Annotated in this window: 45 protein-coding genes and 2 tRNA genes; 31 read left to right on the top strand and 16 right to left on the bottom strand. The window is 66.5% G+C overall.

All coding sequences use genetic code 11. The features are described from left to right. The 12 genes from A5777_RS06885 to A5777_RS06830 all read left to right on the top strand — a co-directional run. On the top strand, positions 1-198 hold a 198-nt coding region (locus A5777_RS06885), incomplete at its 5' end, for a hypothetical protein (RefSeq protein WP_442903021.1). Next, a complete protein-coding gene (locus tag A5777_RS06880) occupies positions 198-1,130 on the top strand; it encodes a bifunctional DNA primase/polymerase (protein ID WP_064862087.1) in 933 nt (310 codons plus the stop codon). The genes A5777_RS06885 and A5777_RS06880, both read left to right, overlap by 1 nt. Before the next feature lie 32 nt (positions 1,131-1,162). Next, positions 1,163-1,801 (top strand): DUF2637 domain-containing protein, encoded by a 639-nt coding sequence (locus A5777_RS06875; RefSeq protein WP_064862086.1) that lies wholly within the window; start codon positions 1,163-1,165, stop codon positions 1,799-1,801. Further along, complete coding sequence (locus tag A5777_RS06870; protein WP_064862085.1) at positions 1,798-2,202, top strand: hypothetical protein; 405 nt, start codon at positions 1,798-1,800, stop codon at positions 2,200-2,202. The genes A5777_RS06875 and A5777_RS06870 overlap by 4 nt, the downstream gene beginning before the upstream one ends. Before the next feature lie 93 nt (positions 2,203-2,295). After that, positions 2,296-3,189 (top strand): hypothetical protein, encoded by an 894-nt coding sequence (locus A5777_RS06865; RefSeq protein WP_064862096.1) that lies wholly within the window; start codon positions 2,296-2,298, stop codon positions 3,187-3,189. Then, on the top strand, positions 3,186-4,184 hold the full coding sequence (locus A5777_RS06860; RefSeq protein WP_064862084.1) for a ParB N-terminal domain-containing protein: 999 nt from the start codon (positions 3,186-3,188) through the stop codon (positions 4,182-4,184). The genes A5777_RS06865 and A5777_RS06860 overlap by 4 nt, the downstream gene beginning before the upstream one ends. A 73-nt stretch (positions 4,185-4,257) precedes the next feature. Further along, positions 4,258-4,908 carry a hypothetical protein gene (locus tag A5777_RS06855; protein ID WP_064862083.1) on the top strand — a complete coding sequence of 217 codons (651 nt, stop codon included), beginning with the start codon at positions 4,258-4,260 and terminating at the stop codon, positions 4,906-4,908. Between the two features lie 13 nt (positions 4,909-4,921). Further along, a complete protein-coding gene (locus tag A5777_RS06850; protein ID WP_064862082.1) occupies positions 4,922-6,532 on the top strand; it encodes a M23 family metallopeptidase in 1,611 nt (536 codons plus the stop codon). 6 nt (positions 6,533-6,538) lie between these two features. Next, complete coding sequence (locus A5777_RS06845) at positions 6,539-6,805, top strand: DUF6112 family protein (protein WP_055345285.1); 267 nt, start codon at positions 6,539-6,541, stop codon at positions 6,803-6,805. Positions 6,806-6,952: 147 nt separating this feature from the next. Then, a complete protein-coding gene (locus A5777_RS06840) occupies positions 6,953-7,273 on the top strand; it encodes a DUF6112 family protein (protein ID WP_055345284.1) in 321 nt (106 codons plus the stop codon). 34 nt (positions 7,274-7,307) lie between these two features. Then, a complete protein-coding gene (locus tag A5777_RS06835; RefSeq protein WP_064862095.1) occupies positions 7,308-8,681 on the top strand; it encodes a hypothetical protein in 1,374 nt (457 codons plus the stop codon). Positions 8,682-8,684: 3 nt separating this feature from the next. After that, positions 8,685-10,154, top strand: coding sequence for a PrgI family protein (locus tag A5777_RS06830; protein ID WP_064862081.1), 1,470 nt, complete (start codon positions 8,685-8,687; stop codon positions 10,152-10,154). 23 nt (positions 10,155-10,177) lie between these two features. Here A5777_RS06830 and A5777_RS06825 read toward each other — a convergent pair whose 3' ends face one another. Next, on the bottom strand, positions 10,178-10,957 hold the full coding sequence (locus A5777_RS06825; RefSeq protein WP_064862094.1) for a hypothetical protein: 780 nt from the start codon (positions 10,955-10,957) through the stop codon (positions 10,178-10,180). 88 nt (positions 10,958-11,045) lie between these two features. Between A5777_RS06825 and A5777_RS06820 the strand changes: the two genes are divergently transcribed. The 9 genes from A5777_RS06820 (at position 11,046) to A5777_RS06780 (ending at position 20,073) form a co-directional block, all read left to right on the top strand. Beyond that, complete coding sequence (locus A5777_RS06820; RefSeq protein WP_064862080.1) at positions 11,046-11,876, top strand: hypothetical protein; 831 nt, start codon at positions 11,046-11,048, stop codon at positions 11,874-11,876. Then, positions 11,873-13,375, top strand: a complete 1,503-nt coding sequence (locus tag A5777_RS06815; RefSeq protein WP_064862079.1) for a hypothetical protein — start codon at positions 11,873-11,875, stop codon at positions 13,373-13,375. Before A5777_RS06820 ends, A5777_RS06815 begins: the two co-directional genes overlap by 4 nt. 364 nt (positions 13,376-13,739) lie before the next feature. Beyond that, positions 13,740-14,102, top strand: a complete 363-nt coding sequence (locus tag A5777_RS06810) for a hypothetical protein (RefSeq protein WP_064862078.1) — start codon at positions 13,740-13,742, stop codon at positions 14,100-14,102. A 480-nt stretch (positions 14,103-14,582) separates the two neighbouring features. Next, the gene (locus A5777_RS06805) at positions 14,583-15,131 is read left to right on the top strand and encodes a hypothetical protein (RefSeq protein WP_064862077.1); all 549 of its coding nucleotides are present in this window, start codon (positions 14,583-14,585) and stop codon (positions 15,129-15,131) included. Further along, complete coding sequence (locus tag A5777_RS06800; protein WP_156529297.1) at positions 15,128-16,903, top strand: TraM recognition domain-containing protein; 1,776 nt, start codon at positions 15,128-15,130, stop codon at positions 16,901-16,903. The genes A5777_RS06805 and A5777_RS06800 overlap by 4 nt, the downstream gene beginning before the upstream one ends. 88 nt (positions 16,904-16,991) lie before the next feature. Then, entirely contained in the window at positions 16,992-17,432 is a 441-nt protein-coding gene (locus A5777_RS06795; protein WP_064862093.1) for a single-stranded DNA-binding protein, read from the top strand. 11 nt (positions 17,433-17,443) lie between these two features. Next, positions 17,444-18,007 (top strand): hypothetical protein, encoded by a 564-nt coding sequence (locus tag A5777_RS06790; RefSeq protein ID WP_231894972.1) that lies wholly within the window; start codon positions 17,444-17,446, stop codon positions 18,005-18,007. 3 nt (positions 18,008-18,010) lie between these two features. Further along, a complete protein-coding gene (locus A5777_RS06785; RefSeq protein ID WP_064862075.1) occupies positions 18,011-18,217 on the top strand; it encodes a hypothetical protein in 207 nt (68 codons plus the stop codon). Positions 18,218-18,393: 176 nt separating this feature from the next. Beyond that, a complete protein-coding gene (locus tag A5777_RS06780; protein ID WP_064862074.1) occupies positions 18,394-20,073 on the top strand; it encodes a recombinase family protein in 1,680 nt (559 codons plus the stop codon). On the opposite strand, the gene A5777_RS06775 is transcribed toward A5777_RS06780, so the two are convergent. Further along, positions 20,066-20,141, bottom strand: a tRNA-His gene (locus tag A5777_RS06775). The genes A5777_RS06780 and A5777_RS06775 overlap by 8 nt on opposite strands. A 104-nt stretch (positions 20,142-20,245) precedes the next feature. Next, positions 20,246-20,845 carry an oligoribonuclease gene (orn, locus tag A5777_RS06770; protein ID WP_005207787.1) on the bottom strand — a complete coding sequence of 200 codons (600 nt, stop codon included), beginning with the start codon at positions 20,843-20,845 and terminating at the stop codon, positions 20,246-20,248. A 114-nt stretch (positions 20,846-20,959) separates the two neighbouring features. Between orn and A5777_RS06765 the strand changes: the two genes are divergently transcribed. Beyond that, positions 20,960-22,531 (top strand): helicase HerA-like domain-containing protein, encoded by a 1,572-nt coding sequence (locus tag A5777_RS06765; RefSeq protein ID WP_064862092.1) that lies wholly within the window; start codon positions 20,960-20,962, stop codon positions 22,529-22,531. A gap of 25 nt (positions 22,532-22,556) precedes the next feature. Here A5777_RS06765 and A5777_RS06760 read toward each other — a convergent pair whose 3' ends face one another. The 8 genes from A5777_RS06760 to A5777_RS24615 form a co-directional block, all read right to left on the bottom strand. Next, complete coding sequence (locus tag A5777_RS06760) at positions 22,557-23,207, bottom strand: hypothetical protein (protein WP_005207785.1); 651 nt, start codon at positions 23,205-23,207, stop codon at positions 22,557-22,559. Between the two features lie 130 nt (positions 23,208-23,337). Further along, positions 23,338-23,913 (bottom strand): peptide deformylase, encoded by a 576-nt coding sequence (gene def / locus A5777_RS06755; protein ID WP_005207784.1) that lies wholly within the window; start codon positions 23,911-23,913, stop codon positions 23,338-23,340. A 7-nt stretch (positions 23,914-23,920) separates the two neighbouring features. Then, a complete protein-coding gene (gene cmrA, locus A5777_RS06750; protein ID WP_005207783.1) occupies positions 23,921-24,739 on the bottom strand; it encodes a mycolate reductase in 819 nt (272 codons plus the stop codon). A gap of 54 nt (positions 24,740-24,793) precedes the next feature. Beyond that, entirely contained in the window at positions 24,794-25,303 is a 510-nt protein-coding gene (locus tag A5777_RS06745; RefSeq protein ID WP_005207782.1) for a nitroreductase/quinone reductase family protein, read from the bottom strand. Between the two features lie 100 nt (positions 25,304-25,403). Further along, a complete protein-coding gene (locus tag A5777_RS06740) occupies positions 25,404-27,482 on the bottom strand; it encodes an NADPH-dependent 2,4-dienoyl-CoA reductase (RefSeq protein WP_064862073.1) in 2,079 nt (692 codons plus the stop codon). Positions 27,483-27,523: 41 nt separating this feature from the next. Continuing rightward, positions 27,524-28,108 (bottom strand): PadR family transcriptional regulator, encoded by a 585-nt coding sequence (locus A5777_RS06735; protein ID WP_039856536.1) that lies wholly within the window; start codon positions 28,106-28,108, stop codon positions 27,524-27,526. Between the two features lie 119 nt (positions 28,109-28,227). Then, on the bottom strand, positions 28,228-29,940 hold the full coding sequence (locus tag A5777_RS06730; protein ID WP_064862091.1) for an ABC transporter ATP-binding protein: 1,713 nt from the start codon (positions 29,938-29,940) through the stop codon (positions 28,228-28,230). Positions 29,941-30,046: 106 nt separating this feature from the next. After that, positions 30,047-30,184, bottom strand: coding sequence for a hypothetical protein (locus A5777_RS24615; RefSeq protein WP_156527355.1), 138 nt, complete (start codon positions 30,182-30,184; stop codon positions 30,047-30,049). Positions 30,185-30,509: 325 nt separating this feature from the next. Between A5777_RS24615 and A5777_RS06725 the strand changes: the two genes are divergently transcribed. After that, on the top strand, positions 30,510-31,757 hold the full coding sequence (locus A5777_RS06725) for a uracil-xanthine permease family protein (protein ID WP_064862090.1): 1,248 nt from the start codon (positions 30,510-30,512) through the stop codon (positions 31,755-31,757). A gap of 27 nt (positions 31,758-31,784) precedes the next feature. On the opposite strand, the gene A5777_RS06720 is transcribed toward A5777_RS06725, so the two are convergent. Next, positions 31,785-32,309, bottom strand: coding sequence for a GNAT family N-acetyltransferase (locus A5777_RS06720; RefSeq protein WP_064862072.1), 525 nt, complete (start codon positions 32,307-32,309; stop codon positions 31,785-31,787). Positions 32,310-32,410: 101 nt separating this feature from the next. Between A5777_RS06720 and A5777_RS06715 the strand changes: the two genes are divergently transcribed. After that, positions 32,411-32,911, top strand: coding sequence for a hypothetical protein (locus A5777_RS06715; RefSeq protein ID WP_064862071.1), 501 nt, complete (start codon positions 32,411-32,413; stop codon positions 32,909-32,911). 91 nt (positions 32,912-33,002) lie between these two features. On the opposite strand, the gene A5777_RS06710 is transcribed toward A5777_RS06715, so the two are convergent. Further along, positions 33,003-33,076 (bottom strand) — tRNA-Arg (locus A5777_RS06710). A gap of 221 nt (positions 33,077-33,297) precedes the next feature. On the opposite strand from A5777_RS06710, the gene ssb reads away from it, so the two are divergent. Continuing rightward, complete coding sequence (gene ssb / locus A5777_RS06705) at positions 33,298-33,738, top strand: single-stranded DNA-binding protein (protein WP_064862070.1); 441 nt, start codon at positions 33,298-33,300, stop codon at positions 33,736-33,738. 55 nt (positions 33,739-33,793) lie between these two features. Here ssb and A5777_RS06700 read toward each other — a convergent pair whose 3' ends face one another. After that, complete coding sequence (locus tag A5777_RS06700) at positions 33,794-34,651, bottom strand: formylglycine-generating enzyme family protein (RefSeq protein ID WP_231894974.1); 858 nt, start codon at positions 34,649-34,651, stop codon at positions 33,794-33,796. Positions 34,652-34,948: 297 nt separating this feature from the next. On the opposite strand from A5777_RS06700, the gene ettA reads away from it, so the two are divergent. From ettA to A5777_RS06680, 4 genes are all read left to right on the top strand, one after another. Continuing rightward, complete coding sequence (gene ettA / locus A5777_RS06695) at positions 34,949-36,625, top strand: energy-dependent translational throttle protein EttA (protein ID WP_268760638.1); 1,677 nt, start codon at positions 34,949-34,951, stop codon at positions 36,623-36,625. Between the two features lie 75 nt (positions 36,626-36,700). Next, positions 36,701-41,503 (top strand): NAD-glutamate dehydrogenase, encoded by a 4,803-nt coding sequence (locus tag A5777_RS06690; RefSeq protein WP_442903019.1) that lies wholly within the window; start codon positions 36,701-36,703, stop codon positions 41,501-41,503. Between the two features lie 65 nt (positions 41,504-41,568). After that, entirely contained in the window at positions 41,569-42,030 is a 462-nt protein-coding gene (locus A5777_RS06685) for an acyl-CoA thioesterase (protein WP_005207764.1), read from the top strand. Further along, positions 42,027-42,728: a hypothetical protein gene (locus A5777_RS06680; protein ID WP_064862068.1), complete on the top strand. Its 702-nt coding sequence runs from the start codon at positions 42,027-42,029 to the stop codon at positions 42,726-42,728. Before A5777_RS06685 ends, A5777_RS06680 begins: the two co-directional genes overlap by 4 nt. Before the next feature lie 6 nt (positions 42,729-42,734). On the opposite strand, the gene A5777_RS06675 is transcribed toward A5777_RS06680, so the two are convergent. Both A5777_RS06675 and A5777_RS06670 read right to left on the bottom strand, forming a co-directional pair. Further along, complete coding sequence (locus tag A5777_RS06675) at positions 42,735-44,597, bottom strand: glycoside hydrolase family 13 protein (protein WP_442903022.1); 1,863 nt, start codon at positions 44,595-44,597, stop codon at positions 42,735-42,737. Positions 44,598-44,679: 82 nt separating this feature from the next. Continuing rightward, complete coding sequence (locus tag A5777_RS06670) at positions 44,680-45,120, bottom strand: globin (RefSeq protein ID WP_049697035.1); 441 nt, start codon at positions 45,118-45,120, stop codon at positions 44,680-44,682. 206 nt (positions 45,121-45,326) lie between these two features. Here A5777_RS06670 and ctaJ point away from each other — a divergent pair, with 206 nt between their 5' ends. Beyond that, positions 45,327-45,575, top strand: a complete 249-nt coding sequence (gene ctaJ, locus A5777_RS06665; RefSeq protein ID WP_064862067.1) for an aa3-type cytochrome oxidase subunit CtaJ — start codon at positions 45,327-45,329, stop codon at positions 45,573-45,575. Next, positions 45,562-46,062, top strand: a complete 501-nt coding sequence (locus A5777_RS06660; RefSeq protein WP_064862066.1) for a DUF5130 domain-containing protein — start codon at positions 45,562-45,564, stop codon at positions 46,060-46,062. Before ctaJ ends, A5777_RS06660 begins: the two co-directional genes overlap by 14 nt. The last annotated feature ends 155 nt before the right edge of the window (positions 46,063-46,217 follow it).

The raw sequence follows: 46,217 nt of genomic DNA, 5'->3' as shown, positions 1-46,217 counted from the left end.
GCCACCGGCGAACGGGTGCGGAAGACCGCACTGGCGATCCTCGACCAGCTCGACACGCTCCAGGTCGGCGACGGCACCCCGCCCGGCCTCGACCGCGACACCCCCAGTCCGCGCACCTCCCGCACCGCTGCGTCTGCGGTGGAGGCGGATCGTCCGCGTGGTGTGCCGGCGCCGGCGCTGGCAGGGCGGGGGCTGTGATGCCCGAGGCGTTCGATGTTCTGGCGGCGCTCATTCGCGTGGATCGCTCCCCAAGCCTGGCGGTGGCGGCGCGGAGTCTTGCGGCGGCTGGCGTGCCCGTGTTCCCGTGCGTCGTCGAGGGGAAGCGTCCGCTGACCCGCCGTGGGTTCCTCGACGCGAGCAGCGACCCGGCACGAGTGGCGGCGTGGTGGTCGCGCACCCCGAGCGCGAACATCGGCATCCCGACAGGAGCGGCATCCGGCGTGGTCGTCGTCGATGTCGATGTCCACGGCCCCCACGATGGCCGCGCTGCATATCGGCGCGCCACCCAAGAGGGGTTCCTTGATGGGGCGGGGCTGCTGGTGCGCACACCGACCGGTGGCGCGCACGTGTACTTCCCGGCAACACCTGGCCGGGAGCAGCGGTCGTGGCAGGCAGCCACTGCGGGTGTCGATTTTCGGGGCGACGGCGGCTACATCATCGCTCCGCCTTCCCGGCGAATCATCGACGGCAACGTCCGCCGCTACGAGGTCGCCGACATCGCCGCTCACTCGGTCGGCACCGTGGATGCGGCCCGGCTGCGGGACTTCATCGATCCGCGTCCCGTCGCTCCACCACGCGCGAGCAGCGGCTCGATGGATGTGGATTCTGAGCGGTTGGCGGCCTGGGTCGCTGGACGGGGTGAGGGCGAGCGGAACCGGGGTCTGTTCTGGGCCGCCTGCCGCCTCGCCGAGAACGGCGTCTCGCTCTCGGACGCGCTCGATGCCTTGGGTGTTGCGGCGCAGTCGGCGGGTCTGGGCGATCGCGAGATCACCACGACCGTGCGCTCGGCCTACCGAGCCACCCAGCCCGCGCACGAGGCCACGGCAGGCGGCCAGACCCGGAGCGCGGGGCGGTGGTTCGGTCGCGCGGCGAGCCCACCGTCCGCAGCCTTCGGGAGGGCAGCGCTGTGAGGCGAGAATCGGACGGGCGGCGCTGGGCAGCGATGACAGCGGCCGCGGGGACGGTGTTCATCGCCGCCGGAGCGTTCTGGCTATCGTTCACGTCGTTGGCCGATCTGGCCGCTCGCTCCGGGATCGGGGCTGGGCAGGCGTGGGCGTGGCCGCTGATCGTGGACGGCATCATCGTCGTCGCCACGGTCGCCGTCGTCGCCCTCGCCGGGCAACGCTCGGCCTGGTACCCGTGGGCGCTGCTGGTCGGCGGCGCACTCGTCTCGGTCACGGCAAATGCCATTCACGCCGTCGTCGCCGCAGACGCCGACGTGCCAAGGATGCTCGCGGCCTCGGTCGCCGCAGTGCCGCCCGTCGTTCTGCTGGCCATCACGCACCTGACCGTGATCCTCACCCGCACCACCGACGTCGAATCTGCCGCCGCCGCAAGCGGGGCCGTCACCGTCGAGTCCATGCCAGAGCTGCCCGCTGGCGAGCCGGAGACCACCGGTCGCGATGACGGTGTGGCGGATCGGCGCGCGATGGGGTGGGAGCTGCGAGAGGCGGGCTGGTCGAACAAGCGGATCGCCCGCGAGCTCGGGGTGCATCCCTCGACCGTGGGCCGCTGGTTCGCCGTCGCGCACCTCACTGACACCACCGACACCGCCGCCGAGCGGGAGGAGACCACCCCATGAACACCACCGACAACCCACAGCACATCGATCCCGCGAGGCCCGATCCGGCACGGCTGCTGTCCGAGGAGACGCGGGAGCGCCCCGAGCCCGTCGAGGTGACGAGTACGCCGGAAGCGGTGCGGGCCGCGCAGGTCGCCCGCGACGACAAGCAGCACGCGATCGTTCGCGGGCGGGGCGTGGAGTGGGTGCGCCCCACCGACCTGATCGCCCGGCACTCGGCGCACGCGGCCGGTCGTGGCCTCGACTTTCAGGCCGAGCTAGCACGCCGCACGCGCACCCCGATTGGGGCAGGCTTTCGTCGTCTCGGGGATCGTGCCCGGCGGTTGCCGCCGATCTCGGCGTTCGGACGCAGCACCGCACCGGCGTCGCAGATGTCCCGCCCTGGGGTCTCGATGAGTTGACGGTGGTGACAGGTCATGGCTGCGAAGGCATCGGCATGCGAGACGCGCTCGTGGGAGCGAGTGCGCACCTGCCTGCCAGGAGGTGCCGACACCATGACCACACCAACCCGCACCAGCACGAACACCGCTCCGATGGCCGACGGGGCTGAGGACTTCACCACCGGCGAGGGCCTACGCGCCCTGCTCAACCGCCTCGCCGAGGGCGGCGAGGATGCCTGGGTTCACGACCCGGTAGCCCGCGACCTGATGGAGTTCGCCGCCGACAAGTACCGCGCTCTGGCGAGGAAGCACAAGCTCGACACCTGGGAAGCAGTGACGGCGGCGTTCGACGCGATGCAGAACCGCTCGACCCGCGAGGCCAACGACCCGTGGGCGATCATCACCCACGCCGTGCGGATCACCTGCGTCTACGAGGAACGCGCCCAAGGGCTGCTCTGCTCGGTGCACCAGGCCCGCCGCGCGCACGTCTCGGCGTTCCACGACCCCGAACGATTCTCCGAACGCGATACCGCACTGGCCGACTACCACCCCGCGTTCCACACCACCGACCTGCGTCCCAGTGACCTCGAACCGGAGCCGCGCGACAGTCTCGGGTCGGCGCAGGCGTGCATGTCCGCCGGGTCGGCGGCCGAGGACGCAATCGCGATGCTGTGCCTGCTCGACTGGCCGACCGACACCGCACGGGCCGCGGTCGAGCACATCTGTGGAGCGTTGATGAAGGCCGGCACCCGCCAGTCCGCCTACGAGACGCTTCGCCGCGACCGGCACGCGCGGGCACTGCTCGACCTCCCGCGCCGCTCCTGGGCCGCCCTGCTGAGAGCGCTACTCGGGAACCCGCACCCGGCCTACGTCGCAACCAGCAGCGGTCGCGGGATCCTGCTCCGGCTCCTGCTGGGCGAGACCCTCGACCTGCTGCTCCGCGACGACGATCTGATCCTCGCGCTCGCTCTGGCCGCTCCGAGTAGTGGAGGCGGTGAATCGTCGTGACCGAGCCCCAGATCGGCAGCATCCAGCTCGACCGCACCGTCGAGTCGATCCTCGTCGGCACCCGGCACCGCGCCGACCTCGGCGACATCGACGCCCTCGCGGCCTCCATCGGGCGCGACGGCCTGCTGCAACCGCTCACGATCACCATCGACGGCGTGCTCGTGTGCGGTGCACGACGCCTGGCCGCGATCAAGAAGCTCGGCTGGCGCACAGTCAACGTCTGGGTTCGCAGTGGCCTTTCCGACCGGCTCGGGCAGCTCCTCGCCGAGCAGGACGACAACATGCTCCACAAGCCCTACACCCAGCTCGAAGCCGCCGGCCTCTACCGCGAGATCAAGCAGGTCATGGCCGAGGACGCCGCCCGACGGAAGTCCGCGACCCAGTTCAGTGCTGAGAACCAGCCGGGAAACGACGGTCCCGCAAAATTTGCGGGACCGTCAAGCGCTCTCGGCGATGCTCGGGAGCAAGCAGCGGCCATGATTCCCGGCGGTGCCTCGCACACGACGCTGGAGAAGATCGGCTACCTCGAAGACGTCGCCAACAACCCCAACCAGCCCGAGACTCTGCGCACCGAGGCCGCCGCTGGGCTGGAACGGATCGAGGCCGGTGACCCGGTGCATCCGATCTACCAGGCGATCCGCGATGCCGACACGACCGCGCGGGAGCGGCGCGAGGCCGAGCTGCATGCCCGTGCCGAAGCAGCCGTGGCCCAGGCGAAGTCGCTCAAGAAGGGCAAGCGCACCCCACCGCGACCACTGCCGCTCGTCACCGGTGACGGGCAACCCGTCCGCTACCCGCTGCGCGCGTTCGTGCAGACCTGGGGTGAGCTGGCCGACTGGTGGACCCACTACGACGCCGACGCTCTCGCAGGTGAGCTGACCGACGAGCAGTTCGAGGACTTCCTCGCGACCGCCGCCGGCACCGTCCGGTTCGCCGACGCACTCCGATCCGCCCGCGAAGGCGCGACGGAGCGGCCACGCCTCCGCGCGCTCTGACCGCTGGGGTGGGTGGCGGGTGTGCACCTGCTCGGCATGAGCACCCACCGGTCCTCGGAACCGCCGCCGCCTCGTGGCCCTCATCGCCGCCGGCATCGTCCTGCTGCTCCTCGCAGGTGTCGGCGTCTACGGACTGCTCGCCGGCCCACGCACCAGCACCAGCACCGATCCCGACTCGGAGCCCAGCCCGGTCGCGACGGCACCGCCGCCGGTGGCTCCGAGCACGCCTCGGCCGCCGCGGGTTCCAGCGGTTCCGCGTTCTGCCGATCCTGAGACTTTCGCGCAAGGTGTCGCGTCCACGCTGTTCGCGTGGGACACGGCTTCGGGGCTGTGGCCGCTGGACTACACCTCGGCGATCCTCGCGGTCGGTGACCCCAGCGGGGACGAACAGGCGGGGCTGGCCTCCGACGTGGCCGCGTACTTGCCGACCCGTGACGCATGGATCGAGCTGCGGCAGTACGCCACCCGCCAGCACCTCACCATCGACACCGCGTACGTCCCGGACGCCTGGGCCGACGCGGTAGCGCAGGCCCAGCCGGGACAGCTCGCGGCAGGAACGACGGCCGTCACGATCGAGGGCACCCGGCAGCGTGCCGGGGTCTGGAACGGGCAGCCGGTGACCAGCGAGCATCCGGTCGCGTTCACCGTGTTCGTCGTCTGCGCACCGACCTATCCGACGTGCCACCTGTTGCGGCTGTCGCAGCTCGACAACCCGCTGCGTTGAAGGGGTTGGCGTCGTGTTCCGCAAAGCCGCCATCGCAGCTCTGGCGCTGCTGTTCTTCGCCCCTGCCGCAGCGCTCCTCGGGGTCGGGGTGCTGATGAACCCCGCTGCCGCCTACTGCGCCATCCCCGCCGGGACCGTGAATCTTGGCCCGATCCCGGACTCGCTCACCGTGACCACCGCGAACGGCGAGACCTTCACGCTGAATCGCCGGCAGCTCACGCACGCGGCCACGATCATCACGGTCGGCAACGGCATCACCGACGTGGGTCGCCCGGGAACCAAGATCGCGCTGATGGCGGCGCTCACCGAGTCCACGCTGCGGATGCTCACCAACACCGGCGCCTACCCCGAGTCGGCGAACTACCCGAACGACGGCAACGGCGGCGACCACGACTCCCTCGGCCTGTTCCAGATGCGCCCACAATCCGGGTGGGGCACTGTCGCAGAGTTGATGGACCCGAACTATCAGGCGCGGGCGTTCTTCGGCGGGCCGACAGGACCGAACTACCCCTCGCCGCGCGGCCTGCTCGACATCCCCGGCTGGCAACAGATGGACCCCGGCGAAGCCGCCCAAGCCGTCGAAGTCTCCGCCTACCCCGACCGATACCGCAACTACGCGCCCGTCGCCGACAGCATCCTCGCCGCCCTCACCAGCGGAGTCAGCGCTCCGGTTGGCGTGGGCGGCCCGGCAGTCTCGTCGTCGCGGGTGGTGTTCCCGCTACCCGAGGGCACCTGGGTGCTGACCTCGCCGTTCGGGATGCGGGTGCACCCGATCACGGGCGAACGGAAGATGCACACCGGCACCGACTTCGCCGCACCCGACGGCACCCCGATCCTCGCCGCCGCGGACGGCACTGTCACCGTCGCGGAGTTCTCCGGCGGGTACGGCGGCCTCATCGTCATCGAGCACACCATCGACGGCAAGACCGTCGCGACCGCGTACGCGCACATGTGGCAGAGCGGCATCCACGTCCGTCCCGGAGACCGCGTGAGCGCCGGGCAGCACATCGGCGATGTCGGCTCCTCGGGCATGAGCACCGGCGCACATCTGCACTTCGAGGTCCGGCCCGGCGGCACGAACGGCGAGGCCATCGACGCCGCCGCCTGGCTCAACCAGCACGGGGCCGCGAACCTACCAACGGCGACCAGCGGATCACCCGCCGCCTGCAACACCGCCACTGCGGGCACGCCGACCGGTGTCGATGGAGACCCCGACCGGCTCGTCGACGATCCCACCAGCTCAGGCAAGATCACCGCCCGCATGCTCCACCTCTACCAGCAGACCCTCGCCGCATTCCCCGACACCGGCTGGGGCTGCTACTCACCCCGGCCCGGCACCAAGTCCGAGCATCCCCTCGGCAGAGCGTGCGACATCACCTTCGGCAACCGCATCGGCCAGCGACCCACCGCGGCCCAGCTCGACGCCGGCTGGAAGGTCACCAACTGGATGAAGGACAACGCCGACGTACTCGGCATCGAGTACCTGATCTGGCAAGGCCAAATCTGGTCCGTCGCCCGCGACGCCGACGGCTGGCGACCCTACAACGGCGGCGGGATGCACGACCCCGCCTCCATCACGGGAGGCCACTACGACCACCTCCACGTCACCGTCAAGGCAGGGTGATCGACGATGGGTGTCTTCCCCGACTTCGACGGGCTCGGCGGCATCGGAGACCTCCGCGCCGTCGTCGGCGCGCTCCTGACGTTCGTCCTCATCGTCGCCGTCCTCATGCTGATCGTCTCAGCCATCGTCTGGGCCATCGCGACGGCCCACGGCAACTACGCCACCGCCAGCAAAGGCCGAATCGGAGTGCTCGTCGCGGTCGGTGCCGCCGTTCTCGCCGGAGGCGGCGTGGTCTGGATGAACTGGCTCCTCAACCTCGGCCAACAACTCTGACGCCGAACGCCTCCGAACCTGCCAATGCCCACGTCCTCGCCGGCGTGGGCATTGCTGTTCCGTCGCCGAGGGGGCATGGGTGCACCTGTCGCGTGTATCCCGTCTGCGAGTTCGTGGGCGGGCCGCCCGTCGCCAAGGAGACCTACCGTGTTCGATCTGCTCGCCACCGTCATGTCCGCGCCGCTGCTGGTGCCGATGGACATCAACATCGACCCCAACACCAACGGCCTGCCGGGGATCAACCAGCTGAGCACCATCGTCGGCGCGGTGATGACCATCGGCCTGATCTTGTCCGTGCTCGCGCTGATCGTGTCCGCGATCGTGTGGGGCTTCGGCGCGAACTCGTCGAATCCGCACCTCGCCTCGCGCGGGAAGATCGGCGTCCTCGTCTCCTGCGGCGCGGCGGTGATCTGCGGCGCGAGCGTGACGCTCATCAACTTCTTCTGGAACGTCGGCCAGTCCGTCTGACCCCGACTGTCGTCGTCGAGAGCTGGTGTTCGTGATGGGCGTGTGCGACGTTCCCGTGATCTCCTCGGTCTGCGATGCCGTCGGCGAAGGAGCCGCCTCTCTGGTCGCGGCCCCGTTCGACTGGCTCGCCCAGGCGATGGGTGCCGCCGCCGGGTGGCTGTTCGAGGCCGTCTGGTCGGTCTTCGACACCACAACCCTCGTGGATGTCACCAAGCCCGGCTACATCGCCGTCTACAACCTGCTGTTCGGCATCGCGGTCTTCGTGATGCTGATCTTCTTCTGCCTCCAACTCATCACCGGCCTGATCCGCCGCGACCCGACCGCGCTCACCCGTGCCGCCCTCGGCCTGGCGAAGTCCGTGCTCGGGTCGTTCGTGGTCATCACGCTCACTGCGCTGCTGCTGGAAGTCGTCGACCAGCTGTGCATCGGGATCGTGCAGGCCGCCGGGGAGACCACCGAGTCGATGGGCGACAAGATCGCCCTCCTCGCCGCAGGGCTGGTCGGGATCAACATCGCCGCTCCCGGCGTGGGAGCGATCATCACGATCTTCATGGCCGGCCTCGCGATCACCGCCGCCGCGATCGTCTGGCTGTCCCTCCTCGTCAGGAAAGCGCTCCTGCTGGTCGCGGTCGTGTTCGCCCCGCTCGCCTTCTCTGGTGCCTCGTGGGATGCCTCGCGGGGGTGGATCGGGAAGTGGGCGATGTTCGTCGTCGCGCTGATCTGCTCCAAGCTCGTGCTCGTCGTGATGTTCCTCGTCGCGATCACCCAGGTCTCCGCACCGATCGACGCCGACCTCGCCTCGGTCAGCGATCCCATCGCGGGGATCGTGCTCATGGCGATGGCCGCGTTCGCCCCGTACCTGACGTACAAGTTCATCGCGTTCGTCGGGTTCGACATGTACCACGCGATCGGCTCCGAACAGGATGCCAAGAGCGCCCTCAACCGCCCGATCCCAGTCCCGAGCAAGCCGCAAGGCGGCGGCGATCCGAAGAAGGTGCTGGACGGAACCAGCAGCGGCGGGAACGCGGGCGGAGGCTCCGGTGGAGGAAGCGGCGCACCGCCACCGCCGAGGACCCCGGCACCGGCACCCGCCGCGGGCGGCGGAGGTGCCGCCGGTGGTGGAGCGGCGGCAAGCGGAGGCAGTGCAGCCGCGGCCGGTCCCCTGGCAGCCGGGGTCGTGGTCGGGGCGAGTGTCGCCAAGGGTGCCGCGACCGCCGGGCCGAAGGCCGGAACCGCGCTAGGGGCCCAGGGCGAGCATGCCGCCGACGCCGCCGCGCAGACACCGCCACCGCCCGCAGCATCGCCTGCGGCACCGCCGTCGAGCCCGGCACTACGACCGCCGAGCAGCGACCCGTCACCGCCGCCGAAGCAGCCCCCGCCGCCCGCGCCACGCCCACCGAAGGAGTAGACGATGAGCAGCACGAACCACGACCGGCCCACCGCGGGCGAACTCGTGCCGGTGAAGTTCTCCCGCCTCACCCGCCGCGGTGTCCTCCTCGGCCTGTCGCTGACCCAGCTCATCACGCTCGCCATCGGCGGAGCCACGCTCATCGGCGCGTTCTACGCCGGCGGCGGGATGCTGCTCGCCTACACCGCCCCCATCTGGGTACTCGCCGCCGCGCTGACCTGGATACCCATCGCAGGCCGGCCAATCGTGGAGTGGCTGCCCATCGCCTGCTGGTGGCTGTGGCGCACTACCGGCGGGCAACTGCTGTACCGACGCAGGATCGTCGTCCCGCGCCCCGTCGGCACCCTCGCACTGCCCGGCGACATGGCGCGCCTGCGTGAATACACCGACCCCGACACCAGCGCAGGGATGATCCATGACCCCCACGCCGCCACGTTGACCGTTGTGTGCGAGGTCACCCATCCCGCGTTCGTGCTCCTTGACCCGGGCGAGCAGGAACGCCGCGTCAGCTCCTGGGGCCGCGTGCTGGCCACTGTCTGCCGCTCCGGGCGGATCGCCACTCTTCAGGTCTTGGAGCGCACTCTGCCGGACTCTGGCACCGGACTGGCCGAATGGTGGGCCACCCACGGCACCCCAGACGGCTCGTGGGCGGCCGACACCTACGCCGAACTCATAGACCGCGCCGGACCCGCTGGCGAACGCCACGCCACCACGCTCTCGCTGTCGCTGGACATGAAGACCAGTGCCCGGCAGATCAGGACCGCCGGAGGCGGGATGCGCGGTGCTGCCGCCGTGCTGCGGCAGGAGATGAACACCCTCGTCGCAGCGCTGCGCTCCGCCGACCTCTCGCCGTCGGGATGGCTGACCCCAGGGCAGATCGCGGTGATGCTGCGCTCCGCCTACGACCCCGCGATCGCGGCCACACTGGAACGCCACGGAAGGCTCGGCCAGTCCCTCGCGACTGCGGGGCCGGTTGCGGTCACGGAGACCTGGGGCAAGCTGCGCACCGACTCCGCTCACCACGCCGTGCTCTGGGTCAGCGAGTGGCCTCGGTCGCTCGTCTATCCGGGGTTCCTGTCGCCGGTGCTGCTGTCCACCGGCATCCAACGTTCGTTCTCGTTGATCTGCACCCCGATGCGGTCCGATGCCGCTGCTCGCGACATCCGCAAGAAGAAGGTCGAGCACATCTCCGACCAGGCACAACGCGCGAAGATCGGCCAAATCGAGGACGCCTCCCAGACCGCCGAATACCACGACGTACTCCAGCAAGAAGCCGACCTCACCGCCGGACACGGCATCCTCCGCTACACCGGCCTCATCGCAGTCTCCGCGCCCACCGTCGAGGAACTCGACGCCGCTGTCGCCGCGATTGAGCAGGCCGCAATCCAGGCATCCTGCGAAACCCGGCTCCTCGTCGGCCAGCAAGCCGCCGCGTTCACTGCCGCCGCGCTCCCGCTCTGCCGACGGGTGTAGAGCCCAAAGGGCGTCGGAGATACTCAGTCGCGTTCTCGGGGTAGCTGGCGGAGCTCTTCCTGGGCAGGGCGACTGACTCTCGCAAGCACGCTAGCCAACTCGGCCAGGGTCTCTTCGCCGAGCATTGAAGGATCGGTGACCATCCTGGACATCAACTCCCGAACCTCGCTGGGCGGCAGTTCGGCAATCCTCGCTTCGACCTCGGCGACGTTCTGCGCGTCGATGATGTCCGCGCCCCGAACCATCCTCAGCTGTTCCTCACTGAATGCACGCGCGGCCCTAGCTGCGAGATACCGCGCTTGGGCTTCAGCGCTCGACATCTTCGGGCGAGAGACGGCCACGGCGCTCTCAGCGGGGACTTGATCGGAGCTATCGGGGAGGTGGTCAGATTCGAGTAGAGCGCGGTCTGCCTTCAGCGGGCGTCTTGGACGCCGCTGTGACAACCGGGCGCGCTGCTCGCCTACGAATGGACGAACTGACTCCATCCACCACTTCTTGACGTGTGGCTTGGCCCGCTCGATTCCCTTGGCCATGAACGCGAGGAGTACCTCGCTGATGAGATCAGCGAGTTCCTGCTGTTCTGGCGTCAGGCGCCTCTCCTCGGCCGGGACGTAGACGCGCTCTGTGACGTACTCCGTGACATAGACGGGATCGGGGTCAACCTCATCCGCAGGGACGAACCGAGCGCTTCCCTTCAAGCTGCCGTCAGCATCGAACAGGTTCTGGTGAAGCCCGCCCTCCTTCTTGCGTCCGGGCGTCAAGCCATCGTCGTCCCACTCGTAGTACCCCGGAATGCGTCCCACGAGTCCATCGTATCGAGCGAGCTCGCGAGCAACCGGGGAACCGGGGACCGGTGCGCACCTCTCCATCACACGGCACCAGGAGGTCACCATGCCCACGTTCTTCGATTCGACTGCCGACGCCGCCGAGGCGTCCGAAGCCTTGCGCGGACTCGCGCACGCGAGCCGGGGGTTCGATCAGCCCGCCGAGATGTACGGGGTGATCGGTGATCTGTCCTCGGGGATGCGCTCGCTGCGGCAGGCGCTCGACCAGATCGCCGATGTTCACGAGCGCAAGGCCGCGCACGCATTCGACGACGACGGCAATCACGAGGCAGGAGTGCGAGATGCGCTCGCCACTGCGGAGGAGCTGCGTCAGGCCGCGAGCCTCGTCGACCGGGCGTACGACCGGCTCGCGGAAGGGTTCATCGCTGCGGGGCGGATCGCCTGGCGCCCCGAGCCCGCTGTCGAGGAGGCCACGGCGTCGCGGTGGGTCAGCGTGGTCTTCCTCCAGGGCGAGGAGGCCGACCGGCCGTTGCGCATCCTCGGCGAGCTGGGGCATGTCGATGCGGTGGACTTCCTCGCGCAGTGGGACTACGGCGATGAGACCACGCAGGCTGCGCTGGAGAACGGGTACGTCTATGACGAGCCAGGCGAGGGCACGAACGACCGGGTGGCGCTCTCGGGTGACTACGCGCTGGTCGTGAATCCGCACGTCGGCTACGTCTCGTTGCTGCGCCGCTACACCGAACCGGAGGCAGAGCGCCCGGATACCGAACAGATCGAACCTTCTCCGGTGCAGGGTGGGCCGGAGTTGCTGGTGTCGAATCCGTCGCCGGGCGCGCCGGAGCGGACCGATCTGCCGACGGCGAAGCGGGATGGGTCGTGGTTTGAGCCGGCGAAGATCACGGCGGTCAAGCAGGCGCGGGGGCTGGTGTTGTGACCGAGGATCGCGCGCGGCTGCACACCGCCGTTCTGGTGGCGCCGTCGAAGGAGCGGCGGAAGCTCCGCAAGCAGCGCCGCAAGGCAGAGGCCAGGCTCCACGCCGAGCAGCGTCGGACCGCGCTCGCCGCAGCGAAGGCGAAGGCCGAGGAGGAGCGCGCCGAGCGCCGCGCGACGGTGTATCTGCCGAAGGCCGGTGAGCCGGGTGCTGCGCGGCTGCGCACGCCGGGTCGGTTCCATCTGACGCGGCATCAGGACACGTCGGCGACGCTGGCTGGTGCGTACCCGTTCGTCGCCGAGGGCGGGCTCGGTGCCGATGGCGTGTTCGTCGGCCAGGACCTGTACTCGGGCGGGAGCTTCGTCTACGACCCGTGGGTGCTCTATGCACGCGGGATCATCACCGCACCCAATGTGGTGCTGGCCGGGATCGTCGGCTCCGGGAAGTCCTCGCTGGCCAAGTCTCTCTACACCCGGTCGCTGCCGTTCGGGCGACGCGTGTACGTGCCCGGCGACCCGAAGGGCGAACACACCGCCGTCGCCAACGCCGTCGGCGGACGCGCCATTGTGCTCGGCCACGGCCTCAACACTCGCCTGAATCCACTCGACGAGGGCCACCGGCCGACCGGGTTGTCGGATGAGCAGTGGTCTTCGACTGTCGCGTCCCGGCGGCGTGACCTGATCGGGGCTCTGGCCGAGACCGTGCTCGCGCGGGGCTTGTCGCCGTTGGAGCACACCGCGATCGACATCGCCCTGACCCAGACGGTGCGGGAGAACGAGGTGCCGATCCTGCCGATGGTCGTCGATCACATCCTCAACCCCAGCACGGATGCCGACGACAGACTGGCCGAGGACGGCCGGCTCGTCGGCCACGCACTGCGCCGTCTCGTCGCCGGTGACCTGGCCGGCCTGTTCGACGGCCCGTCCACGGTCGCGTTCGATCCGTCATTGCCGATGATCTCCCTCGACCTCTCACGGGTCACCGAGAACTCGACACTCATCTCAGTGTTGATGACGTGCTCGTCGGCGTGGATGGAGTCCGCGCTGCTCGACCCGAATGGCGGGCAGCGCTGGGTGATCTACGACGAGGCCTGGCGGCTCATGTCCCACCCGGCGCTGCTGCGACGGATGGATGCGCACTGGCGACTCGCCCGGCACTACGGGATCGCGAACATGCTGATCTTCCACAAACTCACCGACCTCGACAACGTCGGCGACCAAGGCTCCGCCATGCGCTCCCTGGCCAACTCACTGCTCGCGAATGCCGAGACGCGGATCGTGTACCGGCAGGAGTCCGACCAACTCGGCCCCACTGCCTCAGCGCTCGGCCTGACCGGCACCGAGCAACAGCTCCTGCCGAACCTCGGCGTCGGCCAAGGACTGTGGCGGATCAAGACCAGGAGCTTCGTTTGCCAACACCAGCTCCACCCAGACGAACTCGCGCTGTTCGACACCAGCAGCCGCGCAGCGGGAGATCGATCCCCGCAAGTTCAAGAATCCTGAAGCTTGACTCTCGCGAAGATGCGGATCGACCGCAGCCCTTCGCGGTAGGGAGGTTGCATCTTCGGGGAAGGTGCGTCCGCACCACGGTGCCAGTCCAGCTCGACGTGTGAGGTGAGGCGCCGGAGGCGGCCTTGGTGGCGTTCACAGGAGCCTGGGATCGGGGAGTCGGTCTTGATATCATGGGAGGTGGCACTGTGTGTGCCCTCGCGCAGTCGATGACGAAGTGCTCGTCTGACACATTCGCGGAGAGGACTGGCCATGGTCAGGACACGTCCGCGGTGGAGATTGCGCAACTAGCCCCCAACAGGGGGGTTGGTTGTGTTCACCATGCCGCGAATGCGGCGCGAGAGAAAGGCGGGCCACCATGCCCACGACGAAGACAGACAAGTCGGCGAAGGACTTGCAGGCAGTTCTGGACAAGATCGCCGGATTCCCGGAACCGTTTGCGACGATCGGTGCGCGGCTGCACGAGACGATCCTGAGTGCTGGGCCGAAGCTCAAGCCACGCATCTGGTACGGAATGCCCGGCTATGCGGTCGGGCGCAGCACTCCGGTGCTGGTGTTCTTCCGTGTCGATGACGGGGTGATGTCGCTGGGGCTGTCGGAGAAGGCCACGGTAGAGCGCGAGCCGGGCAGCACGCTGCGCCCGTCGGCCTGGTTCCTTGACGAGATCGATGATGCCACTCTGGCCAAGATCGCCGACCTGGTACGAACCGCGTTCTCCTGATCAGCGACCAGCGTTCTGCTGCGTTGCCGATCTCCCAGCAGGCACGTCGACGCCCGGGCGCGGGGGGCGTCGACGTGCGTGGGTGGGCTGGAGATCGAGAAATGTGGCGGAGCAATGCAGCGCGGTCTCGATGCTGACGCCGAAGAGCTCGCAGATGCGGCGGACGTCGCCGCCGGTCGCGTGGATCGGATCTCCGCCGACGCCTGCGCCAACGCGAACTGATCGATCAACTCCTGCCAAAAGTCGTCAGCATCCCGTGTCGACGCCAGCACGGCCGTCATCGCCACGCTCCGCATAGGCGCAACGCCAATCGGTGTGCCAGTTCGGGAGTTCTACCGATGCTTCGAGAATTCTCCGAAACCTTCGGGAATCCCGAAGAACTTTCAGACAGTCGCGCGAACCCAGCAACCGGGCGGACAGGGCGCACCTATCGGTTATGAGCGGGCGAGAAGAACCCGTAGTAACAGAGATAGGTCACCGATGAAGCTCACCGGCCCGCGACGACCCGACCCGACCGACGACACCGAGACTCCTGTCGAGTTACCGCAGGTCCTGATCACCGTCGCCGCAGACGGAACCCTCACCGCCACGGTCGATGGAAGACTCTTCCCGTCGCCGGAGGAGACCGCGTGGACGCGAGCGACGTTCGGATCGCTCATGGATGCCATCACCAAGGACCGCACGATCGCGATCCGGGTCGAAGTGCGTGAGAGCGACGGGAGCGTCTTCACCGACATCCTCCACACCCGCAAGCCCCGACGCGCCGCGGCCTTGCCTGAGAGTCGGGTGCCGGAGACCCGCCGGAGTCGCCACGCTCGACAGATGCCACGTCTGATAGAGATCACCGCGGAGGGGTTCGTACCGGGCGAGGATGTCGCCGTCGCGACGATCATCTCCCACACCGACGCCACTGGAACCGGGGAGGCCCGCGCGCTCATCGACCTCGACGACCTACCCGAAGGACACTCGCATGACGTGATCCTGCTGGGACGTATCTCGGGCACGCTCACGGTGCGGCGGCTGACATGAACCAGCGGCAGACCGGCAGCATGGGCGACGAACTCACCAACGCCGCCCTCATCGGCCTGATCGGCATGTTCGGGATCGCGCTCATCCTCCGCGCCGCCGGCAGCGCCACAGCATTCTTGACTGGCGTACCGCAGCCCGAAGCGGGCGCAGCGGCGGGCCTCGCCGTGCTGTTCAACCCTGCCGATCCCGCGACCGCGCTCGGTGCCGACGGACTCAACCCAGTCATCTACTGGCTCGTCAGCGCTGGAATGCTCGGCGGACTCGCCGCCGGGATCGTCTGGGTCTGGATCGTGCTGCGCCGACACACGCGGAAGACGGAGACCGACCCGCACCGACTTGCCGGGATCGCGACCAGACACGAGGTCAAGACCGCAGCATCCGCGAAAGCACTGATCCACCGTGCGGCCACGCTGCGGCCCTCCTTGGAGTCACCCACGCCGCAGGATGTCGGCTACCTGATCGGGGCCAGCCGGGGCACGAAGGTCTGGGCGTCGGTCGAGGACTCGATCCTGCTGATCGGCCCGCCCCGCTCCGGCAAGGGCCTGCACGTCGTCATCAACGCGATCCTCGACGCACCCGGTGCCGTGGTCACCACCAGCACCAGGCCAGACAACCTCACCGCCACCCTCCGCGCCCGACGCCGCAAGGGCGGACCGGTCGCCGTATTCGACCCCCAACACCTCGCCGAAGGCATCCCCGCCGGGCTGCGCTGGTCGCCCATCCGTGGCTGCGACGACCCGTTGACTGCGATGATCCGCGCCAACGGACTCGCCGCCGCCACCGGACTATCCGCCGGCGGGGTCGAATCCGGCGGGTTCTGGGAAGGCAAGACCCGCACCGCACTCCAGAGCCTGCTGCACGCCGCCGCACTCGACGGCCGAGCACCGGCTGAGCTGTTCAGGTGGACCCTCGACCCCAGCGCCGCATCCGAAGCCGTCGCCATCCTCAACTCCCACCCGAATGCAGCGATGGGTTGGGACGACTCCCTGGGCGCGATGATCGACGCCGACCCCAAGACCCGCGACAGCATCTGGCAAGGCGTCTCCCTCGCACTCGCCGCGCTGGCCGACCCTCGCGTGCTCGATGCCGTCACGCCCGGCCCGCACGAGCACTTCGACCCCGAAACGTTCCTCACCGAACAGGGCAGCCTCTACCTGCTCGCGACCGGTGCCGGTGCAGGGGCCTCCGCCTCCCTGGTCGCGGCATTCGTCGAAGACCTCATCGAGACGGCCCGACGGCTCGCCGCACGCTCGCCGGGAGCGCGTCTTGACCCGCCGCTGCTGCTTGCGCTCGACGAGATCGGGAACCTCGCACCGCTGCCGTCACTGCCGACGCTCATGGCTGAAGGCGGCGGCACTGGGATCACGACCATGCCGGTCTTGCAGTCACTTGCCCAAGCCCGCGACCGGTGGAGCGAACACCAGGCCGGAGCGATCTGGGACGCCAGCATCGTGAAGATCATCCTTGGCGGTGCGTCGAACAGCCGCGACCTTCAAGACCTCTCCACACTCATCGGCGAGCGTGACGAGTACACCGACAGCGTGACCTTCGGCGACCACGGCACCCGCTCCAACCAGCGCTCCATCCGCCGCGTCCCGATCCTGCCGCCAGACCGCATCCGCACCCTGCCGTTCGGGACCGGCATCACGATGTTGCGCTCCGCGCCGCTCATCGTCACCGACCTGCGTGCCTGGCCAACCCGGCCCGACTCCACGCAGCTCCGAAACGATCGCGACGAACTCGAAGCACTACTGCGCCGTCCCGCCCCCTGACTGCACCGGCCGGCCGGGGCGCGGAAGTGCACCTGCCTGTCAGAGCGACCACACGTAGTTGGTCGCCCGAGTTCAGGAGGACGCCATCATGGCCATTCGTACCCACCAGTCCATCTCCGGCTTCGTCGCCTCGGACCCGCAGCTCAGCTACACCGACCGTGGCGACGCGCGGCTCTACATGAAGGTCGGGATTGAGCACTACCGCAAGGAGCCCGACAACACCTTCACGCAGTTGGAGACGACCTTCCACGACCTCATCGCGTATCGAGGTGCCGCCGAGCAGGGTGCCGAGCGGCTCGCCAAGGGCGACAACATCATCGCCGACGGACGGGTGCGCGACTACTCCTACGAACGAGGCGGCCAGCGCTACGAAGGCGAGGAGTTCATCGCAACCCGCATCGGTCACGACCTGGCCCGAACCCGCTACGAGGTGGACCGCACCGAACGGGCCGCCTCCGGTCGAGACGCCGCAGCCTTCACGGCTCCTCAGCCGACCGCCCCGTCAAACGCCACCGCAATCGGGATGTGAGTGAACCCGCCATGACCGATCAGTTCCCCCCTGAACACGACGACCTGCCGCCCGAGTCAGGCTCGACATCACCTGGATTCGACACGCCCGAGCCGCCGCACCCGGTCAACTGGAACCTGCTCACGGCCAACGATCTCGAAGCCGAGCTGCTCGAACTCAACCGCTGGGTGGACTGGCTCCGCCACACCTACGGACTTCCGGCCAGCGTCGTGCCGCCCTACTGGCACCGTCACCCCGAACTCCTCTGGGAGCTGTCCGCACTGCACCTGCACTGGCTCTGCGCGTACGACCCGGAGCAGAACGGGTCCGCGCCGTTGGGCTGGCACCGCGACTTTGCCGACGCCCGCGCCCGGCTTCGTGATTGGGTGGCGGCCTGCGGTACACGGCTTGACCGCGACCGCCCGACTCGCCAGACGAGCTGGCCCGGTGAAGACCCCGCGCCATCGATCGAGGACTCACCGATCACGGATCGCGATGAGGACTTCGTTCGGTTCGTTCTCGACGTTGTGGCGGCGCGCCAGGAAGCGGAGGACGCCTTCTTCGCCGGTGCTGACCCGGAGACCGGTGAGGTGTGAATCGTGGCGCGCAGCTATGAACGGAAGACTGGGCAGCGTCAGCAGAGCGAGCGTGACCTGACGATCCGCGCCGAGTTCCACGAACCGCCTGACCTGGACAAGCTCTGCGAGTTGCTGATCCGCCTGGCGCTCCAGCAGTCGGGCTCGTGCCGCTCGGAAGGTGCTACTCGACCGAAGCGCCCTCGTGCCACGGCGAACATATCGTCGTAGAATGTAGGCATCCGTCGCGGATGGCGGATGTTGTGGTCCTAGCGCTTCGCCACCTCGGCGAGGCAAAGTAAACGTGGCCGACTCGGCCTAGTCCTACAGCCTTCGGGCTCTTCTCACGATCAACATCCGCCGTCACAAGTCCGCGTCGGCAGGACCAGTGACTGTGGAGAAGAGCCATGACAATCATCGACGCGGATCGAACCGCGATAGACAGCCTCGTAGCGCCGACCCCGTTCCCCGGATCGGTAGCCGTCTCCTACCTGCGGGTCTCTACGAAGGAGCAGGCGGAGAAGGGCGGCCAGGCGGAGGGCTTCTCGATTCCTGCGCAGCGCGAGGCGAACCAGCGCAAGGCCGACCAACTCGGTGCAACGGTCATCGAGGAGTTCGTCGACGCGGGGGAGTCCGCACGTAAGGCCGACCGGCCCGAACTGATGCGGATGATTCAGTACGTCGCCAAGCACAAGACGAACTACTGCATCGTCCACAAGGTCGACCGGCTCGCCCGGAACCGTGCCGATGACGTGACCATCCACCTCGCACTCAAGGACGCCGGAGTCACCCTGGTTTCGGCCACGGAGAACATCGACGAGACCCCGTCGGGGATGCTGCTGCACGGGATCATGTCCTCGATCGCCGAGTTCTACTCGCGGAACCTCGCTACCGAGGTGGTCAAGGGCCTGTCGCAGAAGGCCGCGCAGGGCGGCACCGTGACGAAGGCACCCATTGGCTACCGCAACGTCGGCGTGCGCGATGACTTCGGTCGGGAGATGCGCACCGTCGAGATCGACGAGGAACGAGCGCGACTGGTCCGGTGGGCGTTCCAGGTGTTCGCATCCGGAGACTGGACGACCAGCCAGATCCACCATGAGCTGGTGGCGCGCGGGCTGACCAGCGCCGCGACACCACGACGGCCATCCCGGCCCATCGCGAAGTCGTCGGTGCACCGGATGCTGACGAACCCCTACTACAAAGGCAGCGTGCGCTACCAGGGCGTCACCTACGCCGGAGTGCACGAGGCCATCGTCCCCAATGAAGTGTGGGACCAGGTGCAGACCGTGCTCGGCACACACCGATCCGCGGCGGACGCCACCCAAGTGCATGAGCACTACTTGAAGGGCACATTGTTTTGCGGGCAGTGCGGCTCGCGTCTGATCGTGTGCAACGCGAAGAGCAGCCAGGGCACGATCTACCCCTACTTTGTGTGCGCGAGCCGACATGGCGGCAGGGGCGACTGCACCCGGCAGGCGATGCTGATCGAGCAGGTCGAACGGCTCGTCGAACGCTTCTACGCACGGGTCCAGATCGACTCCGAAACCACGCAGGCGCTCTCGGCGATGCTCCATGCCAGGTTCGACGAGATGATGTCCGAGGGAGCCGCCGAACTCGCCGACCTCGCGAACCGAAGAACTCAGCTCGAAGGCGAGCAGCAGAAGCTGCTCCAAGCCCACTACGCCGGAGCCATCCCGCTCGACCTCCTCAAGAGGGAGCAGGACCGAATCACCGCGTCGCTGGAGACCATCGAGCACCGGATCAGCGCGCACCACGGCCACTACGCCGACGCACGGGCGAACCTCAACGACTCGCTGACGTTACTGTCAAACGCCGCCGACATCTACGAGCACGCCGACGACGCGAACCGTCGGCTACTCAATCAGGCACTGTTCAAGGCGATCTACGTCGACGAAGACAACGACGTGCGGGTCGGCTACCGGACCCCCTACGACGGGCTCAGCATCCCCGACCTCCAGGCCGACGCCCTGACCTGGGCCGCCGAGGCAAAGAAAGAGGGCCAGGTTGGAACCCCGACCAAGGGTGGCCCCTTAGTCGAAAGTTCAAACCTGACCCATCTGGGGTGAGCGACGGGACTCGAACCCGCGACAGCCAGGATCACAACCTGGTGCTCTACCAACTGAACTACGCTCACCATCGGCATCGGAAAACCAGGAAGAACACTGGGTCCCAGAGCCAAGGTCATACTCTAGCGGTTCGGACGCTCCGAACTCCAATCGGTTGACTGACCTGCGTGTTTCAGGCAGGCCCGAGGTCTTTGACGATCGTCGTGAGGGTGTCGACGTCGGGGCCGGGCTGGGGAACAAAGGCCGCAGCTCGGTAGTAACGGAGCTCACGGATCGACTCGCGGATGTCGGCGAGGGCGCGGTGCGCGAGGCCCTTCTCGGGCTGATTGAAGTAGACGCGCGGGTACCAGCGTCGAGTGAGTTCTTTGATCGAGCTGACGTCAACCATGCGGTAGTGCAGGTAGGCGTCGAGTTCTGGCATGTCCCGGGCGATGAAACCTCGGTCGGTGGCGATCGAGTTGCCTGCGAGGGGGACCGCACCCGACGTTGTCACGTGTGCGCGGATGTAGTCGAGGACCATCGCCTCGGCTTCCGGGACGGTGATCGCAGACCGTCGAACCTCGTCGGTCAGTCCCGAGTCGGCGTGCATTTTGGTCACGACGTCGGGCATCGCGTCGAGATCGGCGTCGTCGGCGTGGATGACCACGTCGACGCCGTCGCCCAGAATGTTGAGGTCACTGTCGGTGACCAGGGCGGCGATCTCGATCAGTTTGTCCTTCTCGAGATCGAGGCCGGTCATTTCGCAATCGATCCACACCAGTTTGTCCTGCACGCATCAACCTTAGCGGGCGACGATCCGCGGCTATTGTTTGCTGTAGTGCACCGACCCGCCAGAGCTGTGACCACTGTCGTGCTCGGGCAATCCAACCGCCGGAAGGACATGTTCGTGACCGATCCCACCCAGGCCGCCCAGACGATCGCACAGGGCTACCAGTTCGCTTCGACAGCGCTTGAACTCGGCACGGTATCTGTCGACGGCCAGGTCGACTCGACGGCCAAGGTTCGTATCCCGCTGGCGATGATGAACCGTCACGGGCTGGTGGCCGGAGCGACGGGCACGGGTAAGACCAAGACCTTGCAACTCATCGCAGAACAGTTGTCGGCCAATGGCGTTCCGGTCGTGATGGCCGACATCAAGGGCGACCTGTCGGGGCTGAGCCGGCAGGGGGTGTCCAACGACAGAATCACCGCACGCGCGGCGCAGACCGGCGACGACTGGTCGCCGACGGCGTATCCGGTCGAGTTCGTGTCGCTCGGATCGCAGGGGATCGGGGTGCCGGTGCGTGCGACGATCACTGCGTTCGGGCCGATTCTGCTCAGTAAGGTGTTGGGGATCAACGACACCCAGGAATCGACGCTCGGACTGATCTTCCATTGGGCAGACAAGAACGGCCTGGCCCTGCTCGACCTCAAAGACATCCGGTCGGTGATCGCCTACCTGACCAGCGATGAGGGTAAGCCAGAACTCAAGGCGATCGGTGGGGTTTCGACGCAGACCGCCGGAGTCATCCTGCGCGCACTGACGAATCTCGAAGCGGCAGGCGGCGATACGTTCTTCGGTGAGCCGGAACTCAATCCGCAGGATCTGCTGCGGCTCGCTCCGGACGGCCGCGGCATCATCACTCTCTTCGAGTTGGGCGATCAAGCCGCCAATCCGGTCCTGTTCTCCACGTTCCTCATGTGGATACTGGCGGAACTGTTCGAGTCCCTCCCCGAGGTCGGCGACGTCGACAAACCCAAGCTGGTCTTCATCTTCGACGAGTCGCATCTGCTGTTCAACGACGCGTCGAAAGCCTTTATCGCGCAGGTGGTGCAGACGGTCAAGTTGATCCGGTCCAAGGGCGTCGGCGTGTTCTTCTGTTCGCAGTTGCCGACCGACATTCCCAACGATGTGCTGTCCCAATTGGGCGCCCGAGTCCAGCACGCGCTGCGCGCATTCACCCCCGACGATCAGAAGGCGCTCAGCAAGACAGTCAAGACCTACCCGGTATCGGACGTCTACAAGCTCGATCAGGCGCTGACGTCACTCGGGACCGGCGAGGCGATCGTGACCGTGCTGTCGGAGAAAGGTGCGCCGACGCCGGTCGCGTGGACGGTCATTCGAGCGCCCCGGTCGTCGATGGAAGCTGTTGCGGCAGCAGATATCACGGCCGCAGCGAAAGCGAGTCCGCTCTACCACACCTACGGCACGGCCATCGACAACAAGTCGGCCTACGAAATGCTCGCCGCGAAGATGCTCTCGCCCGGTGAGTCGCCCGACGCTCCGGCACCGACGCCGCCCGCGCAGGCGCCTGCGCCGACCCCGGCACCTGTACCTGCTCCTGTGCCCGAAGAGCCCGGCATGATCACCGAAATCCTGACGAGCGAGCCGATGCAGAGATTCTTGCGCAACGCTGCCGGCCAGGCGGGCCGCGAGTTCAGTCGAGCGATCTTCGGTACCGGGCGTCGTCGGCGTTGAGGACGACGCCCGGCACCGTTGAGTGCTACAGGTCTAGTTGGACCGTCACCGCATTGCCCGGGCCGGATGCGATGGGATTGAGCAGCGGTGTGAGCGCGCCGCAGCCTGCCAGCGGTGGGATCGTCAGGTCGCCCTTGAGGGTGAGGGGTGCGAAGAAATCGGTGCCCTCGTCCTCGGAGAAGGGGATCTGGCCGGTCAGCACCAGTTCAGCGGGGGTGCTTGTCGTACACGGAGCACCGACGAGATTGAACTCCTTGATCCCAAGCGGTTCGATCCGCTGGATCTGAATGTTGAGCTTCTGAGTGACCTTGACGTCCATCGGTCCCTGGCCCGTCGGCGTGGCGTTTCCGGTCGCTGGTCCGTCGGGAATCATCTTGATTTGCAGCGTTGCTACACGTAGGTCGGCCAGTCTCCACGCGGCACGTGTCTGCGCCGACTGGATCGTGGATTCCAGTGCGAACGGTGGCATCGACTCGGCCTTCGTCCGCTCTGTGGTTGTGAAGACCACGTCGACGCCGAGATTCTTGAGGTGAGTGGTCACCGTGGTGTGCTTGTGGTTGATGTAGAGCGAAGGGGCCGCCTCCGCGTGTACGGAAGTGGCGAAAACGGCTGCGGCAGTTGCGGATAGCGTTGCGGCCGTGATGACTGTCCGACGTAGACGGGTGAAGCGACGCATGAGACCTCCTGAGAACGAGCCAGCACCTACCTGTGAGTAAGTTCTCAGAAACTAGCACTGTGTGATTTGGCTAACTATCAGATTCTCGATTTGTCCCGGTGAAGGGCAGAGCCGGTCATCGCGAGCCGGGTCACACCATTGGCGACACGGGCCAATCGTCGGGGTACCGATCGGCAACCTCATCGGCGTCGCGGAAGAGTCGTTTGCGAGCCTTGGCGGTCAAGCGATCGCCGAACACCATGCCGCGCGTGTGGTCGGTCTCGTGCTGTAGACAGCGGCCGAGTATCCCGCCCGCTGTCACGGTGACCGGTTGGCCGAATTGGTCGACGCCTCGACACGTCGCGACCTTCGGACGGGCGAGATCCTCATGGGCACCCGGCAGCGAAAGACATCCCTCGCCCAGCGTCGCGAGTTCCCTGTCGCGGCCCTCGGGGAGTTCGAGCTCGGGATTGCAGATCACGCCCGTACGTCGCCTGCCTGTCTCGTCGCCGCAGTCGTACACGAATACCGCGAGGTCGACGCCGATCTGGGCCGCGGCAAGACCCGCACCCGGTGCCGCGGTATTGGTGGCGAACATGTCGGCGATCAGATGCTGCAGCTGGTCGTCGAAGTCGGTCACCGGACGGGCAGGCGTATGCAGGACAGGGTCGCCCCACCGCACGATCGGGCGCGGCGTACCGATGCGGAGCAATTCTTCGAGTGGCATCGGGTTCCTAGGACTCTGGCCCGAGTCGCTTGTAGAACGTGCCGACGATGGGAGCGACGAGCGCCCGCGGACTGTAGCCGCCCGCGACCGACATTGCCTTCGACAGCGTTCCGGGCACAACGCGCATCTTGTTGTGCTCCAACGCATCCAGGCTCATCTTGGCTACCTCCGCGCTGTCGTGCCACAGAAAGCCGGGCACCATCTTGTCGACGATCGACGCGTCCTCGGGGTCCGGTGTCTGAGTACGGACAGGTCCTGGCGCGAGCAGGGTGACGTGGACACCCGAACCGCCGACCTCGCCACGCAGCGACTCGCTGAAAGTGTTCACGAAGGCTTTCGACGCCGCGTAGGTGGCGTTGTTGGGGATCGGCATGTTGCCAGCTGCCGAACCGACCATGAGGATGCCGCCCGAGCCGCGAGCAACCATCTGGGGGAGCACCGCGAGGGTCAGGTCATGCACGGCGTTGACGTTGAGCCGGACCTGGGCGCGCTCGTAGTCGGCATCGAGCTCGGCGACCGGACCGAACGTGGCGATGCCCGCGTTGTTGCAGAGCACCGAGACCTCACGCTGGGCGAGTTCTGCGGAGAGGATCTCGACGGCAGTCGGATCCGACAGGTCGCTCGGTCGTACCTCGACCTGCACGTCGTGTTGCGTGCGCAGCTCGACTGCGAGCTCTTCGAGGATGTCCCCGCGACGCGCCACGACGATCAGTGAGTGCCCGCGACTGGCGAGTTCGCGGGCGAGTTCCATTCCGATTCCGGAGGACGCGCCGGTGACGACGGCGCGTGCGGACACGACGGGAGACGCAATGGGCATGGCGGTCATGGTAGCGCCGCCGGCGTGGCTCGATCGCGAACCGGTCGCGTGGCTGTGCGCTGGTCAGCTCGCCGAGAGCCGGAACACCCTGATCTCGCGATCGGTGCGATCGCGGTAGACCGAGTACACGTCGGTGACGTCGCTCTCGAAGAGGCGGTAGATCCGCTCGCGCTCGGGGCCGTCGAGAAGCGTCGCGACGGCGTCGACCTCGACGCCTGCCGTGTTGACCGTGCAGGCGGGGTTGGCGAGGAGATTGGCCGTCCAGGCGGGATGGCGTTCCTGGCCGAAATTGGACCCGACGACGAAGATGTCGTCGCCCTCGCGGGCGTAGAGCAGCGGCGATGTCCGCGACAGCCCGGACTTTGCGCCGGTGGTCGTCAACAGCAGCGTGGGAGCCCCGATCGGCCCCAGTACGGTGAACCGCCCCTTCGAGGCATGCAGGACACGCCGGTCGACACCGGCCGATCGACGCACCACCCACGAGCCGACGCTCGTCTTCGCGAGAGCGGTCATCGGGCCGCGCAGTGGACTCGACGTCGAGCCCCAACGCCGCTCGGCAAACGGAGACGCCATGCCACTCCTTCGATCGACGGACGTGCGACCCACACAGCTTCTCAGTTTTGCGGCTGCACGTACGTCGAATCGGTCTGGGTGTCGATCGATTGGTAGCGGTTTACTCGATACCCGCTGCGACCTCAGTGCCCTGACGGATCGCGCGCTTGGCGTCGAGCTCGGCGGCCAGGTCGGCGCCACCGATGACGTGCGTTCGGACGCCCGCCACGGTCAGCGGGTCGACGAGGTCGCGGACGGACTCCTGTCCCGCGCAGATGACCACGTTGTCGACCTCGAGGAGGCGCGTCTCACGGACCGAGCCGTCGTCGTCGTGAAAACTCAGGTGAAGTCCGGCGTCGTCGATCTTGTCGTAGGTTGCACCCGAGATCTGTTCTACGCCTTTCATTTTCACACTCGCCCGATGTACCCACCCGGTGGTCTTGCCGAGTGTCTTGCCCTGCTTGCCGCGCTTGCGTTGCACCAGGAAGACCTCGCGGGTTACCGGAAGCGGTCGGGGCGTGGTGAGGAAGCCGGGAACGTCGAGGTCTTCGCTGACTCCCCATTCCTGTTCCCATTCCTTGAGGTTGAGGGAGGGTGAGTCGTCGACGGTGAGGAATTCGGTGATGTCGAAACCGATGCCGCCCGCGCCGATCACCGCGACACGCTTGCCGATCTCGCGGTGGCCGAGCACTGCCTCGGCGTACGACATGACCATCGGGTGATCGACACCGGGGATGTCGGGTATGCGTGGGGTGACGCCGGTGGCGACGATCACCTCGTCGAAGCCCTCGGCGATGATGTGCTCGGCGTCGACGCGCTGTTCGAGATGGACGCGGACGTTGTTGAGCTCGAGCTGCCGGGTGTAGTAGCGCAGCGTCTCGGCGAACTCCTCTTTACCGGGAATCCTTGCGGCGATGGAGAATTGGCCGCCGATCGTCGGACCGGCCTCGAAGAGCTCGACCCGGTGGCCGCGTTGTGCGGCGGTGACCGCGGCCGACAGTCCGGCCGGTCCGGCGCCGATCACGGCGACCTTGCGTGCCCGACGCGTCGCGCCGAGGGTCAGCGTGGTTTCCCGTCCGGCACGCGGATTGAGCAGGCACGACACCTTCTTCCCGACGAACGCGTGGTCGAGGCATGCCTGGTTGCAGCCGATGCAGGTGTTGATCTCGTCGGCGCGACCGGTCATGGCCTTCACCGGGAATTCGGGATCGGACAGGAGCGGGCGAGCCATCGACACCGCGTCGACGCGGCCGCGGTCGAGGATCTCCTCCGCCACCTCCGGGGTGTTGATGCGGTTGCTCGCGATGAGCGGGATCGAGACCTCGTCGCGCAGTCGTTCGGTGAACTTGACGAACGCCGCGCGTGGCACCGAGGTGACGATGGTCGGCACGCCGGCTTCGTGCCATCCGATGTCGGTGTTGATGGCGTCGACGCCGAGCGCCTCGGCCTTGCGCGCCATGAGGGCGATCTCGTCCCAGGTCTGTCCGCCCTTGACGAAGTCGGCGATCGACTGCCGAAGGATGACCGGGAAGTCGCGGGGGACGCGGCGTCGGATCTCGGTGATCACCTCCACCAGAAAGCGCTGCCGGTTCTCGGTGGAGCCGCCCCACTTGTCGGTGCGGTCGTTGGTGTGCGGGCACAGGAACTGGTTGACCAGGTAGCCCTCGCCGCCCATGATCTCGACGGCGTCATAGCCGGCCTGACGCGCCAGCTTCGCGGCTTGCCCGTACGAGCGGATCACGTGCCGGATGACCGACTCGGGCATCGGCAGGTTCTTGAAGGGGTGGATGGGCGAATTCTCGCTTCCCGGAGCAACTTTCAGTGGCGTGTAGCCGTAGCGGCCCGCCTGGAGGAGTTGCATGGCAATCTTGCCGCCCGCGTCGTGCACCGCGCGGGTGACGCGCTGATGCCGCTTGGCGTCGAGCACGTTGGTCATCTTGCCCGCGAAAGGCAGGAGCTGGCCGGTGCGACTGACCGCGAAGCCGCCCGTGATGATCAGGCCGGCACCGCCGCGTGCGCGCTCGGCGTAGTAGGCGCCCAGCTTGTCGGTGTCCCACACGCGGTCTTCGAGGCCGGTGTGCATCGACCCCATGACGATGCGATTGCGCAACGTCATCCCGCCGACGGTGAGGGGCTCGAACAGACGCGGATAATACGGATTCGGTTGGCTCGAGCTGGTATTCGCGGATGGGGCTGACATCTGCGTTCTCCTGGGTCGTCGGGGATGGGGTGGGTTGGTGGTCAGGACTCGTTGCCGACGGATGGCGTCGACGCGGTGGATGTTCGACGCTGCTCGGCGTCGAGCGCGGTGATGACTTCGTCGCACCAACCGACAAAGCCTTCTTCGATGCGTACGCCGCCGCGGAGTACCAGGTACTGATGGAGGCGGCGGCCGGTCAGTGCCTGCGGGTCGGGGTAGTCGTCCTTCTCGAACGACTGGTAAAGGTGCAGTCGCGCAAGGTGTTCGGCGCGGTGCCTGCGGAGTTCGTCGATGACGTCGGTGAGGTCGGCGTGCTCTGCTGCTCGGATCTTGAGTCCGAGGTCGTCGCGGAGTTGTTGCATGGGCGTCGGCGACGAAACCCACTCGCGCAGTGCCTGACGGCCCGCGTCGGAGAGTGTGTAGACCTTCTTGTCCGGTCTGCCCTCCTGGGCGACGGGTTCGAAGCTCACCATGCCCTCGGCGTGGAGCTTGCCCAGTGTGCGATAGATCTGCTGGTGCGTCGCCGACCAGAAGTAGCCGATCGACCGGTCGAATTGCCTGCCGATCTCGTAGCCGGTGCCCGGGCGTTCGGAGAGCGACACCATGATCGCGTGTTCGAGTGCCACGACTCGACCGTACCAATGCACCTACGCACTATGCAATAGTGTGCATAGGGTTCTTGTTGCATAACCGGCCGAGTGTATTTCCCGCGTACATACAGGTCGGATGCGTGTGCACTATCGCGTCACGCCGGAGCGTTCTCCGGTTCCATCCACCGGCTCAGGTCGTAGAGATGCCCGTCGCGGAGTTCGATGATGCGGTCGGCGATCGCGGTGACCCGAGTGTCGTGCGTGATGAGCAGCGTGGTGCGCCCGTCGGCAAGCCGCCGGAGGGGGTCGAGGATTCGGCTCGTGGTCGCGGCGTCGAGACCCGACGTCGGTTCGTCGAGGATGAGCGCCGGAGTGTTCCGGAGCATCGCACGGGCGATCGCGATACGTTGCCGTTGACCACCGGAGAGCGTGAGGCCGCCGTCGTCGAGCCGGGCGTCGTAGCCGTCGGGCAATCTGCGGATGAACTCGTCGGCGTCGGCGGCCACCGCGGCGGCGATGATTTCTTCGCGAGTCGCGGCCGGCCGGCCGTAGGCGATGTTGTCGGAGATGCTGGCGCCCTTGATGATCGGCTGCTGGGGAAGCAACGTGATGTGATCGCGAATCCAGCGGCCGGTCAGGTCGTCGTAATCGACGTCGCCGATGGTCAGGTTCCCGGAGTCGGGATGTTCGAATCGGCACAGCAGCGACGCCAGCGTCGACTTTCCGACGCCGCTCGGTCCGATCAGTGCGGTGATGGTCCCCGGCGCGAGGTCGAGGTCAACGGCGTCGAGGACCGTCTGGTGCTCGCGCGCCAGGGTGACGTCGCGCAGCGCGATGCCGACCGGCGTCGTCGGGCGTAGTGGTGATCGAACGGTCGCGGGGATGTCAGCGAGTTCGACGCGTTCGACGGGTGCGACGTCGAGGACCTCGGCAACACGCTCGGCGCTGATCACCGCGGACGCGATGGCGATCCGGATGTCGGCCAGCTCCTGCATCTTGGGATAGAGCATCCCGAGATAGCCGGTGAGGGCCAGCAGCCCGCCGACGCTGAGCTGGCCCTGGCGTACCTGCCAGACGCCCACGATCGCGATGGCCAACGTGACGACGACCTGCCCGAAGCTCAAGATGCCGCCCAGTCCGGCCTCGACGCGGGTCTGCGCAAGGCGGGCGCTCATCCAGGTGACCCCGTGCCGGTGGAGTCGAGCGTGTTCGCGCCCCTGCTGGTTGTAGGCGACGGCCGTCTCGTGGCCGAGGAGTGCGGTTTCGACGGAGTCGGCGATGTCGCTGTTGGCGCCTCGTTCGTCGCGGGTGACGCGTTCCTGCCGACGGGCGAAGAATGCGGACAGACCCCACAGCGCCGGGACTGCGGCCAGCGCGACGAGCGCGACCTGCCAGCTCATGATGAGTGCGGCGACGACCAAGCCGATGGTGTGGGCCAGCGCGATCACGAACTGCATCACGCCTGTCCCGATCAGGTACTCGACCGCTTCGAGGTCGCCGGTGTGCCGGGTGACGAGATTGCCCAGGCCCAGCCGTCGATGCTGGACGGGGTGAAGGCGCTGGACGTGGTCGAAGAGTTGATCACGCAGCCGTAACACGACGCGTTCGGAGATGCCCACGGACACGACCTGACCGAAATAGTCTCCGCCGCAGGAGATTGCCGTGATGAGGAGCCAGAGGAGCGCAAGGCGTGCAAACGTGGTGACGCTGTTCGAGTCGAGCGCGCCGTCGATGACATCTGCGAGCACGAAGACGGCAACCACCTCGCATGCCGCAGCGATGCCGAGCAGGGTTCCCGCGAGGGCGAATCGTCTGGCCTCGCCTCGTACTGCGGGAGAGAAGCGTCGAAAAGCTTGTCGCGCGTTCATCGGACGTCCTTCTGTGTCGGTAGGCATGAGAACAGGAGCCGACTCGGGCGTCGATGGCGCTCATGGCGGCGTCGGACGTCCGTGTCGGCTCCCATGGGCCGGAAGGTCAGTAGACCCAGCGCCAGTCCCAGCGGTGCGCGCGTGCATTCCAGAAGCGCTGGCGACGACGGCGACGCGGCGGCTGCGGGGCAGGGGCCTGGCGCGGGCCGTTGTTGTTCTGCTGCGGAGGGGTGTTGATAGGCATGGGATCTCCTTCGTGACTACCTGCCGGCGGCGTTGCCGACGAGGAGAACACTATGGAGCTTCGCTGACCGCGCCCTGCGGCGACGCTGGGAGGCGGCTGTCAACGCAAAAGTGCTGTCCGACAGTGGGTTACCGATCGGCTCGGGGCCCGGGTATGCGCGGTCGCCAGTCTCGGTATGTCGGTAACCCGGCGTCGCGCTCTGCGATCCCGCAGACTGATTCTCGTGCGTAACGACGAAACTCGTGATGGCGACGGCGACAACGGTGGAGGGAGCGAGCGCGGGGGCTCCGGCGCCACCACGACGTCGCGACGACTGGCCGACAACATGGGATGGACACGCGTCGACGTCGACGACGTTGTCGGACCGGGGGAGCGGCTGTCGTGGCCCAAGACGGTGAGTATCGGCCTGCAGCATGTCGTCGCCATGTTCGGCTCGACGTTCCTCGTACCCGTGCTCACCGGATTCCCGCCTGCCACAACGCTGCTCTTCTCCGGGATCGGTACCGCACTGTTCCTCATCATCACCGGTAACCGGCTGCCGAGCTATCTCGGTTCGAGCTTCGCGATCATCGCGCCGGTGCTCGCGGCGACGGCGTCGAACGGGCAATCGTCTGCGCTCGGCGGGATCGTCGTTGTGGGTGCTTTGCTCGCGCTGATCGGCGTCATCGTGCACTTCGCGGGCGTCCGGTGGATCGACCTCGTGATGCCCCCGATCATCACCGGAACGATCGTGGCCCTGATCGGACTGAACCTTGCGCCATCGGCAAAAGCGAACTTCGAGAAACAGCCGGTAACCGCGACGATCGTGCTGGTGTTACTGGTCTTGTCGATCGCATTTCTGCGCGGACTGCTCGGACGACTGGCCATCGTATTGAGTGTGGTGATCGGCTATGTGGTGGCGTTGATCCGCAACGAGGTCGACACGAGCGCCATCCACGCTGCGAGTTGGATCGGCCTGCCCGATTTCCAGACCCCGACGTTCCACCTCTCGGTGATCCCGACGTTCTTACCCGTGGTACTCGTGCTGGTGGTCGAGAACATCGGGCACGTGAAATCCGTGGCGATGATGACCGGAGCGAACTTCGACGACCGGATGGGCAGAGCGTTGTTCGCCGACGGACTGTCGACGATGATCGCGGGTTCGGGCGGAGGGTCGGCGACCACGACATATGCCGAGAACATCGGCGTCATGGCAGCGACCAAGGTCTATTCGACGGCGGCGTACTGGGTCGCTGCTGCTGTGGCGATCATCCTGGGGCTGTGCCCGAAGATCGGCGCCGTGATCGCGTCGGTTCCCTCCGGGGTTCTCGGAGGCATCACCACGGCGCTCTATGGCCTCGTCGCGATCATCGGTGTGCACATCTGGGTGACCAACCGCGTCGACTTCTCCCGCCCCATCAACCAGTTCACCGCCGCGATTCCACTGATCATCGCCATCGCGGACTTCAGTTGGACCATCGGCGACGTGAGCTTCGGTGGCATCGCGATCGGTGCGGTCTGCGCACTGCTCATCTATCACACGATCCACCTCATCGGTGGGTGGCGAGGAACTGCGGGAGTGCGCGGCGCCTAGCTGAGAGGTGTTGTTCTCCAGGATGATTCACACGCCGAACGGCGCGGCGTAGTGCATGACTCCGGTCGGAAGCGGCTTGGTCTCGTCGAGTGTCATCGCCATGACGGCGTCGTCGGGGGCGTCGAACGGCACGGTGATCCCGTGTGTCGATGCGCGTTCGAACCCGAATCGCGGGTAGTAGTCTGCGTGCCCGAGCACGACGACGTGTGGTTCACCCATCTGCCTTGCGGCCTCGAGAAGTGCACGGTTGACGGCGCTGCCCGCGCCGCGGTTCTGGAATTGCGGCAGCACCGAAACAGGCCCCAATCCCAAGACCGGAGAGTCGTCGACATAGCCGCGGGTCGCGACGCCGTGCCCCACGACACGTCCCGACTCGTCGGTGGCGACGATCGACAGTCCGTCAATCCAGGCAGGGTCACGCCGTAAGCCGTCGAGGATCTCGGCTTCCTCGGTTGTGGGGAACGCGGCAAGGGTGACCTCTCGAACGGTCGGTACGTCGGCCGGGGTTTCGGTACGGGTGTGCCACTGGGAGGTCGGGCTCTGCTCAGACATCAGGGGTGACGCTATCAGCGTTGCGTGGCGGCGCAATTGAATTTCACGCCGGTCGGGCAGCGTTGTCGATACCGATGCTGGTGCCATGACAAGCTCGTCGGATGACTCCGACAAATGGTGCAGGCGATCCGCCTCCGATTCAGATCGAGTGGACCGCGCGGCAAGGCGACGCCCGACGCGCCACATTGTCGTCGCTCGCAGCGCCGCGCCTCTGGGCGCGCACTGTCGGTGTAGCCGCGGTCTTCGCGACAATCTTTGCCGCGGTGTGTATTGCCACGGGTAGCGGGTGGACCTTGGGACTGCTGATCGGTGTCGGCGTATTCCTCTTTTGCTCTGTTGCGTGGATCGGTGCGGCGCTGATTGCCGCCTACTTCCAGAACCGCAGGATGCTAGCCCCGGGAGCCACGTGGGGGGCCGGGGCCGACGATGAGTTCCTGCGCGTCGATACACCGGCGTCGACGTTGATGTTGCGGCGCGACAGCATCCGATCGGTGACACCAATCGGCGGGCAACTCGTGCTGGTGAAGGCGTCGGCCAAGACCGTCAGATTGCTGCCAGCGGCGCTCTTCGCGCAACCGGTGTGGACGCTCGAATCTCGCTGATGGTCGTGGATGACGGGCGCAACGAGCGTCCACACCAGCCGGAGGCTGGCAGAGGTGTCACACCAGCCGGAGACTGGCAGAGGTGTCACAGTGCCCCCGGCAGGACTCGAACCTGCGACCTAGGGATTAGAAGGCCCTTGCTCTATCCACCTGAGCTACGGAGGCGAAACCGACACGCAGAGTGTACGGCAGAGAGCCGGGTGCCCTGACTTCGGCCGTATCGGGTGACGTTGTCCGTATCCACAGACGGAGTCCCGTCCACAGGTTGGTCTCGCGCTCGGTGTCGGGGGCTTGTTCTCCGGAATGCTCACAGGCAGCCATCTCAGCCCGAGTTCGGAAACTCGGTACCTGCAGTCGGATGGCACCTCACGGCAGGAGCGGAGCAAATGTACGAAACGTATTCGACGATCGTGGGCCGAGTGATCTCCGACCCCAGGCGCAACCGCATGGCGAACGGTGACGAGGTGATCTCGTTCCGCATGGCCAGCAACACGCGTCGACGAGATCGCACAACAGGCGAGTGGATCGACGGGAACAGTCTGTTCCTGACCGTTTCATGCTGGCGGCGGCTGGTCGCGGGCGTGGCGTCCGCGGTCGAGAAGGGGCGGCCGGTCATCGTGCACGGGGCAATTCACACGAATAGCTACACGACCAGCGGCGGCGAATCGCGCACGGAGTTGGAGATGATCGCCGACTCTGTCGGCCTCGACCTCGCACGCTGCGTCGTCGAGTACCGCGGTCGCGGCGATGCCGCGGCTCCTCAGTCTGCGGGTACGCAAGCATCGGGCGTCGACACACCCGACGATGCTGCTGGCGCTGCGGCGTGACCGAGAGGTCTCCACGATGAACGCAGGAGGGGTGTGTTCATCGTGGCGGGTCTCGTCATGAGGCGACAATGTCTGCAACGCAACGGAATCCGAGGTGCGACGTCGCCGAGTCGTCGGATTGTGGAGAGCGGGCGGCGGGTCGGTAGCGTCGGCAGTACTGCGGTGAGCACAGGTGTGAGCCGCCCTTCGTGACACGCGTGACCTGTGGAGATGTGGTGGGCGCCAAGAGGTCCGGCCGACCGTCGGGGGAGACGGTCGCAAGATCGGGCGGGACGTGGCGCGGAGTGAAGACGTCCGATGTGCGCTCCCAGACGTTGCCGATCATGTCGAGGAGTCCGAAGCCGTTGGGTGGATAACTACCGATTCTCGACGTTCCGCTCCAACCATCGCTCGCATAGGGAAAGTCGCCGATCCAGGTGTTGGCGAGAATCTCACCGTCGGGGTGCAACTCGTCGCCCCACGCGTACTCGTGTCCGACGACGCCGCCGCGCGCGGCGTACTCCCACTCGGCTTCGGTGGGGAGCCGACGCCCCGCCCATGCGGCGTAGGCGACGGCGTCGGCGTAGGCGATCTGGGTGACGGGGTGGTCGCCGTGGCCGACGATGTCGGTCGCGGGTCCAAGCGGGTGACGCCACGACGCTCCCGGCTGCCATCGCCACCACGCTCGCCAGTCGGTGAGGTCAACGGGACCTGCCGTCGGTGTGAAGACGAGCGCACCCGGAACGAGCATCGCTGGGTCGGCGCCGGGGAAATCGGCTGGGTCGATGTCGCGCTCGGCAACGGTCACATACCCGGTGGCGCTGACGAACGCCGCGTACTGCGCATTGGTCACCGGATGCCGTTCGATCGCGAAAGCGCCGATGCGACGCTCATGTGCGGGACGTTCCTCGGAGTAGAAGCGATCCGAACCCATACAGAAGACGCCGCCGGTGAGCTCGACGAGCTCGGTCAGCGGCGCAGAGGCGGTCACACTCTCGATGGTGCCAGTGATCGTGTTCGCATGTCTGTGGCGATCGCGGCGCCGAATCCGCGAGCGGGCGCGTCCGACTCGATCACGGCCATGTGGGAGAGTGTCGTGCCACGTCGATAGAGTGGTACGCGACGTTGCGCCGAGAGCCTGCCGTGTCGCCGAAGTGCGACACCCCGCATGCACTCTCCGGTATCGGAGCTCGAGCGCAGATGACCACAAAACCGCAGGTGAGGACATTACGTGGCTGGCGAGTTCATTTACACGATGAAGAAGGTGCGCAAGGCGCACGGTGACAAGGTCATTCTCGACGACGTCACCATGTCCTTCTATCCGGGTGCCAAGATCGGCGTTGTCGGTCCCAACGGTGCCGGTAAGTCGTCGATCCTGAAGATCATGGCGGGAATCGACCAGCCGTCGAACGGCGAGGCATTCCTCGACCCGGAGGCCACCGTCGGCATTCTGTTGCAGGAGCCGCCCCTCAACGAGGAGAAGACCGTCAAGCAGAACGTCGAGGAGGGGATGGGCGAGATCAAGCAGAAGCTCGACCGCTTCAACGAGATCGCCGAGCTGCTCGCCACCGACTACTCCGACGAACTCATGGAGGAGATGGGCAAGCTCCAGGAAGACCTCGACAACGCCGACGCCTGGGATCTCGACTCGCAGATCGACCAGGCAATGGACGCGCTGCGCTGTCCCCCCGGCGATTCGCCTGTCACCCACCTGTCGGGTGGTGAGCGCCGACGCGTCGCGCTGTGCAAGCTGCTGCTGTCCAAACCTGATCTGCTACTGCTCGACGAGCCGACCAACCACCTCGACGCCGAGAGTGTGCTGTGGCTCGAGCAGTTTTTGGCGTCGTACCCCGGCGCAGTCCTCGCGGTGACGCACGACCGCTACTTCCTCGACCACGTCGCCGAATGGATCTGCGAGGTCGACCGCGGCAAGCTGCACCCGTACGAGGGCAACTACTCCACCTATCTGGAGAAGAAGGCCGAGCGACTCGAGGTCCAGGGCAAGAAGGACCAGAAGCTGCAGAAGCGCCTCAAGGAAGAGCTCGCGTGGGTGCGTTCGGGCGCGAAGGCCCGTCAGACGAAGAACAAGGCCCGCCTCTCGCGGTACGAGGAGATGGCAGCGGAGGCCGAGAAGACGCGCAAGCTCGATTTCGAGGAGATCCAGATCCCGACGCCGCCGCGTCTGGGTGACGTGGTGGTCGAGGTGGCCAACCTCGACAAGGGCTTCGACGGTCGCGTGCTGATCAAGGATCTGTCGTTCACGTTGCCGCGCAACGGAATCGTCGGTGTCATCGGACCCAACGGTGTGGGTAAGACGACGCTGTTCAAGACCATCGTCGGACTCGAGGAGCCCGACTCCGGCTCGGTGAAGGTCGGCGATACGGTCAAGCTCAGCTACGTCGACCAGAACCGCACCAACATCGACCCGAAGAAGAACGTGTGGGAGGTCGTCTCCGACGGCAACGACTACATCGAGGTCGGCCAGAACGAGATGCCCTCGCGTGCGTACGTCAGCGCCTTCGGTTTCAAGGGCCCCGATCAGCAGAAGCGGGCAGAGGTGCTCTCCGGTGGAGAGCGCAACCGCCTGAACCTGGCGTTGACGCTCAAAGAGGGCGGCAACCTGATCCTGCTCGACGAGCCGACCAACGACCTCGACGTCGAAACCCTCGGCTCGCTCGAGAACGCCCTCGAGTCGTTCCCGGGATGTGCCGTGGTGATCAGTCACGACCGGTGGTTCCTCGACCGGACCTGTACCCACATTCTCGCGTGGGAGGGCAATGTCGAAGAGGGACAATGGTTCTGGTTCGAAGGCAACTTCGAGGCGTATGAGGCGAACAAGGTCGACCGGCTCGGACCCGATGCCGCGCGTCCGCACCGGGTTACTCACCGGAAACTCACTCGCGACTGAATCGCGTCACTACCATCGCGGTAGGGCTCGAATCGGAGATCATCTCCCAATCTCCTTGAAGTGAAGGTGAGTGCGTTGTCTCAAGAGAGTGCTCTGTTGCCTGCGGCGGTCAGCTGCTATCTCAACGCGAGCAACCCTCCGGGCGACGCGCACCACCCGACGACGGGTTCGGAAGGTGGTCTCACCGACGCGACCGACCTCGACGCGATCGACGACGCTGATCTGAACCGCGTGCGTCGACACGTCCGGTTGGCGTCGACGCGATCAGCAGGGCAGTGCCTGGTCGACGTGAGCTCGGGACCGTCGGGAACCGAGATCGTCGTCGTCAACGACGACATGCCACTTCTGGTCGAAGCGGTGCTGACGGTTGTCGAGGCGCACGGACTGACCGTCAGCCGCATCGACCATCCGGTGATGGCGGTGGCGCGCGACGAGGCAGGCACGCTCAGCGACATCGGCGCCGGACCAGACCGCACAACGGAGTCGTGGATCTACGTGGTCGCGATGTCGGCGAAGGGTGAGGTCGACACCGAGGCCTTGCGTACCGAACTCGTCGACGTCATCGCCCGTGTGGCCGACGTCGACCGCGACGCGGTGGATATGCGCGGCCGCCTGTCGACCTGCGGTGCCGACTGCGCCGTCGCCCCGACCACCGCGCAATCGGGTATAGCCGCCGTCGACCGGTACGAGTATTCGCGCCTTCTCGACTGGTTCGCGGGCAACCACTTCGTGCCACTCGGCTACCGCAGGGTGGGCGTCGACGGCGCGGTCTCCGACGGCCGGGGTCTGTGGCGGAGCGACTCACTCCTCGACCTCACCCAGGCGCGCGACTTCGGAGTGCTCACGCAGCCGCCGCTGTTGCCGCGTGTCTCGCGGGTCTATCTCGAAACCGGCGTGCACCGGTCGAACTATCCGATCCTGATCCAGATTCCCGAGTTCGACGCCGCCGGAACGCATGTGGGAGAACACCGATTCCTCGGCACCTTCACCTCGTCCGGCCTGCACCAGACGATCCTCGACGTCCCCGTGCTGCGCGGCAAAGTGCACGAGGTGATCCGCCGCGCCGGCGTCGACGAGGATTCGTTTGCCGGTCAGTCGATGATCGAACTGCTGCAGAACTACCCGCTGGTGGAGATGTTCGCGTCGTCGGATGCCGAGTTGAGCCGTCGGATCGGCGAGATGTTCGACGCCGTGGCCACGCGAACCCTGCGCGCGTTTGTGCGCGTGAATCCGCAGGGCAGTACCGCCACCGCGCTCATCTATCTACCTCGCGACCGGTACAACACGCAGAACCGCCTGGCGCTGCAGAACGTTGTCTCAGAACAACTGCATGGCACTGCGCTCGAGTACTCGGCACGGGTCAGCGAGATGCCCCTCGCGCAACTACAGGTGATGGTCCGCGTCGACGAATCCGACGCCGCACGACGCGGCACCTTCGACATCGGGACGCCCGAACAGAGCGCCATCCAGCACGAACTGGCACAGTCCATCCGGACGTGGGACGAGCGGTTCCGCGAAGCAGCGGGCGGACTCGACGCGGCGTCGGCCAGGCTTCCCGTCGGCGGCGTCGACGCCCTGTTTCGATTGCTTCCCGCGCTGCCCGAGGATTACAAGGACCAGCGCGAGCCGTCGGACGCACTCGCCGACCTCATCCGTGTCGCCGATCTCGACGCCGGCGATATCGCCGTGGCGCTGGCGCAGACCGGCAGCGAGCCCGGGGCGCTGTGGAAGTTCACACTGTATTTGTGCGGCGGCGCAGCCACCTTGACCGACGTGCTGCCAGTGCTCCACAGCCTCGGCCTCGACGTCGTCGACGAGCATCCGTATCGCCTCGTGCGCCCGGATGGACAGGTCTGCCACGTCTACGAATTCAGTGTCGCGTTGGCCGACGGTATGTCGGTGGATCTCGACTCCGACGACGACCTCGACCAGCGGTTCACCGATGCCTTCGTCCAGATCTGGCGGCAACGCGCAGAGGTCGACGCCTACAACGAGTTGATCATCAGGTGCGGCCTCGACTGGCGTTCTGCGGCGATGCTTCGTGCGTACGGTCGGTACCTGCGCCAGTGCGGCTTCTCCTACAGCAACACCCTGGTTGCGCACACGCTCGGCGAGTACCGCGATGTCACGCGGGGACTCGTCGAGCTGTTCGAGGCGTCGTTCGACCCCGACCACCCCGACGACGAGCGACGCGACCGCGCGGCAGCTGCGCTCAGCGACGACATCGGCAAGGTCCTCGGACTCGAAGCCGACCGCATCGTCTCGGCGTTCTCCGCCGTCATCGGGGCGACGTCGCGCACCAACTTCTACGTCCGCGACGACGACGCCGACCGACCCGTGATGTCGTTCAAGTTGCGGCCCAGAGAGATTCCGCAAACGCCCGAGCCACGGCCACTGCATGAGATCTTCGTGTACTCGCCGCGCGTCGAAGGTGTGCACCTGCGTTTCGGTGCCGTTGCCCGCGGCGGACTGCGCTGGTCGGATCGACGCGAGGATTTCCGCACCGAGATCCTGGGTCTGGTCAAGGCGCAGGCCGTCAAGAACGCGGTGATCGTGCCCGTCGGCGCCAAGGGCGGATTCGTCGTCAAGCGGCCGCCCGCACCGACCGGTGACGCCGCCGCGGACCGTGACGCCACGCGCGCCGAGGGTATTGCGCAGTATCGAGATTTCATCTCCGGCCTGCTCGACGTCACAGACAACCTCGACCAACACACCGGTGCGGTCATCCCCGCGAGGTCGGTGGTGCGTCGAGACGGTGACGACACGTATCTCGTCGTCGCTGCGGACAAGGGCACGGCGTCGTTTTCCGATATCGCCAATGATGTTGCAGCACAATATGATTTCTGGCTCGGGGATGCTTTTGCCTCGGGCGGTTCGGCAGGATACGACCACAAGGCGATGGGCATCACCGCGCGAGGTGCGTGGGAATCGGTCAAGCGTCACTTCCGTGAGATGAGCGTCGATACCCAGTCGCAGGACTTCACCGTCGCCGGTATCGGCGACATGAGCGGCGACGTATTCGGCAATGGCATGCTGTTGTCGCAGCACATCCGTCTCGTCGCGGCGTTCGATCACCGGCACGTGTTCGTCGATCCGAATCCGGACGCCGCGTCGTCGTATACCGAACGCGCACGGCTCTTTTCGTTGCCGCGCTCGTCGTGGGCCGACTACGACACCTCGCTCATCAGCGAGGGCGGCGGGGTCTGGTCGCGGGAGACCAAGTCGATTCCGATCAGTGAACAGATGCGCACGGCACTCGGGCTCGAGGTAGGTGTCGACGCGTTGTCGCCGCCGGAACTGATTCACGCGATCCTGCTGGCGCCGGTGGACCTGCTGTGGAACGGCGGCATCGGCACCTACATCAAGTCGTCGTCTGAATCCGACGCGCAGGTGGGGGACAAGGCCAACGACGCGATCCGCGTCGACGGAGATCAGTTGCGCGCCAAGGTCGTCGGCGAAGGTGGCAACCTCGGCGTGACCGAACGTGGGCGGATCGAGTTCGACCTCGCGGGCGGGCGCATCAACACCGATGCGATGGACAACTCGGCGGGCGTCGATTGTTCCGACCACGAAGTCAACATCAAGATCCTGCTCGACTCTGCGGTCTCAACCGGGCAACTCGAGGCTGCTGACCGCGATCCGCTGCTCGAGTCGATGACCGACGAGGTCGCCGATCTGGTGCTGGCCGACAACGTGTCGCAGAACTCCGAGCTCGGTTTCTGTCGCGCGTACTCGCTCGAGCGCGTCGATGTGCACGCCCGCCTGCTCCACGAGATCGCCTCGCGCGGCGTCGATCTGACGCTCGAGGCGCTGCCGACACCGCAGCAGTTGATCAAGCGGCTGCATTCGGATGTGCACCGCGGGCTCACCTCGCCAGAACTCGCGACGCTGATGTCGCACGTGAAGCTGATCGCCAAGGACGACCTCCTGGGAGGTGACCTGCCCGAGAACGATGTGTTCGAGGGTCTTCTCGCCGAGTACTTCCCGCTTCCACTGCGCGAACGTTTCGCAGACGGTATCCGTGCGCACCGACTGCATCGCGAGATCGTCACCACCGTCCTCGTCAACGAAGTCGTCGACCGAGCGGGCATCACGCACCTGTTCCGGCTCGGAGAGTCGACGGGCTCGACGACCGAGGAGGCAGTGCGGGCCTACGTGGTTGCCGACCGGGTCTTCGGACTCTCGGATCTCTTCGCGCGCATCCTGCATGCCGACGCTCCGGTGGAAGCCATCGACGAGATGATGCTCTACGAGCGGCGACTGCTGTTCCGGGCGTCGAGATGGCTGCTGGCGTTTCGTCCGCAACCGCTCGCGATGGCGGCGGAGATCACCCGCTACGCCGAGCAGGTGGCTGAACTGACCGCGCTGATCGACAGCTGGTTCGGCGCACAGTCGGCCGCCGACGTCGAGCGACGCGTCGAGCACTACCGCGAACTCGGTGTCGAGACTGACCTCGCCCACGACGTCGCGATCAGTCTTCATCGGTTCTGCCTGCTCGACATCGTCGATGCTGCCGAGATCGCCGACTGCGATCCCGTCGAGGTCGGCGAGCTGTACTTCGCGATCATGGAGCATTTCGGACTCGAGGAACTGCTCACCGCGGTCTCGACGCTCGAGTACGGTGACCGCTGGCATGCGTTGGCGCGCTTGGCTCTTCGCGACGACATGCACGGCGCCCTGCGTGCCCTCACGCTCACGATCCTGCAGAGCAGCGAACCCGATGAGAGCGCGGCCGAGAAGATCTCCGAGTGGGAGTCGTCGCACTCGTCGCGGCTGTCACGGGTGCGGTCGATGCTCGCCGATATCGAGCAGGGTCCAGAACTCGACCTCGCGACGCTGTCGGTTGCGGCGCGGCAGTTGCGCAGCCTCATCAGGTGACGAACCTCTTCAGTTGACGACCATCGGCCCTCTCACGGGGAGGTGTCGCGAACGAAAGGACAGTCGTGCTCTACGAGGACGAGGGAGTCAGGACCGACGCCGGTTACGTGGTCAAGGTTCCCGTCCGCTGGTCGGACATGGATGTGTTCGCGCACATCAACCACGCGCGCATGGTGACACTCATCGAAGAGGCTCGGATTCCCTGGCTCTTCTACGATGGTCGGCCCACCGCAGACCTGCGTCGCGGCTGTGTCGTCGCGGATCTGCACGTCAAGTATCGCCAACAGGTGCGCCACGACGAGGGGCCGATCGTCGTGACCATGTTCGTCGAGAAGGTGCGCGCCGTCGACTTCGTCGTCGGATACGAGGTGCGTCCAGATGCCGCGTCGCCGACCGACAAACCCGCTGTCACCGCGACCACCCAACTCGTGGCATTCGACGTCGACGCACAGCGGCTGCGGCGACTGACCCCGGATGAACGTGAGTACCTGGAGAGTTTTCGCCGCACCTCGGACGACAGCGCGTGATCGCGTTACCCGAGCGGTTCGTCGTCGCCGCCGGTCCCGACGACCGCAGGGACGCACTGGCCTTCCTGACGCGCGCCATGCGACTCGACGAAGCCGCGGTCATCAGAGTGGTGCAACGCTCCGACGGGCTACTCGCGTTCTGGGCACATACGGGGTTCGATGTCCTGGTCACCCGGTCGATCTTCGGCAGTGCTGCGCCGTCGGACATCGTCGTCGACGCCGACACACTCCGGGGCCGGTTGAGCGACGGTACGGCGGGCGTTCCGGTGGAGCCGGGGATGTCACTCGACTCCGCGTGGCGTGGTGCGCTGCCACTACGCAGCGGCTACCGGCATCTCGACGACGTCCCCGCGCGGACCGTTGTCGAGTTGACGCGCGAGGGAGCACGCCTCGCGCGCGAGGAGGGCAGCAACTTCGGGCCTGCGACGGGCCTGCTCGATCAGGGTGTACTCGACGTCTCGTCTGCCGACGGGGCACTGAATGCCACGGTTTCGCTGCGCTCGTTGTTCGCGCTCACCGCAATGGGTTTCGTGCGCGACGCCGACGGCCACGAGGTCACCGAGACATCGCCGATCGACGCCATCGGCGCCACCGAACCTGTGCGCGTGCGCATTTCGGCAGCGTGGATTCGGATCGACGCGCGCTACGGTTCGGTGTACCAGCGCCGGCACCGCGACCTCGATGTCACGGTTGTCTAGCGGTTCTCAGACGAGCCATGCGGCGGCATTGGGTGCCAGCATGCCGTCGACGAGGGGTGCGCTCGTCAAAATGAGTTCTCCCGGCGGTAGCCCGACCGGTTCGCTCGTCGTGTTCAGAGCGCACACCAGGTGTCCCTCGGAGCGTCGGAATGCCAGGCACCCCGCGGGTGCGCCGTACCACTCGATGTCATCGCCGGCGAATTCTTCACGCTCATAACGCAATTCGATGGCCGTGCGGTACAGCGACAGCGTCGAGTTCATGTCTTCGAGCTCGGCTTCGACGGTGAACTCCGCCCACGATTCTGGAATCGGAAGCCACGTCTGCGGATTCGTCGAGAAACCGAACGGCGGCTCGGAGCCCTCCCACGGCAGCGGTACCCGGGATGCGTCCCGCCCGCGTTCGGTGTGTCCGGAGCGTTCCCAGACCGGGTCCTGCAGCGCGTCGTCGGGCAGATCGGCGTTGGGCAGGCCGAGTTCTGCGCCGTTGTAGATGAATATCGAACCGGGAAGCGCGAATTCGACGAGCGCCATCGCCCGTGCCCGCGCAGTGCCCAGCTCGATGTCGGCGTGGGGCGCCGGCTCGGCTTCCGGTGTCTCGGCTTCTGGTGCCTCGCTGTCAGAAGTGTCGCTGTCAGAAGTGTCGCTGTCCGGTGTTTCGCCGTCGGGAGTCTCGCTGTCGGGGATCGCACCGGCCAGACCGTAGCGGGTCACCTCACGGTCGACGTCGTGATTCGACAACGTCCAGGTCGGTGTTCCGCCGACGCTGTGCACGGCGTCGAGGGAGTTCTCGATCGCATCGCGGATGGCGTCTGCGTCGAACGGTGCCTTGGCGAGTCTGAAATTGAAGCCCAGATGCAGCTCGTCGGGGCGGAGGTACTCCGCGAATCGCTCGTTGTCGTCGACCCAGATCTCGCCGACGTTCGCGGCACCGGGGTAGTCGTCGATGACCGCGCGGATCTTTCGGTGGATGTCGTGGACCGCGTAGTTGTTGAACCTCGGGTCGTCGTCACGGTTGACCAGGAGGCCCGCAGCCTCGACATCCATGTCGGGAAGATCCGCGGGTTTGGCCATGCCGTGTGCGACGTCGATGCGGAAGCCGTCGACGCCGCGGTCGAGCCAGAAGCGCAGTGTCTTCTCGAGGTCGTCGAAGACCTCGGGGTTCTCCCAGTTCAAGTCGGGCTGCTCGGGCGCGAAGATGTGCAGGTACCACTGTCCGGGCGTGCCGTCGGGCTCGATGACACGGTCCCACGCGGGTCCGCCGAAGATGCTGACCCAGTTGTTCGGTGGCTCGTCGCCGTTCTCGCCCCGCCCGTCACGGAAGATGTACCGCGCACGTTCGGGACTGCCCGGTCCCGCCGCCAGTGCGTCGATGAACCATTGATGCTTGTCGCTGGTGTGGTTGGGGACGAGGTCCATGGTCACGCGGATCTCGCGATCGTGCGCCTCGGCGATCAGTTCGTCGAACGTCGCCAGATCGCCGAAGAGCGGATCGATATCGCGCGGGTCCGAGACGTCGTAACCGTGGTCGGCCATGGGGGAGCGCATGATCGGGCTCAACCACAGCGCGTCGATACCGAGCAGCTCGAGATAGCCGAGCTTGTCGATGACCCCGGCGAGGTCGCCGACGCCGTCGCCGTCGAGATCGGAGAACGACCGGGGGTAGATCTGGTAGAAGATCGCCGAACGCCACCAGGTGTCGTCGGCAGGGTCGAGCTGGGTCGCGACAGCTGCGACTCCTTCTGTCTCAGGGACATCGTTCTCGGGGACATCGTTCTCGGGGACATCGTTCGCCTCGATGACGTCCTGGCCGTCGGCGTCGAGTGCGTCGTCGCTGAGGTCGTCGGGTGTCTCGTCGCTCACCGCGACAATTCTGCCCTACCTGTGTTTTCCCGTAGAAGACCAGGTGGCATCGGCGCGTCGTGTCCGATCTGTCGGATTGATGCAGGCGAGATCAGAAGGGTGAATTGACCATCGACTGGGCGGCCATCTCCATGTAGTCGACGAGCGCCTGGCGGTGGGGCGGGTCGAGGGTGTCGTCGTCGATCGACGCGATGGCGGTGTGCATGCAGCGCAGCCACGCGTCGCGCTCGATCGGGCCGATGGTGAACGGCTGATGGCGCATGCGCAGTCGGGGGTGGCCTCGTTCCTCGGAGTAGGTTCGCGGGCCTCCCCAGTACTGCTCGAGGAACATGCGGAGTCGACGCTCGGCAGGGCCGAGGTCTTCTTCGGGGTACATCGGCCGGAGGATCTCGTCGGCGGCGACCTCTCGATAGAAGACGCTGGTCAGCTTCTCGAAGGTCTCGTGGCCACCGACCTCGTCGTAGAACGAACGATGGACCTGGGTGTTCGCCGGCTGGCCGCCGGCAGGGATGTTGCCGCTCACCCGACCCATTGTCCCCACCGTGCGCTGTGGTCTCAACATCGCCGCGAGAAGGCGCCCGCGACAGCGCTCCGGACGCGTCTACGACAGACCGTAGGGGTCGGTGCCCGAACGGCTGTGGTGTGGGCTAAATTGATCACACGACCTGTGCGGCGTGAACGTGTCAACGCGCGCTCACCGGCCGTGCGGCAAGAGGGTTTACCGATCGGAAGGGTCTCATGGACAACTGGATCGCCTACATCGGAGTGCCTGTCACGGTCCTGGTGGTTATCTTCGCCCTGGCGTGCGTGGTCTCGATGGCATTCTCGAATGGCGTCAAGTATCCCAAGCAGCAGGAATACACGCTCGACCAGAAGTGGGACCGTGGACCGCTGCTCTTCTCCGCAACGGAGATCGAACCGATTGCGTTACCGCGTCACGCGGAACCGAATGATGTGGATGGAGGCTCGGCCAGTGCCAAGTGGTGAGATTTCGCAGACGACAGGTTCCGAAGGATCGCACGAGGTCATCGCGGCCTCCGCGCTGCCCGTCGGCACGGTCATCACCAACAGCGGGCGCGTCTCGTCCACCCGCTTTCCCGGTCAGACCGCGACGACCCCTCCCTTCTCCCGCGATGAACTGATCGCACTCGACGACGCGATCCACGCCGCGACCGAAAAGGCGCTGGTCCGCTTCTCCGTCTACATCGGAGAACTCGGAACCGATCCGGTCGCCGATGCGCGCAACGTGCTGCTCAAGGCAGCTCCCGAGCCCGCATACGGCACACTGCTCGCGGTGTCACCCAACACGCATGACGTCGTGGTGGTGTCGGGTAGCGAGGTCGCCGACCGCATCAATGATCGCGTCGCCGATCTGGGCGTGACCGCCGCCATCGGCAGCTTCCGTCAGAACGAGCTCATCGACGGACTCGTCTCCGCGCTGCACGTTATGGCGACGGCAGCAGCACCCATCTGAAGCTGCGACACCGAAGAACTTCAGCAGCTGGACAAGAAAGAACCAACGAGAATGGCCCGGGAGTAGGCGGTTTCAAGGGGTCGTCGCAACACTGCTGTTAGTTGGTGGTGATTAGATCACGCAAACGCTCGGCTGGGATACCCCCTGTCTCTTAT

Origin of the sequence: Gordonia sp. 852002-10350_SCH5691597, from assembly GCF_001665715.1 — a bacterium.
Taxonomy (GTDB): domain Bacteria; phylum Actinomycetota; class Actinomycetes; order Mycobacteriales; family Mycobacteriaceae; genus Gordonia; species Gordonia sputi.
This window is presented reverse-complemented; position numbering and strand designations above follow the sequence as displayed.

Excerpts from the sequence above, each read along its gene's own strand:
- A5777_RS06865 (WP_064862096.1), top strand. The coding sequence starts at position 2,296 with ATGACCACACCAACCCGCACCAGCACGAACACCGCTCCGATGGCCGAC.
- def (WP_005207784.1), bottom strand. The coding sequence starts at position 23,913 with ATGCCACTCGAAGAATTGCTCCGCATCGGTACGCCGCGCCCGATCGTG.
- A5777_RS06740 (WP_064862073.1), bottom strand. The coding sequence starts at position 27,482 with ATGTCAGCCCCATCCGCGAATACCAGCTCGAGCCAACCGAATCCGTAT.
- A5777_RS06745 (WP_005207782.1), bottom strand. The coding sequence starts at position 25,303 with ATGGCGTCTCCGTTTGCCGAGCGGCGTTGGGGCTCGACGTCGAGTCCA.
- A5777_RS06795 (WP_064862093.1), top strand. The coding sequence starts at position 16,992 with ATGGCCATTCGTACCCACCAGTCCATCTCCGGCTTCGTCGCCTCGGAC.
- A5777_RS06800 (WP_156529297.1), top strand. The coding sequence starts at position 15,128 with ATGAACCAGCGGCAGACCGGCAGCATGGGCGACGAACTCACCAACGCC.
- A5777_RS06720 (WP_064862072.1), bottom strand. The coding sequence starts at position 32,309 with ATGTCTGAGCAGAGCCCGACCTCCCAGTGGCACACCCGTACCGAAACC.
- A5777_RS06790 (WP_231894972.1), top strand. The coding sequence starts at position 17,444 with ATGACCGATCAGTTCCCCCCTGAACACGACGACCTGCCGCCCGAGTCA.
- A5777_RS06810 (WP_064862078.1), top strand. The coding sequence starts at position 13,740 with ATGCCCACGACGAAGACAGACAAGTCGGCGAAGGACTTGCAGGCAGTT.
- A5777_RS24615 (WP_156527355.1), bottom strand. The coding sequence starts at position 30,184 with ATGCCTATCAACACCCCTCCGCAGCAGAACAACAACGGCCCGCGCCAG.
- A5777_RS06805 (WP_064862077.1), top strand. The coding sequence starts at position 14,583 with ATGAAGCTCACCGGCCCGCGACGACCCGACCCGACCGACGACACCGAG.
- A5777_RS06880 (WP_064862087.1), top strand. The coding sequence starts at position 198 with ATGCCCGAGGCGTTCGATGTTCTGGCGGCGCTCATTCGCGTGGATCGC.
- A5777_RS06780 (WP_064862074.1), top strand. The coding sequence starts at position 18,394 with ATGACAATCATCGACGCGGATCGAACCGCGATAGACAGCCTCGTAGCG.
- A5777_RS06670 (WP_049697035.1), bottom strand. The coding sequence starts at position 45,120 with ATGGGTCGGGTGAGCGGCAACATCCCTGCCGGCGGCCAGCCGGCGAAC.
- A5777_RS06715 (WP_064862071.1), top strand. The coding sequence starts at position 32,411 with ATGACTCCGACAAATGGTGCAGGCGATCCGCCTCCGATTCAGATCGAG.
- ssb (WP_064862070.1), top strand. The coding sequence starts at position 33,298 with ATGTACGAAACGTATTCGACGATCGTGGGCCGAGTGATCTCCGACCCC.
- A5777_RS06845 (WP_055345285.1), top strand. The coding sequence starts at position 6,539 with ATGGGTGTCTTCCCCGACTTCGACGGGCTCGGCGGCATCGGAGACCTC.
- A5777_RS06835 (WP_064862095.1), top strand. The coding sequence starts at position 7,308 with ATGGGCGTGTGCGACGTTCCCGTGATCTCCTCGGTCTGCGATGCCGTC.
- ctaJ (WP_064862067.1), top strand. The coding sequence starts at position 45,327 with ATGGACAACTGGATCGCCTACATCGGAGTGCCTGTCACGGTCCTGGTG.
- A5777_RS06725 (WP_064862090.1), top strand. The coding sequence starts at position 30,510 with ATGGGATGGACACGCGTCGACGTCGACGACGTTGTCGGACCGGGGGAG.
- cmrA (WP_005207783.1), bottom strand. The coding sequence starts at position 24,739 with ATGACCGCCATGCCCATTGCGTCTCCCGTCGTGTCCGCACGCGCCGTC.
- A5777_RS06730 (WP_064862091.1), bottom strand. The coding sequence starts at position 29,940 with ATGAACGCGCGACAAGCTTTTCGACGCTTCTCTCCCGCAGTACGAGGC.
- A5777_RS06875 (WP_064862086.1), top strand. The coding sequence starts at position 1,163 with ATGACAGCGGCCGCGGGGACGGTGTTCATCGCCGCCGGAGCGTTCTGG.
- A5777_RS06760 (WP_005207785.1), bottom strand. The coding sequence starts at position 23,207 with ATGCGTCGCTTCACCCGTCTACGTCGGACAGTCATCACGGCCGCAACG.
- A5777_RS06820 (WP_064862080.1), top strand. The coding sequence starts at position 11,046 with ATGCCCACGTTCTTCGATTCGACTGCCGACGCCGCCGAGGCGTCCGAA.
- A5777_RS06700 (WP_231894974.1), bottom strand. The coding sequence starts at position 34,651 with ATGGGTTCGGATCGCTTCTACTCCGAGGAACGTCCCGCACATGAGCGT.
- A5777_RS06830 (WP_064862081.1), top strand. The coding sequence starts at position 8,685 with ATGAGCAGCACGAACCACGACCGGCCCACCGCGGGCGAACTCGTGCCG.
- A5777_RS06870 (WP_064862085.1), top strand. The coding sequence starts at position 1,798 with ATGAACACCACCGACAACCCACAGCACATCGATCCCGCGAGGCCCGAT.